We start from the raw sequence: 55,671 nt of genomic DNA, 5'->3' as shown, positions 1-55,671 counted from the left end.
CGGTGCGGATCAGCGCGTACACGCCGACTTTGGTGAGGAGTCCGGCGAAGACGGCGGTGACCGGCGCCGGAGCCGTGGGGTACGAGTCCGGGAGCCAGAACGACAGGGGGAAGACGGCCGCCTTGATGCCGAAACCGAGCAGCAGCACCACGTGGAGCACCAGCTGCACGTCGGCGGGGAGCTCGGCGATGCGGATCGAGAGCTGCGCCATGTTGACCGTGCCGGTGGCGCCGTAGAGCAGGCCGATGGCCGAGAGGAAGAACACGCTCGAGACCAGGCTGACGACCACGTAGGTCGTGCCGGCGCGGATCCGCGGCGCGGTGCCGCCCAGGGTGATCAGCACGTAGCTCGCGGCCAGCAGGATCTCGAAGCCGACGTAGAGGTTGAAGAGGTCGCCCGCGACGAAGGCGTTGAGGATGCCCGCCGAGAGGATCAGGTAGGTCGGGTGGAAGATCGTGACCGGCGTCTCGCGGTTGCCGTCGACGAGGCCCTGGCCGACCGAGAACAGCAGGACGCCCAGCAGGGTGATCGAGGTGATCACGAGCATCAGCGCGGCGAGCGGATCGACGACCAGCACGATGCCCCACGGCGGCTCCCAGCCGCCCACGTAGACGGCGCTGCCGCCTCCGTCGCCGGTGAGGACCAGCACGAGCATCACCGAGGAGATCACCAGCACGCTCGAGAGCGTCACGATGTTCACGGTGATCTGCGCGCGCCGGTGGCGTCCGAGGATCAGCGCAACGGCCGCTCCCAGGAGGGGGAGGGTGACGACGAGCGGGATCAGGGCGTTCATCGGTCCTCCTTCCTGTCGTCGGTCATGGCGCTCTCCCCGTGCTTGGCGGCGGTGCCCTCGTCGCTGGACTCGAGCAGGACGTCGAGCGCCCGGTCGTCGGCGGTGGTCTGGGCCGAGATGCCCGCCGCGTCCTCGCGGACGGAGGCGTCGGTCTCGTCGTCCTCCACCTGGTCGGCGTTGGCGAGGCGCCAGCGCCGGTAGATCATCGCGAGGAGGAAGGCGGACACCCCGAAGGTGATCACGATCGCGGTGAGGATCAGCGCCTGCGGCAGCGGGTCGGCCATCTCGGCGGCGATCTGCTCGTAGGAGCGCCCGTCGTCGGTGACGAACGGCGCGATGCCCGAGCGGCCGGCCATCAGCAGGATGAGGATGTTGGTCGCGTTCCCGACGAGCAGGAACCCGATCAGGATGCGGGTGAGGCTGCGCTCGAGCATCTGGTAGACGCCCGCCGCGTACATCACTGCCATCACGACGACGAGGACGAGGGTGATGCTCATGCGCCGTCCCCCCTGCCCGGTCCGCCGACGACCGTGGAGCCGGTGGGGAGCGAGGTCTCGAGCCCGTCGACCGTGCCCTGGCCGGGGCCGGGGGTGCTGTCCGTCGAGTGCGTGACGCCGTCGCCCGAGGGGGAGCCCTGCTCGGCCTCCTCGCCGTGGCGGTCGACCTCGCCGCCGAGGCTGCGGAGGATGTCGAGGGCGAGGCCGATCACGATCAGGTACACCCCGATGTCGAAGAGGGTGGACGTGCCCAGGTGGAGCTCGCCCAGCACCGGCACCTCGAGGTCGAGCCAGCTCGATTCGAGGACCTCGAGGCCGAAGGCGAGGGAGGAGACGGCCGTGCCGACGGCGAAGAAGAGGCCGAGTCCGAGGACCTTGCCCGCGTCGATCGGCGCGGCCTCGCCGAGCTCGAAGCGGCCGCCGGCGAGGTAGCGCGCGACGAGGGCGAGACCGGCGAGCAGGCCGCCCGCGAAGCCTCCGCCCGGGGTGTTGTGTCCGGTGAAGAGCAGGTAGACCGACACGATCATCGCGGGGTGGAAGAGCAGGCGCACCAGCACCTCGAGCACGATCGAGCGGTTCTCCGGCCGGAGCGTGCGCCCGGCGACGAGCCAGGAGCCGCGGTCGCCGTCGCGCTCGGCGTCGGCGGAGGAGGTGGTCAGGTCCATCGCGCGCTCGCGGCGGTCGTCGGCGCTCTGCGACTCGAGGCGGGGAGCGCCTCCGGCCCGGCTGGAGAGGAAGATCAGGCTCGCGACGCCGGTGGCGACCACGACGAGGACCGAGATCTCGCCCATCGTGTCCCAGGCGCGGATGTCGACGAGCAGGACGTTGACGATGTTGCGGCCCTTGCCCTCCTCGTAGGCGAGGCGGGGCAGCTCGGCCGAGATCGGCGTCGCGGTCCGGGCGCCGAGGGCGATGGTGGCGGCGAGGGCCATGACCGCTCCGACCGCGATGCCGATGACGGCGCGCAGGCGCTTGCGCATCGGCTGGTGCTTCGCGGCGATGCGGGTCGGGAGGCGGCGCAGCACCAGGACGAAGACCACGAGGGTCACCGTCTCGATGAGCGCCTGGGTGAGGGCGAGGTCCGGTGCACCCTGCAGGGCGAAGAGGGCCACCATCCCGTAGCCGGTGGCGCCGGCCAGCAGCACGGCGGCGACGCGGTTGCGGGCGATCGCGCACAGCACCGCCGCGAGGATCATCACGGCCGCGACCGCGAGCTGGCCCGGGCTGTCCCAGAAGACGAGATCGCCCGGCCAGGTGCGGTTGAGGGCGGCCGCACCGCCGACGCCGAGGACGAAGACCGCGAAGATCACCGTCAGGTAGCGGGGGAGCGAGCCGCGCTGGACGGACTCGGTGACCGTGCTGGCGACACGGTCGAGCCAGCGGACGGTGGCCCAGTAGCCCTCGGCGGAGTCGATCCGGTTGGGCAGCATCGACTGGGCGCGCGCGACGGCGACGCGCTTGGCGAAGAGCAGGAGTCCCACGGCGATCACGAGGGCGCTGAGTGCCAGCGCGGGCTCGAAGCCGTGCCAGAGCGCGAGGTGGTAGCCGCCGTGGTCGGAGGCCTCCGCGGCGGCGGCGAGCTCCGGGTCGGCGTCCGGGGCGGCGTAGGGGAGGGTGTCCGCGTAGACGGCGACGAGCGGGTCGAGCACGGAGGCGGCGATCCCGCCGATCATGCTGGCGGCGGCCAGCAGTACCGGGGCGGCGGTGAAGGTCCACGGCTCGGCGTGCAGGTGCGTGTCCTCGAGCCCCTTCTTCCGGGCGAAGGCGCCCCAGAAGAAGCGCGCGGAGTAGGCCACGGTGAGGATCGAGCCGAGGACGAGGCCGACCAGCGCGACCCAGGCCCAGAACGAGCCCTGCTCGATCGCCGAGATCAGGCTCGTGAACACGGCCTCCTTGGCGACGAAGCCCAGCAGCGGCGGGATGCCCGCCATCGACAGCACGCCGACGAGGGCGGCGCCCGCGAGCACCGGCGCCTGCCGTCCCAGGCCGCTGAGCTTGCGGAGGTCGCGCGTGCCGGCGCGGTGGTCGACGATGCCGACGGTGAGGAAGAGCAGCGCCTTGAAGAGGGCGTGGGCGACGAGCAGGGTCAGTCCGGCCAGCGCGGCGTCGCGCGAGCCGAAGCCGACGGCGACGGTCAGGAAGCCGAGCTGGCTGACGGTGCCGTAGGCCAGCACGAGCTTGAGGTCGTACTGCCGGAGCGAGCGCCAGCCGCCGACGAGCATGGTCCAGACTCCGACGCTCACCACCACGGGCAGCCAGACGGAGTCGTCGGCGAAGCCCGGCGCGAGGCGCGCGACGAGGTAGATGCCCGCCTTCACCATCGCGGCGGCGTGCAGGTAGGCGCTGACCGGCGTGGGAGCGGCCATCGCGGCCGGCAGCCAGAAGTGGAACGGCACCAGGGCGGACTTCGAGAACGCGCCGAGCAGTACGAGCACCAGCGCCGTCGACACGATCGGGCCGGAGGGGGCGGCGGCGACGATCCCGGAGAGGCTGGTGGTACCGGCCTGCACGATCAGGACGATGATCCCGACCAGCATCGCCAGCCCGCCGAGAGTCGTGACCAGGAGCGCCTGGAGCCCGGCGCCCCGGCTCTCCTTGCGCCCGCTGTAGTGGCCGATGAGGAGGTAGGAGAGGACGCTCGTCGCCTCCCAGAAGACGAAGAGGATGATCACGTCGTCGGCCGTGACCAGCCCGTACATCACTCCGGCGAACGCGGACAGGAGCGCTGCGAACCGGCCCAGCGAGGGCTCGTCGCGGCTGAAGTACGTCGCGCAGTAGGCGAGGACCAGGGCGCCGACTCCGCTGACCACGAGGGCGAGGACGATCGAGAGCGCGTCCAGGCGGAAGGAGAGGGCGATGTCGAGCGCGGGGATCCACGGCACGGACTCGCGGATCTCGCCGCCGTCGAGGATCGTCGGCAGGGCGGTTGCGGTGGCGACGAAGCTCGCGGCCGGGATCAGCGCCAGCGCGTAGAACGTCTTCGGCCCGAACCGGTCCACCAGCCAGGGGGTCACCACGGCGATCGCGAACGAGATCACGAGGATGAGGAGCATCACATGTTCCTCCCAAGGTGTACCCAGCGCATAAGTCGGTCAAGAATATCGGAGCGCCCTCCCGCGGAACCTGAGTGCGCGGAGGCTTGACGGCCCCGTCGTGATCCGCCAGGGCCCTACCGTGGGGAGCATGGCCCGCTCGCTCCTCCCCGACCAGCTCTGCCGACTCCGCGTCCACGACCTCGCGACGGGGGAGTCGACGACCGTCTTCGAGTCCGACTCCGTCCTCGTGGAGGCGCCGAACTGGACTCCGGACGGCTCCGCCCTGATCGTGAACGGCGACGGCGGCCTCTTCCGACTGCCGCTCGAGGGGACGCCCGTGCTCGAGCCGATCCCGCTCGACGGGGTGCCGGCCGAGCTCAACAACGACCACGTGCTCGCCCCGTCCGGCGGGCTCGCCTACGTCTCGGCGCGCGACGGGCACCTGTACGCGGTCGAGCTCGACGGCTCCGCCCCCGCCCGCCGCCTGACCGCCGAGCGCGAGGGCGCGCGCTTCAAGCACTACCTGCACGGCGTCTCGCCCGACGGCGCGACCCTCGCGCTGATCGGCGGCGGCGACGCCTCCGGGCGGTGGCGGACCGACGTGTACACGATGCCGGCCGGAGGAGGCGCGCTCACCGCCCTGACCGACGACGAGCCGGCGGACGACGGCGTCGACGTCTCGGCCGACGGCCGCACCCTCGTCTTCAACTCCGAGCGGGCCGGAGGAGGTGCGCAGCTGTTCCGGATCGGCCTCGACGGCTCCGCGCTCTCCCGCCTGGTCGAGTCGGACACGGTCGACTGGTTCCCGCACGAGTCGCCCGACGGCGCTCACCTGCTCTACCTCGCCTATCCGGAGGGGACGGCCGGGCACCCCGAGAACGTCGACGTCGAGCTGCGGCTGCTCGACCTCCCCGGGCGCGCGACGCTCGAGCCCGGCCGCGTGCTGGAGCGCCTCCACGGCGGGCAGGGGACGATCAACGTCTCCGGCTGGGCGCCGGACTCGACGCGCTTCGCCTACGCCGACTACCCGCGGCGCTGAGAGCCTGAGTCCTTGCCGCGCATGCGCGGGAGGGGGATCGATCACGGCGGGGAGCGGGTCTTGAATCGGGGGATGAGCATCGACAGCGCAGCATCCTCCTCCGTCACCCGCTCGCCGCTCGGCGACTCCGGCATCGACGTCTTCCCGCTCTCGCTCGGCGGCAACGTCTTCGGCTGGACCGCGGGGCGGCAGACCTCCTTCGACGTCCTCGACGGCTACACGGCTGCGGGCGGCGACTTCATCGACACCGCCGACGCCTACTCCGCCTGGGTCCCGGGCAACACGGGCGGCGAGTCCGAGACGATCATCGGCGAGTGGCTTGCGCAGCGCTCGGGGGACCGGGACGACGTGGTGATCGCGACGAAGGCGGGCCGCCACCCGCAGTTCACCGGCCTCGCGCCCGACACCGTGCGCGCGGCCGCCTGCGCCTCCCTCGAGCGCCTCGCGACCGACCGGATCGACCTCTACTACGCCCACTTCGACGACGAGGCCGTGCCGATGGCCGACATCGCCGCCGTGTTCTCGGAGCTCGTGGACCAGGGCCTGGTCCGCGCGATCGGAGTGTCGAACTTCAGCGCCGAGCGCGTCGCGGAGTGGCTGCGCATCGCGGGCGAGGAGGGCCTGCACGCGCCCGTCGCGCTGCAGCCGCACTACAACCTCGTGGAGCGCGGGATCGAGGCCGACCTGCTGCCCCTCGCCCGCGAGGCGGGGCTGGCCGTCGTCCCCTACTCCGCCCTGGCGTCGGGCTTCCTGACCGGCAAGTACCGCGACGGATCGACGCCCGAGGGTCCGCGCGCCGACGGTGCCTCCCGCTACCTCGACGGTCGCGGCCGCCGGGTGCTGGCGGCGCTCGATGCGGCGGCGGAGGCGCACGGCGCCGAGGTGGCGACGGTGGCGCTCGCCTGGCTCCGCTCGCAGCCCGGAGTGGTCGCGCCGATCGCCAGCGCCCGCGTGATGGAGCAGCTGCCGGCGCTGATCGCCTCGGCCTCCCTCGAGTTGAGCGCCGAGGAGCTCGCCGCGCTCGACGAGGCGAGCCGGGCGTAGCCGCAGACGGGCGGCCGCGGGGGCGCGCCCCCCGCGGTCATCGACGCTCCGCGGAGGTGCTATCGTCTAACGGTGCCAAATCGCGGGCACGCCCCGAGAGGGGCTGTCAGACCCGCAGGTGCGCCCCCTTAGCTCATTGGTAGAGCACTTCCTTGGTAAGGAAGAGGTAGTGGGTCCGATTCCCACAGGGGGCTCCGTTCCCCGCAGGCCAGACCTGCGAAGAACGCGCGGCGGGGTAGCTCAGGTGGTTAGAGCACACGGCTCATAATCGTGGTGTCGCGGGTTCAAGTCCCGCTCCCGCTACAGCGAGAAGGCCCCGGTTCGCGCGTCGAGCCGGGGCCTTCGGCGTTCCTGTCGCGCTCCGCTGCGGTCGGCTCCGGAGCGGAGCGCCGTGATCGTGCCGCCGGGCCGGACTCTCAGAGCCAGCCGTTGCGCTCCGCGATCCGGAGGGCGTCGGCCCGGTTGCGGGCGCCCGTCTTGCCGATCACCGCCGAGAGGTGGTTCCGCACGGTCCCCGGCGAGAGGTGCAGCATCCGGGCGAGATCGGCGATCGAGCCTCCGGTGCGCGCGGCGGCGAGCACGTCGGCCTCCCGCTCGGTCAGGGGCGTGCCTCCCTGCGCCAGCGACTCCGCAGCGAGCGCGGGATCGACCACGCGCAGCCCCTGACCGACCCTCCGCACGGCGTCCGCCAGCTGAGCCGAGGGCGTGTCCTTGACCACGAAGCCCGACGCCCCCGCCTGCATCGCGCGGCTGAGGTAGCCGGGACGGCCGAAGGTCGTCACGATCAGCACGCGGCAGGCCGGCAGCGCCTCGCGGAGGAGCGCGGCGGCGGCGATCCCGTCCAGCCCCGGCATCTCGATGTCCAGCAGCGCGACGTCCGGCGTCGAGGCGAGCGCCGCGGCGACCACCTCGTCCCCGCGGCCGACCTCCGCCACCACGTCGATGTCGGACTCCAGCGAGAGCAGGGCGGCGAGTGCGCCCCGCACCAGCGCCTGGTCGTCGGCGATCAGGAGGCGCAGAGCGCTCACCGTCCGCCTCCGGGGAGGGTAGCCGCCAGGCGGAAGCCCCCGAGCTCGCTCGTCCCGACCGAGAGCCGGCCGCCCGCTGCCTCGACCCGCTCGCGGAGCCCGGCCAGTCCGGTCGAACCCGCTGCTCCCGGCTGCGGACCCACTCCGTCGTCCGCGATCTCGACCTCGCAGGCGGTGAGGCGGATCCGGCAGCGCGAGGCGCTCGAATGGCGGACGACGTTCGTCGCTCCTTCGCGGATCACCCACCCCACCAGCTCGCGATGCTGCGGGAGCACGGTGTCGGTGGAGGAGGGCAGGTCGGCGGAGATCCCCGCCGCGGCGAGAGCGCCGCGCGCGGCGGCCAGCGCTCCGCTCGCGGTCGTGGCCCGGAAGCCGGACACGGTCGCGCGGACGTCGGCGAGAGCGCCCCGCGCGAGCGACTCCACGTCCGCGATCTCGGCCCGCGCCCGCTCCGGGTCGGCGTCGAGGAGGCGCCCGGCCAGCTCCGACTTCACGGTGATCACCGTCAGCGAATGGCCCAGGATGTCGTGGATGTCGCGGGCGACCCGGCTCCGCTCGCGCTCGGCCGTCAGGACCTCCAGCTCGGCGCGGGTGTCGCGGAGCTGGTTGACGGTGGCGATCGTGCGCGCGAAGGTGGCCATCATCAGGGAGATGGAGAGGATGATCACCGGCACCACGAAGGCGGTCTCGGTGACGCCGTCGCTCTCGAGGCGGACGGCGAGCGTCACGGAGGCGAGGGCTCCGATCAGGGTGGCCGTGAGGCGCCAGGTGAACACGCACATGCCGACCAGGACTCCGACGTAGGTCCAGAGCCCCGTCACGTCCCGCCCTAGCCAGGGGAGGAGGGTGAAGGAGAAGGCGAGCAGTCCGAGGCAGATCAGCAGCCGGCCCCGCGTCGCGAGGGTCCAGGCGAGCGGCGGTGCGACGAGGAATCCGGCGCTGAAAGCGGCGATGAGGGCGACGCCGACGACGCGGCGGGGCCACTCCGGATCGTCGAGGACCGACGGCACGGTCGAGTACACCCAGAAGAGCGAGAAGACCGCTCCCGCGTACCAGCGCAGCGCACGCGGGGTCCAGAGAGCCGCGCGCAGGGTCGCTCCCGGGTCGGCGCCCGCCGCGGCCGGGCGGATCGGCCACCCTGTCTCGCCGTGCCCGGAGGCGGTGGTGCTGCTCACGCGCTCACCCTAGGACGGAGCCGACCGCGGTGGCGCATCCGTCACACCCGCTTCGTGTCGCGGCGGAAGAAGAACACCGTCCCGCCGAGGAGCAGACCGAGCCACACGAGTGCGTCGACCAGAGCGCCGAGGTCGAACCCCTCGCCGGTCAGCGGCGCTCGCGCGAGCTCGCTGATCCCGTAGACCGGCGTCAGGGCGGCGATGCTCTGCAGGAATCCGGGCATGCTGCTCACCGGGTAGAAGAGGCCGCCCAGGAACGCGAGGACCACGATGACCAGGCTCGTGATCTGTGCCGCGTTCTCGCCCGGCACCATGTAGCCCACCATGAGGCCGAGCGTCGTGAAGACGGCGCTCGCGAGCAGCCAGCCCGTCAGTCCGGTCGCGACCCACTGCACCGCCGAGAGCTCGATGCCGCTGGCGGCGCCGACCGCATAGGTGGCGACGACGGCGAGCAGGCCCAGCGCCATCCCGGCGATCATCTTGATCAGAACGTTGACCACGGGGTTCAGCGGGGTGAGCCGCAGCTGCCGGCTCCAGCCCTGCGCGCGCTCCACGGCGACGGCCGCCCCGGTCTGCGTGGCCGACATCATCGCTCCGTACATCGCCATCGACACCATGATGAAGGCCGCGATCGAGACGCCGCCCGCCGCGATCGGAGTCGCGGTCACCGGCTCGTCGCGGAGCGGGTACCCGACGATGAAGAACATCAGGACCGGGAAGAGGAGGGTGAAGAAGAGGGTCCGCCGGTTCCGCAGCCGCCGCAGGATCTCGATGCGCAGGTAGGTCGTGGTGAAGCCGCCGAGCGCCGGCGAGCGGCGGTCGAGGCGGACGCGGTCGGCGGCGGGGGTCGTGGCGGTCATGCGGAGGCTCCTTCGGAGGTGAGGGCGAGGAAGACGCTCTCGAGGTTCTGGGCGGTGATCTCGACGTCGCGGGCACCGGTGCGGGTGAGCAGGTGGCGGGCGAGGGCGTCGGAGTCGTCGGTGTGCACCGTGATCCGGTCGCCCTGGGCCTCGACGCTGGAGACCCGGGGGAGCGCGGCGAGGGCGGCGAGGTCGGCGCCGGGCAGGGTCGCGTGGACGATCCGGCCGGAGACGAGGTTCTTGATGCTGCTCGTGGTCCCGTCGGCGACGATCCGGCCTCGGCTCATCAGGACGATGCGGTCGGCGTACTCGTCCGCCTCCTCGAGGTAGTGCGTGGCGAAGAGGACGGTGCGCCCGCGTGCCGCGTCGGTGCGGATGGCCTGCCAGAACGCGCGGCGCCCCTCGACGTCCATGCCGGTGGTCGGCTCGTCGAGCAGGAGCAGGCCGGGGTCCGACAGCAGCGCCATCGCGAACCGGAGCCGCTGCTGCTGACCGCCGGAGCACAGTCCCACGCGGCGGGAGGCGAGGTCGGCGATCCCCGCGCGCTCCATCACCTCGTCGATCGGCCGGGTGTCCGCGAAGAGGCTCGCGGTCAGCTCCAGTGTCTCGTGGACGCTGAGGTCCTTCAGCAGGCCGCCGGTCTGCAGGACGGCCGAGACGAGCCCGTGCGCGATCGCCGTGCGCGGCGAGCGTCCGAACACCGTGACCTCGCCGGTGTCAGGGGCCGAGAGGCCCAGGAGCATGTCGAGGGTCGTGGTCTTGCCCGCGCCGTTGGGACCGAGGAAGGCGACGATCTCGCCGGGCCGGACGGTGAGGTCCACTCCGGCGACGGCGGCGACGGAGCCGAAGCTCTTGGTGAGGGCGGTCGCCTGCACGGCGAGGTCGGTCGAGGTCATGCCCTCAGCCTGTCGAGAGGGTCGCCGCAGTGCCTCGCTCCTCTGTCACCGAGGTGCCGTGACATCCGTCACCCCCGCTCCGGCTCCGGAGCGGGGCGGGCCGCGCCCTCTGCCGGGCGAGGTCTCAGACCGCGCAGCCCGCGAAGAGCACGTCGTCCGAGGAGACCAGGTCCTCCAGGGTCAGCAGGCGGTCGAGGTCGTGGCCGGCGGCCAGGGCGTTGGCGCGCTCGGGTGCGGTCTGGGGGGCGAGGCGCCCCTCCATCACCCCGCCGAGGGCGCGGACGGCGCACGCGGCGACCACTCCCTCCGGGGTGCCGCCGATGCCGAGGACGAGGTCGACGCGGCCCGCGGGATCGGCCGCCTCGATCGCGACCGACACGTCGCCCTCGCCGCGCAGCTCGAGCGCGACCCCGGCCGCGCGCAGAGCCGCGATGAGCCCGGAGTGACGCGGCTTGTCGAGCACGACGACGACCAGCTCCGCGACGGGCTTCCCGAGCGCCGCCGCCAGCCGTGCGGCGTTCTCGGCGGGAGGGAGGTCGAGCGAGACGGCGCCCCGGCCCGCTGCAGAGCAGACCAGCTTGTCCATGTAGAACACGTTGCGCGGGTCGAACAGCGTGCCGCGCGGGGCGAGCGCGATCACGCTCACCGAGCCGGGGAGCCCCTCCGCCGTGAGTCGGGTGCCGTCGAGCGGATCGACCGCCACGTCGCAGGAGGGAGCGGAGGCGCGGCCGAGGCGCTCGCCGTTCGCGAGCATCGGGGCCTCGTCCTTCTCGCCCTCGCCGATCACGACGACGCCGTCGAACGGAGCGTCGGCCAGCACGGCGCGCATCGCCGCGACCGACGCCTCGTCCGCCGCGATCTTGTCGCCGCGCCCGTACCAGCCGCGCGCCGCCTCGGCCGCCGCGCGCACGGCGGCGGCCACCGCCTCCTGCAGCTCGGCCGGGTAGGCGGGCGACGCGATCAGCCGCAGGCCGCTCATGCGCGCGCGGGCTGAGCGGTCGCGGTGCGGACCAGCCGCTCCAGGGTGCGCAGGCCGTCGGAGGAGAGCACCGACTCCAGGTGCCCCTGCACCGACGCGACGTGCTCGCCGCGGAGGGCGTTGACCACTCCCGTCTCCGGGTCGACCGACACCTCGAGCCCCAGCCGGGGCGTGCGCGCGACGCCGGGGGCGACGGAGGAGAAGGTGTTGTAGAAGCCGATCGCGGCGTCCTCGCCGAACACGTCCACCGCCAGGCGCACGCCCTGGCGGGGCGCGGGCAGCGGCTCGACCGGGAGGCCCGCCAGCAGTGAGAGCATCTGGTGGCTGAGGCAGACGGCGAGCATCGGCCGCTCCGCCTCGAGGCGGGTGGTCATCAGCGAGCGCAGGTGCGAGATCCGCGGGTCGGAGTCGTCGCGGGGGTCGCCCGGGCCGGGGCCGAAGACGACGAGGTCGTCGCTCAGCACGTCGGCGACCTCCGACCAGCGCTCGACCCGGGCGTCCATCCCGAGGTGGCGCAGCTGGTGGGCGAGCATCGTCGTGAACTGGTCCTCGTTGTCGACGATCAGCGCGGTGTGCCCGGCGAGGCCGGCGATGTGCTCGGGCGCCTGGGGCCGGAGCCAGAACGAGGCGAGCCGCTCGTTGCGCGCCTCGAGCGCCTCCTGCACGCCCGGCTGCGCGTTCAGGTCGAGGGCCGGCGGCACCTCGCGGTGCGGCAGCAGGCCGAGGGCGGAGAGGACGCCCGACGCCTTCGCCCGCGTCTCGGCGACCTCGCCCTCGGGGGTGGAGTGGCGCACGAGCGTCGCGCCGGCCGGCACGGTGAGGCGGCCGTCCGCGCGGAGGTAGGCGGTGCGGATGAGGATGGGGGCGTCGACCGTGTAGCCGTGCTCCTCCGGCTCGAAGAGGGCGAGCACGCCGGAGTAGTAGCCGCGCGGCTCCTTCTCGTACTCGGCGATCACGGCGCACGCGTTCTCCATCGGCGAGCCGGTGACCGTGGGCGCGAACATCGTCAGCCGCAGGACCTCGCGCACGTCGAGTCCGGTGCGGCCCTCGAGCAGGTACTCGGTGTGGCTGAGTCGCGACATCTGCTTGAGGAACGGCCCGAGGATGCGGCCGCCGTCCGGGCAGACCGCGCTCATCATCTTCATCTCCTCGTCCACGACCATGAAGAGCTCCTCGCTCTCCTTGACGTCGGCGAGGAACGCGAGCACCTCCTCCCCGGTGGGTCCGGCCGCGGGGTGGCGGAAGGTGCCGCTGATCGGGTTCATCATGGCGACGCCGTCGCGCACCGAGACGTGGCGCTCGGGGGTCGCGCCGACGGCGGTGACCGTCTGCGCGCCGTCGACGCCGGGGGTGTGGATCGCGAAGGTCCAGTACGCGCCGGACTCGTCGGTGAGCAGGCGGCGGAACCAGGCCAGGACCGCCTCGACGGGCGGCGCGTCGGTCTGCGCGACGAAGGCGCGGTTGATGACGAAGTTGGCGCCCTCGCCGCGGCCGATCTCGTCCTCGATCACCCGGCGGACGATGTCGGCGTACTCGTCGTCCGGCACGTCGAAGCCGCGCTCCTCGACCGGGATCTCCCGCTCGGGCAGCAGCCGCAGCACCTCGGCCAGGGGGACGCTCTCGCGCTCGCGCACCACGAGGTTGCGCAGCGGGGCTCCGTCGTCCTTCGCCGCGAAGCCGCGCTCGCGCACCTGCCGGTAGGGCACGAGGGTCAGCACGTCGTCGCCGTCGAGCGGGATGTCGGCCAGGCCCTCGACGTCGAGCACGTCGCCCGTGAACACGTCGACGGCGTCGCGGCCCTGGCGGAGGACCACCGCGAACGGCAGCGTCCCGTCGGAGGCGAGGATGCGGGAGAGGAGCGAGGTCATCGTGGTCCTTGTATCGGGTCGTGCCCCACCCGGGCCCTGACATGCAGAACGACCGCCCGGAGGAGGCGGTCGCGTGCGAGGGGTCTGCGCGTCGGTCCGCCTAGGAGGCGGGCCACCAGGGGCTTCGGATCGACGTGCGCACGCGGCGAGTCTAGGGGAGAGCCGGGCGGCGGCCAAGCGGTGTCAGGCGGCCGGCCGCTCGGTCGGCTCGCCCCGCAGGGTCCGGAGCAGGAGGGTCGCGCCGGCCGTCGCGGCGGGGGTGGCGACGACCGCGCCCCCGGGGACGAGGAACGCCAGGTAGACGGCGATGCCGAAGCCGAGCGAGACCGCGCGGTGCTCGCCGAGGAGGCGGCGGCGGTCGCGGAGGGAGAGCCCCCGGGCGTCGCCCGCGAACCCGGTCAGCTCGAGCGCGAGGGCCCTCCCGCCGACCAGGGCGCCCGCGACGAGGCCGACGATCGAGCCGACCAGCGGCACCAGGCCCAGCAGCACCAGGACCACGCCGATCCCGAGGGAGGTGGCGACCAGCACGGCGGAGTCGCGGAGGCCGCGGCCGACCCCCTGCCAGAAGGTGGTCTCGCGCTCGTCGGGCACGCCGCCGAGGTCGTCCTCGACCCGCCGCCAGATCCGCTCGTAGAAGGGGTCGCCGACCAGCAGGGTCACCGCGGCGAAGAGGACCACGCCGAGGGCGAGCACGGCGCCGACCACCGCGATCGAGAGCACCAGGCGGACGGTGGCGGCCGTGCCCTCGTCCCAGCCGCCAGCGAACGGGGTGAGCGCGGTCACCGCGTCCTGCACCCGCGTGAGCACCAGGACCAGCACGCCGACGAAGACCAGGCCGACGATCAGGGGCGGGATCGCGCCGAGGAGCATCGCCCGCGGCGAGCGGACCCAGGTGCGGAAGCCGCGGAGGAAGAGCCGGGCACCGAGGCCGAGATCGCGGAGGACGCTCATCCCCCGATCCTCGCAGGTGGGTCCGGGTCGGGGGTCCGGCAGAACGCCCGACTGCACGGGACGTGGAACCTCAGACCCGCTCGAACGGAGCGAGCAGCCCCGCCATCGCCTTCGTCCGCGGCGCGGCGTACTCGTCGCGCCGCGAGGTGCTGACGCCCATCGCGACGAGCCCCTCCACCAGGCGCACCGCCGAGGCGACGCCGTCGATCACGGGCACGCCCAGCTCCCGTGAGAGGTCGCGGCACAGGTCGGCCATGCCCGCGCAGCCCAGAACGATCGAGTCGGACCCGTCGACGGCCAGCGCTTCGGCGCACTCCGCCAGGATCGCGCGGCGGGCGTCGGAGCGGGGGTCGTCGAGTTCGAGCACGGGGATGTCGCAGGCGCGCACCTGACGGCAGGCGTCGCCGAACCCGGCGCGGCGGGCGATGTCCCAGGCGCGGCCGCTCGTGCGCGAGAGCGTGGTGACCACGCTGAAGCCCCGGCCGACGAGCGCGGCCATGTGCATGGCGGCCTCGGCGATCCCCACGACCGGGCCGCTCGCGATCTCGCGCGCGGCGTCGACGCCCGGGTCGCCGAAGCACGCGATGACCGCGCCGTCGCAGCCGGCCGCCTCCGCCCGGGCGATCTCGTGCAGGACGCCGGGCACGGCGAGCGCCTCGTCGTAGTGGCTCTCGATCGACGCCGGACCCATCGGCGGGGTGACGGCCGTGATCTCGGTGCCGAGCGAGGCGACGGAGCGGGCGGCCCGGCCGATCGCCGCGGTCATCGCAGTGCTGGTGTTCGGGTTGACGACGGTGATGCGCATGGTGGTTCCTCGGTTCGGGTGCCGGGAGGGGGAGGGACCCGCCCGGCCGCCGGTCCGCGGGATGCGGAGCGGCCGGGGCGGATCCCTCCTCCGTGCCGGCCGGATCAGACGGTCGAGCCGTCGCTGACGTGCTCGAGGTCCTCGTCGAGGCGCCCGATCCGCGGCGCGCGCCGCTCGAGCACGGCCATCGCGACGAATCCGAGCCCGCAGCCGAGGAACCAGCTGTAGTCGCCGAGCCAGGTGAACTCCGCGCCTCCCGCCTCCGCGATCCAGCGCGGCACGAGCACCGAGGCGACGGAGGGGACTCCGCCGATCACGGTCGCCCAGACGGCGTTGGGGTTGAAGCCGCGCGAGAACCAGTAGCGGCCCTTCTCGCTCATCGTGTAGAGGTCGTCCACCCAGACGCGCTGGCGGCTGATCAGGTAGTAGCCCGCGATGAGGACGCCGAACAGCGGTCCGATCAGCGCGCCGAGGATGCCGAGCGTGTAGTGGATGGCGGTGTCGTTCGAGTACCAGTTCCACGGGGTGAGCAGCACCGAGCCGACGGCGGCGATCATGCCGCCCATCCGCCAGCTGATCTTCTTCGGGTTGACGTTCGAGAAGTCGAACGCGGGGGAGATGAAGTTGGCGACGATGTTGATGCCGATCGTCGCGATGACGAAGGTGAGCCCGCCGAGGAGCACGGCGAACCAGGTGTCGATCCGCTCGACGGTCTCGATCGGGTCGGTGATCAGCTCGCCGAAGACCGGCACGGTCGCCGAGGCGGTGATCACGGTGAGGAGGGAGAAGAAGAGGAAGTTGATCGGGAGGCCGAGCAGGTTGCCGCGCTTCACGGCGCCGTAGCTGCGGGCGTACCGGGAGAAGTCGCCGAAGTTGAGCATCGGGCCCGAGAAGTAGGAGACGACCAGGGCGACGGCCGAGATCATCACCGGCACAGCGGCGGCGAGGTCGAGCGGCTCGCCGGAGCCGAGGGTGAGCGAGATGTTCTCCCAGCCCGCCTGCGACACCAGGTAGACGGCCAGCACGAGCATCACCACGTAGACCGCCGGTCCCGCCCAGTCGATGAAGCGGCGGATCGACTCCATGCCCCGCCAGAACAGCGCGGCCTGCGCGACCCAGAGGATCGCGTAGGAGAGGTAGCCCAGGGCCGAGAGGCCGAGGAACGACGCCTCGGGCGTGTTCAGGGCGGCCATGCCCGGGAAGAACTTGAGGAAGACGATGTTCAGCGACTGCGCCGCCAGGTAGGTCTGCACGCCGTACCAGGCGATCGCGATCAGTCCGCGGATGATCGCCGGGATGTTCGCGCCGCGGATGCCGAAGATCGCGCGGTTGATGACGGGGTAGGGCACGCCGGTGACCTGGCTGGGCTTGGCGACGAGGTTGCAGAAGACCTGCACGATCACGATGCCCACCACCAGGGCGACGAGCACCTGCCAGCCGGCCAGGCCCAGCGCGAAGAGCGAGCCCGCGGTCACGTACCCGCCGACGCTGTGCACGTCCGACATCCAGAACGCGAAGATGTTGTAGCTCGACCAGCGCTGCTTCCGGAGCGGGGCGAGGTCCTCGTTGGAGAGGCGGTCGTCGTAGCCGGCGCTCGCCGCGGCGGCGGGATCCGGATCGACGGGAGGAGCGTTGACTCGGGGTGCGGTGACTCGGTCGGACATGGGTGGATCCACCTCTCGGGCGGTCGTGCGCAGAGCGGCACGGAGCGGATGTGTCAGGGTGGTCGGGACGTCCGGCCGAGGAGGCGGGGCGTCGCGGAGAGCGTTCCGAGTGAAGTGATCACTTCACGCGGGCCACGCTACGAGTCGGGAGGCCGCCGCTCGTTTCGGCTCCGTTACGGCTGTGTGACGATCCGCGAGAGGGGACGGGCCATGCCCTCCGACGACACCGCGCCCGACGAGGCGGCCGCCCGGGCGATCGCGGACGGGGCCGGACTCGGCGCCCGGCTGCGGGAGCTGCGGCTCTCGGCGGGCCTGTCGCTGAAGGCACTCGCCGGGCGACTCGGCATCTCCGTGAGCGCCGTCTCGCAGATCGAGCGCGGAGCCATGCAGCCCTCGGTCGGCCGGCTGATCGCCCTCGTGGACGCGCTGGGGGTCCCGCTGTCCGCCGTGTTCGACCAGGGCGCGTCGGCGCCGGTCGAGACCGCGGTCGTCCGGGCGCGCGAGTCGGCGCCCGTGGCGCTCGAGGGCGGAGTGCTGTTCCGCCGTCTGGCGCCGCGTCCGCTGGACGCCGTCGACTTCTTCGAGTCGACCTACCCGCCGGGCTCGACCTCGACGGCGCACCGGCAGCTGCTCCGCCACGACGGGTTCGAGATGGGGACGGTGACGCTCGGAGAGCTGACGGTCGAGTTCGAGGACGAGTCGGTCGTCCTCGGGCCGGGCGACGCCATCACGTTCCCGTGCGAGCGGCCGCACCGCATGGTCAACACGGGCTCGACCACGGCGATCGCGACCTGGCTGATCGTCCACCGCTGACACCGCGCCGGTGCTTCGTGCCGGACCCCTGGCGGCACCACCTGCGTATGGGACCCTGGTCCTCGCTCCTCCACAACGGGCGGACGACCGTCTCCTGTCCACACCCCGGTCGGGATCGGGGCGCGGCGGGCCCTCGGTGTCGGTACCGCCTGGTGGGCTGGTCTCCTCGACCGAGGGGTGCGGAACGTGGAGGAGCGGATGGACGGCAGGAACGACGAGGGGTGCCCGCGCTGGTGCGCGGGCGAGCACGACGAGCTGGTCGCGGCGGGGGAGCGGCTGCACCGCTCCGCGGCGAGCTCGCTCCCGGTGGTGCTCTGGGCGCGTGGAGACGGGGCCGCGGGCGCGACGGTGCACGTCTCCCTGTGCCGCCCGGGGGAGTCGGGGGAGGACAGGCTCCGCCTGGAGGCCGACGGGCTCGGCGAGGTCGACCTCGATCTCAGCTCGGGGTCGCGGCTGGCCGGCGCGGTGCTCCGGCTACTCGGCGCCTCGTGAGGTGCGCGGCGGGTCGGGCGGCAGGAGGTCCGTCAGCTCGATCTCGAGCGCCTCGCAGAGCGCGAGGAGGGTGTGCAGCGTGGGGTTCGCGGGCGAGCCGGGCTTCGACTCGCCCTTCTCGAACTTCTGGTAGGTGTAGCCCGCGAGCCCGGCCGCGTGGGCGATCCGCTCCTGGCTGGCGCCCTTGGCGATGCGGGCCCGGTGCATGTTGGTGCCGAGCTCGCGGGCGTAGGTCGCCCAGTCGCGCTCGGGAGTGGGTGTCGACATGCCCGCCAGCTTCGGAGAAGTTCGGCCGCGGGTCAGCCATACACGGATGGGAAATTGCCGGTGGTCATACCCGGGTGACCACCGGCGGCGCCTCCGGAGCCCCGAGGGCCCCGCGACGGCAGCGCCTAGTATGGCCGGGTGCCAGTGAACCCCGAACTCGTCGGGCGCGTCTTCGCGCCCACGGAGCCCTATCAGGTGGGGCGCGAGAAGGTGCGCGAGTTCGCCCGCGCCGTCTCCGCGACCTCCCCCCTGCACCACGACGTCGAAGCCGCCCGCGCCGCCGGGCACCCCGACCTCGTCGCTCCGCCCACCTTCGCCGTCGTCGTGCAGGAGTTCACGCTCCAGCAGCTGCTCGCCGAGCCCGACGGCGGGATCGACTTCAGCCGCGTCGTGCACGGAGACCAGCGCTTCGTGCTGTCCCGTCCGGTCGTCGCCGGCGACGAGCTGACCGCGACCCTCTCGGTCGCCGCCATCAAGAAGCTCGGCGCCCACTCGATGGTCACCACCGAGTCCCGCATGGTCGACGCGAGCGGCGAGCACGTCGTCACCGCGATCTCGACCCTCGTGGTCAGGGGAGACGAATGAGCACCGCACTGCCCGCCCTCGCCGAGCTGAGCGTCGGCCAGGTCGTCGCCGAGAGCCGCTTCCCGATCGACCGCGGCACCCTGGTGCGCTACGCGGGCGCCTCGGGCGACTTCAACCCCATCCACTACCGCGACGACGTCGCCGCCGAGGTCGGCCTGCCCGGCGTGCTCGCGCACGGCATGCTCACGATGGGCACCGCGGTGCAGGTCGTCGTCGACTGGGTCGGCGACCCCGGACGCGTGGTCGACTACCAGGTGCGCTTCACCCGCCCTGTCGTGGTGGACCCGCGCGACGGCGCCGCGATCGACGTGGTCGCCAGGATCGGTGCTGTGAACGCCGAGGAGGGCTGGGTCCGCGTCGACCTCGCCGTCTCGGTCGAGGGCCAGTCCGTCCTCGGCAAGGCCCAGGCCCGGGTCCGACTCGCGTGACCTCCGCGCCGCTGCTCTCCGCCCTGACCACCCTCCGCGTCGGCGGACCCGCCGAGCGCCTCGTCGAGCCCGCCACCGAGGCGGAGCTGGTCGAGACGCTCGTCGGCCTGTGGTCGGACGACGAGCCGTGGCTGCTGCTCGGCGGCGGCTCCAACCTCCTCGTGGGCGACGACGGGATCGAGGGCACGGTCGTGCGCGTGCGCACCACCGGCGTCGAGCGGCTCCCCTCCGACGAGCCGGGGCGCGTGCTCCTGCGGGTGCAGGCGGGCGAGTCGTGGGACGGCCTCGTCGCGACCACCGTGGAGCGCGGCTGGGCGGGCCTCGAGGCCCTCAGCGGCATCCCCGGCACGGTCGGGGCGTCGCCGGTGCAGAACATCGGCGCCTACGGCCAGGAGCTCTCGGACACACTGGTCGCGATCGACTTCCTCGACGAGGGCGCCCGCGAGCCCGTCCGGCTGACGGCGGAGGAGCTGCAGTTCGCCTACCGCACCTCCGTGATCAAGCAGGGCCGCCGGGGCGCGGTGCTGGCCGTCGAGTTCGCGCTCGAGGAGGTCGGCGCCGAGGGCGACGGCACTCCCGTCGCCTACGGTCAGCTGGCGTCGGCGCTCGGAGTCGCGCTCGGCGACCGCGTGCCGCTCGCGCGGGTGCGCGAGACCGTGCTGGCGCTGCGTGCGGGCAAGGGCATGGTCCTCGATCCGGAGGACCCGGACACCGCGAGCGCCGGCTCCTTCTTCACCAACCCCCTCGTCACGAGCGCGTTCGCCGACTCCCTGCCGCCCGAGGCGCCGCGCTGGCCGGTCGAGCCGACGGCGGAGGCGCCCGTCATCACCCCGCTCGCCGCGGTCGAGGCAGGAGCGCCCGTCGGGCTGCCCGTGCCTCCCCGCGCCGACGGCCTGGTGAAGCTCAGCGCCGCGTGGCTGATCGAGCACGCCGACGTCTCGCGCGGTTTCGCCCTGCCCGGCTCGCGGGCCGCCGTGTCGAGCAAGCACACCCTCGCCCTGACCAACCGCGGAGGAGCGACGGCCGAACAGGTCGCCGAGCTCGCCCGGTACGTCCAGGGCCGCGTCCTGGCGGAGTTCGGCGTGCTGCTGCACCCCGAGCCCGTCGTGGTCGGCACCGCGGTCTGAGTCCGCGCGGTCTGCGCGCGCAGGCCCCGCGCTCGCGGGGACGCGCGCCCTCCGGCCGCGGCCTCCTCCGGCTCAGCTGTCGCGGCGGATCCAGCGGAAGCCGAAGCGGCAGGCGACGAGCCCCACGACGAGCCAGATACCGAGCACCAGCGCGACGCCGCCGAGGTCCCACGACCCGTTCACCTCCGCCTCCTCGAACCCGCTCGGCAGGAACACGGCGCGCATGCCCTGCGCGATCCACTTGAGCGGGAAGACGCTCGCCGTGTTCTGCAGCCAGTCCGGCAGCGTCGTGAACGACAGGTACGACCCCGAGATGAACTGCAGCACGAGCAGCGGCGGCACGATCACGGCGGTCGCGCTCTTGCCCGAGCGGGGCAGCGCGGAGACGGCGATGCCGAGGATGGCCGACGTCGCGACTCCTGCCAGGTAGACCCAGGCGAAGGTCGCCCAGCGCCCGCTGTCGGTGGGCAGCTCGACCGAGAACACCGTCGCCGCGACGAGGAGCAGCAGGGCCGTCTGCGCGAGGCTCGTCACGAGCACCTGGCCGAACTTGCCGATGAAGTAGCTGAAGACCGGCAGCGGTGCCCCCGCGAGGCGCTTGAGCGTGCCGTCGCCGCGCTCGACCGCGATGTCGACGCCCAGGTTCTGGACGCCCGAGAGCAGGATCCCGGCCGCGGCGAGGCCCGGCACGTAGTACTCGGCCATCGGGATGCCCGGGTCCTGCGGGTTCGCCTGCATCACCGCGGTGTCGCCGAACGCGACCGAGAAGATCGTCAGGAGCAGCACCGGGAAGAGGAAGGTGAAGAACACCTGGTCCGGAGCGCGGAAGTACGAGCGGATCTCGTAGCGGGCGCGGGCGAGTCCGAGGCGGACGGTGCGTCCCGGGCCGGTGGAGAGGGTGCGGGGGCGGGTGGCGACGGCGGTCACGCGGGCTCTCCGATCAGGTCGACCGCGTCGCGGTCCTCGCGGATGAGGTCGAGGTAGATGTCCTCGAGGCTGGGGCGGACGACCTCGAGCGCCGTCGGCTCCCCGATCCGGGCGTGCAGCTCGGCGACGGTCCGGGCGGGCTCGGTGGTGCGCAGCCGGTGCAGCACGCCGTCCTCGCGCCACTGCACGATCGGGACGCGCGCCTCGTCCCCTCCGATCGCGCTCATCGGGCCGATGGCCAGGAGCCGCCCGCCGGAGATCACGGCGGCGCGGTCGCCGAGGCGGGCGGCCTCGTCGAGGTAGTGGGTGGTGAGCAGGATGGTCGTGCCCTCGCTCTTGAGCAGAGCGATCAGGTCCCAGAAGGAGTGGCGGGCCTCGGGGTCGAATCCCGTGGTGGGCTCGTCGAGGAACACCAGCTCGGGACGGCCGATGATGCCGAGGGCGACGTCGACGCGGCGGCGCTGGCCGCCGGAGAGGCGCCCGATGCGCGAGCGGGCCTTGGACGTCAGCCCGACGGCCTCGATGGTCTCGTCGACGTCGCGCGGTCGCGGATAGAGGCTGGCGAAGTGCGCGATCTGCTCGCGCACCGTCGCGTTGCCGGACTCGCCGCTGGACTGCAGGACGATCCCCAGACGCGCCTTCCACGCCAGGTCGCCGTGGCGCGGGTCGACCCCGAGCACCGACACCTCGCCGCCGGAGCGGTCGCGGTAGCCCTCGAGGATCTCGATGGTCGTCGACTTCCCGGCGCCGTTGGGGCCGAGGAGCGCGAAGGTCTCGCCCCGGTGGATGTCGAAGGAGACTCCCGCGACCGCCGGAGCGCCCCCGTAGTCCTTCCGCAGGTCGCGGACTCGGACGGCGTGGTCTTCGCTCATCGTCACAGCGTGCCCTGTCGCACCCCTCCGGCGACAGTGATCCCCGATTTCCGCCTCCCTCTTGCCCTCCCCGCCCCGAGATGCCAGGCACCCCTCACCTGTCGGACTGGCGCGTCGCAGTACCCGCCGTCACCGTGCGGCACGGTCGAGCGGCGATCGGCGATCCGCGTGTCGGCGGATCGTCATCCGCGCTGCGCATCCCGCTCTCTGCGACGCACCCCCGTCGTCGAGCCGATCGCGGCCGATCGACGACGCAGGAGGAGGGCTAATCGGTGCCGAAGAGCCGCTGCAGGCGGCGCACGCCCTCGAGGAGCGCGTCGTCGCCGAGGGCGTAGGACAGGCGGAGGTAGCCGCTCGGTCCGAAGGCCTCGCCGGGGACGGTGGCGACCTCGGCCTGCTCGAGGATGAGGTCGGCGAGCTCGAGGGAGGTCGTCGGGGTGGTGCCGTTCCACTCGCGGTTCAGGAGCCCGTTCACGTCGGGGTAGACGTAGAACGCGCCGCCGGGGGTGGGGCACTCGATCCCGTCGATCGCGTTCAGCTCGGCGACGATGGTGCGGCGGCGGCGGTCGAAGGCCAGGCGCATCTCCTCGGCCGGCTCCTGCGGGCCGGTGAGGGCGGCGATCGCGGCGCGCTGCGAGATGTTCGAGACGTTGCTCGAGAGGTGCGACTGGAGGTTCGAGGCGCCCTTGATCGCGTCGGCCGGGCCGACCATCCATCCGACGCGCCAGCCGGTCATCGCGTAGGTCTTCGCGACGCCGTTGACGAGGATCGTCCGGTCGCGCAGGGCCGGCACCGCCTCGACGATCGAGGTCGCGTGCTCGAGCGGGCTCGCGTCGTCCTGGTCGCCGGAGGAGTAGACGAGGTTCTGGTAGATCTCGTCGGCGATGATCCAGAGGCCGTGCTCCTCGGCCCACTCGCCGATCTCGCGGGTCTGCTCGGCCGAGTAGACGGCGCCGGTGGGGTTGGAGGGGGAGACGAACAGGAGCACCTTGGTGCGCTCGGTGCGCGCGGCCTCCAGCTGCTCGACCGTGACCAGGTAGCCCTGGTCGGCGCCCGCGAACACGTCCACCTGCACGCCGCCGGCGAGCTTGATCGCCTCGGGGTAGGTGGTCCAGTACGGGGTCGGCACCAGCACCTCGTCGCCGTCGTCGAGGAGGGTCTGGAAGGCCTGGTAGACGGCCTGCTTGCCGCCGTTGGTGACCACGACCTGCGAGGGGTCGACGGCCCATCCGGAGTCGCGCGCCGTCTTCTCAGCTATGGCAGCGCGGAGGTCGGGGAGGCCCGCCGCGGGGGTGTAGCGGTAGTTCCTCGGGTCGAGCACGGCGGCCGAGGCGGCCTCGACGATGTGCTCGGGAGTGAGGAAGTCGGGCTCGCCGGCGGCGTAGGACACGACCGGGCGGCCCTGGGCCTGGAGGGCCTTCGCCTTGGCGTCGACCTTCAGAGTGGCGGACTCGGCGATGGCGGCGATGCGGGCGGAGATGCGCGTGGTGGAGGACACGACGGCCAGCGTATCCTGCGCGCGCACGGGGCTCCGAGGCCCCCCGCCGCTCGGCTGGACACGCCCTGCGGGTCCACGTACACTCGTCCGAGGTAGTCGATCTCTGCCCTCATCCACAGCGCCCGCGAGGGTCGCGGCGGTGGGGCGGCGGGTCGGTCTCCTCCTCGGATGCTCGCAACGGCATCCATAGGGCGGTGGCTCAATTGGTAGAGCAGCGGTCTCCAAAACCGCAGGTTGCAGGTTCGAGCCCTGTCCGCCCTGCACATCGATGCCCGTCGCACGCGGTCCCCGCGACGCTGCGGTCATCGGTCCAGGGCCGCCCATGACGGGCGGTCGGCCACACCGGAGGTTCCGGTGCGGGAAAGGTGCGTGCAGGTGGCCGGGAAAGCAGTCGACGAGCCGAGCGAGGACGTCGTCGCGATCGCCAATCAGCAGCGAGCCGCGCGGCGCAACCCGTTCGCGCGCATCGCCCTCTTCATCCGGCAGGTCATCGCCGAGCTGAAGAAGGTCGTGACGCCCACCCGCAAGGAGCTGGGCAACTACGTCGTGGTCGTGCTGATCTTCGTCGTCATCATGATGGCGCTGGTGTCCTTCCTCGACTGGGTGTTCGCCCTGGCCGTGACGTACGTGTTCGGCACACCCGCCGCCTGACCCGAGAGCATCCGGGCCGCGCGAGCGGAGGGTGCCGGCGACAGCGGGACGCGCCCCGAGGGGCGCGACCGATCGATCGAGAGAGAGTTGTGACGAGTGTCTGACAGAAACCGCGACGACGTCGACTGGGCGACGGCTGCCGAGCAGTCGTCGGAGGTCGAGGAGGAGCAGGAGGGCGACGTCCAGTCGCAGGCTGAGGATGCCGTCGAGCCCGCCGAGCAGGGTGCGCTGAGCATCATCGACGAGAACGAGTCCGAGGACGACCTCGCCTCCGACCTCGAGGCAGCGCTGGACGCCATCGGCTCCGTCGACGACCCCGAGGCCGACTCCGCCGTCGACGAGGCCGCGCACATCGACACCGTCGAGGAGGCCGAAGCGGCCCTCGAGGCCGTCGAGGACGAGGCCGAGGTCGCCGCCGAGGACGCCGAGTCCGCCGGTGAGGACCTCGCCGACATCGACCCGTACGAGGCCTTCCGCACCGAGCTGCGCGGCAAGCCGGGCAAGTGGTACGTCATCCACTCCTACGCCGGCTTCGAGAAGCGCGTGAAGTCGAACATCGAGAACCGCAAGGTCTCGCTCGAGGCCGAGGACTACATCTTCGAGGTCCAGGTCCCGATGGAGGACGTGGTCGAGATCAAGAACGGCCAGCGCAAGATGGTCACCCGGGTGCGCATCCCCGGCTACGTGCTGGTGCGCATGGACCTCAACGAGGACTCGTGGTCGGTCGTCCGCCACACCCCGGGCGTCACCGGCTTCGTGGGCAACGCCCACAACCCGACCCCGCTGCGCTTCGAGGAGGCCTTCACGATGCTGAAGAGCCTCGTCGAGATCAAGGACGTCGCCCCCTCGAAGACCTCCGGTGCCAAGGGCCAGAAGCAGGCCCAGCGCGTGCTGCCCGCCGAGGTCGACTTCGAGATCGGCGAGACCATCACCATCAAGGAGGGCTCGTTCGCGGGTCTTCCCGGCTCGATCAGCGAGATCAAGCCCGAGAGCGGCAAGCTCACCGTGCTCGTCTCGCTCTTCGAGCGCGAGACCCCGGTCGAGCTGTCGTTCGACCAGGTCACCAAGCTCTGACGCGTCGCCTCCGCGGCGCATGAACGCCCCCTCCGCAGGTCGGAGGGGGCGTTCGCCGTTCCGGGCGGCGCTCCCTCCGGCACCGCCCCACGCGCACCCGGGCGTCGGCCCCTCCTCCGCCCTGTCGGGGGTGGCCCCGCTCGTGTAAGCTCGTACGGGTTTTCGTGTCGGCGCCCGCCTCTGTGCGCGTCGGACGACCCTCCTCCACCGCGATCCGGCACCGTCGGATGCGCGGGAGAGCGGCCGGGAGCCCCCGACCGCTCGAACCCTGAGAAAAGGAATCAGAATGGCCCCCAAGAAGAAGGTCACCGGCCTGATCAAGCTCCAGATCAAGGCCGGCGCGGCCAACCCCGCGCCCCCGATCGGTCCGGCGCTCGGTCAGCACGGCGTCAACATCATGGAGTTCTGCAAGGCGTACAACGCGCAGACCGAGTCGCAGCGCGGCAACGTCATCCCCGTCGAGATCACCGTCTACGAGGACCGCTCGTTCACCTTCGTGCTGAAGACCCCGCCCGCGGCGGAGCTCATCAAGAAGGCCGCCGGCGTCGCCAAGGGCTCCTCGACCCCGCACACCGTGAAGGTCGCGAAGCTCACCCAGGCGCAGGTCCGCGAGATCGCCGAGGCGAAGCAGGTCGACCTGAACGCCAACGACATCGACGCCGCCGCGAAGATCATCGCCGGCACCGCCCGCTCGATGGGCATCACGGTCGAGTAGCGCGACGCGCTGCTCGACGGCGGGAGCGACGCGCCCACCGGCGCGGACCCACCGCGGAAGCCTCGAGAACCCGACGGCGGCCCCTCAGCGGGGTCGCGCGCCCGGTCCGGAAACGCCTCCGCAGGACCTCTCCGCCTCCCGCGAGCAGCACGCACGGCCGCGATCGCGGCACCACCAGAACTCCATCACCCCCGTGGGAGAGCCCGCCAGGCTCTAGAACCACATTCTCGTTTCAAGGAGAAACAACATGGCACAGAAGTCGAAGGCCTACCGGGCCGCCGCGGCCAAGCTCGAAGAGGGCAAGTTCTACACGGCCGACGAGGCCGTCGCGCTCGCCCGCGAGACCGGTTCCGCCAAGTTCAACAGCACCGTCGAGGTCGCCCTCAAGCTCGGTGTCGACCCCCGCAAGGCCGACCAGATGGTCCGCGGCACGGTCATCCTGCCCCACGGCACGGGCAAGACCGCCCGCGTCATCGTGTTCGCGACCGGTCCGGCCGCCGAGGCCGCGCTGGCCGCCGGTGCCGACGAGGTCGGCGGCGCCGAGCTCATCGAGAAGGTCGCGGGCGGGTACACCTCGTTCGACTCCGCCGTCTCGACCCCGGAGCTCATGGGCCAGGTCGGCCGTCTCGGAAAGGTGCTCGGCCCCCGCGGCCTCATGCCCAACCCGAAGACCGGCACCGTGACCCCGGACGTGGCGAAGGCCGTGACCGAGATCAAGGGCGGAAAGATCGAGTTCCGCGTCGACAAGCACGCCAACGTGCACCTCGTCGTGGGCAAGGCCGCGTTCTCCGAGGAGCAGCTCCAGGAGAACTTCAAGACCGCGCTCGACGAGATCCTCCGCCTCAAGCCGTCCTCCTCGAAGGGCCGCTACATCCAGAAGGCCGCCGTCTCGACGACCTTCGGCCCCGGCATCCCGCTGGACGTCAACGTCCTGGCCTGAGCCGAGCACGCACTGACGTGAGGAGGGGGTCCGCTTCGGCGGGCCCCCTCCTTCGTCGTCCCGGCATACTGGACCGGTGATCCGCCGCTCCACTCCGCCGCGCCTCCCGTGACCGTCCGCCGCGCGTCGGCCGCCGATGCCGAGGCCCTGGCCGAGCTGGCCGCCGCGACCTTCCCGCTGGCCTGCCCGCCGCACACCACCGCGGAGGCGAAGGCCGAGTTCGTGCGCACCGTGCTCTCGGTCGAGCGCTTCCGCGACCACCTCGCCGATCCGCTCCGCTCGCTCCTGGTCGACGACGACTCCGGCGCGCTGACCGGCTACGCGATGCTCGTGCGCGGGGAGCCCGCCGACGCCGACGTCGTCGCGGCGATCCGGCTGCGTCCGACCGTCGAGCTCAGCAAGTTCTACCTCCTGCCCGGCCGGCACGGCTCCGGAGCGGCGGCCGCGCTGATGGCCGCGACCCTCGAGGAGGCGCGGGCTCACGGTGCCGCGGGCGTCTGGCTCGGCGTCAACGAGGAGAACGCGCGCGCTCACCGCTTCTACTCCAAGCACGGCTTCGCGGTCGTCGGCCGCAAGCGCTTCCTCGTCGGCGACCGCTGGGAGGACGACTTCGTCCTCGAGCGCTCTCTCTCCTGACCCTCCCCGCGAGACGCCGCCCGGGTACGCGACACGCTCCGCGTGGCGTACCGGAGCGGCATCTCGCCGAGGTCAGCCCTCGGAGACGGTGAGGACGATCTTGCCGCGGGTGTGGCCCGTCTCGAGCTGCTCGTGCGCCTCGCAGGCGCGGGCGAGGGGGAAGATGCCGTCGATGAAGACGCGGACGTCGCCCGACTCGAGAAGGCGCGAGACCACGCCGAGGGTCGCCCCGTCGGGAGCGACGCGGTAGGTGGAGGCGCGCACGCCCGCAGCGGCCGCCTCCTCGAAGAACCCGGGCCAGCTCCCGGTGGGCGCGTTCACGATCAGGCCCCCGGGGCGGAGGACCCTCAGCGAGCGCGAGCCCGTGTCGTCGTGGACGTTGCCGACCAGATCGATGACCACGTCGACGCCGGACAGCAGCTCGTCGAAGCGCTCGGCGGTGTGGTCGATCACCTGCGCGGCGCCGAGCTCGTGCAGCCACTGCAGGTTGCGGGTCGAGCCGGTCGCGATCACCGAGGCGCCGAAGTAGGCGGCGAACTGCACCGCGAAGTGGCCGACTCCGCCCGACCCGGCGTGGATGAGGATCCGCTGGCCCTCGTGCGCCTTGGCGAGCTCGACGACCATGCCCCAGGCGGTGAGCGCCGCGAGCGGGACGCCGGCCGCTTCGACGTGCGAGAGCGTCGACGGCTTCCGCGCGATGGAGACGCTCGGCACGCTGACGTACTCCGCGTAGGAGCCCGAGTAGCGCGGCACCATGACGAAGCCGTAGACCTCGTCGCCCGGCCGCAGCGGATGCGCCGGGTAGGGGCTCGAGACGACGACGCCCGAGAAGTCGTGGCCGAGGACCGCAGGGTAGGAGGCGATCTGCGAGGCGACCCCCTGGCCCGCGCGCGTCTTCGCGTCGAGCGGGTTCACGCCGGCCGCGACCACCTTCACGGTGAACTCGGCGTTGATGGCGGAGGGTGTCGGCACGGTCGCCAGGTGCAGGGCGGAGGCGTCGCCCGGCGCGTCGATCACCGCCGCCGTCATCGTGTCGGGGAGGACGACCTCCTCCGGGATCTCGCCGATCGCGAGGCCGTGCCCGAGCGCGCTGGTGTGCATCGTCGCCTTTCCTGTCGCTGAGGCGTGCGGGTGGAGCGTGCCGAGGACGTCGCCCCCGATCCCCGCATCCGACGCCGCGACCAGTCAATCGAGGCAATGAGTCGGCGCTGTTACGGGGGTGTCACCCTCGGGAGAAGATTGGCGCGCGGAGCCGCGGGCGCCCGGTCTGGCACGATGAGGGGATGCGACGCCGACGTACCCTGCTGGTCGGCGGTGCCCTCCTGGTCCTGGCCGGGCTCGTGGTCCTCCTGGCCGCCCGGATCAGCATCGGCACCAGCCGCTGGGTCTACGTCAGCGAGATGGGCGCGCCGGACCTGCCGACGGCGGGCGCCTTCGAGGCCGCTCTTCTGCTCGTGGCGGCCGGCGGCGCGCTGATCGCCGCGGGCGCCTGGCCGGTGCGCGCCCGCCTGCTCCCCGCCCTCCGCCCGGCGGGCGCGATCCTCCTGGCGGCCGCCTGCTTCGCGCTCGCCTCGCAGGTGACCTGCACGGCGGGCTGCCCGCTGCCGGTCGGGCCGGCCTTCCGCTGGCAGGACCTCATCCACACCTCGGCCGCCGTCCTCGGCTTCGGGGCCGCCTGCGCCGCGATGCTCCAGCTGGCGACCGTGCGGGGGCGCCCGGCGGTCGCGCGGCTCTCGCTCGCCGCGGGGATCTCGGTGGCGGTCGTCGCCGGGACGGGCGGGATCCTGTCGCTCCTGCGCGTGTGGCTGCGGCTCGGCGGCACGCTCGAGTTCGTGGCGACGGCGATCGCAGTGCTCTGGCTCGCGTTCGTCGGCTTGGTGCTCGCGCTCGAGGACCTCAGCGCTGAGCGAGCCAGCCGCGGACGTGCCCGCGGATCCGGTCCTGCTGAGCGGCGAAGCCCTCGTCCCGCGACGGCACCCGCTCGCAGTCCGCATCCGGAAGAGCCCTAGCCCACGCCTCCGCGACCTCGACCGGGTGCACGGGGTCGCGCTCGGCCGCGATCACCAGGGTGCGCGCGATGACCTCGCCCAGCTCTCCGGAATCGCGGTAGGCGGCGTTCCGCGGGATCTGGGCGAGACGGACGGCGCGCTCGGCCGCGCGCGGGGAGCGGAACTGCAGTGTCAGCGCCTCCGCCGACGCGGGGGACACCTCGGCGGCGCGCGCGAACAGGCCCGAGGCGCGGAACATCCGCTCGCCGCGCTTCGCGCCGTGGTCGTGCAGCAGCTGCGCGATGACGGGGAACACGGTGAGGTTCTCGGGCAGCGGCTCGGCGGTGAAGGCGGGGCGCACGAAGACGGCGCGGTCGATCGGCAGCACGCGTCGGACCGCGAGGCGCAGGGCGATCGCGGCGCCCATCGAGATGCCGAGCACCGTGAGCGGCTTGTGCGCGGCTCCGGCGCGCACGACCTCCTCCATCACCTCGTCGGCGAGCGCCTCGAGGGAGAAGTCGTCGGGCGCGCCGAGCAGCTCGGAGGCGCCGTGGGCGCGGACGTCCGGAGCGATGACCTCGCTGCCGGCGGGGAGGGCGGAGCGCAGCAGTCCCAGCGGCTGGGAGCGGTCGCCGCCCAGGCCGTGCAGGAGGAGGACCGTCACCGGGCGCGCGTCCGCTCGTGCAGCTCGGCCATCAGCATCCCCGCCAGCCGCACGAGGATGTGGATCTCGTCCTCGTCGCGGTCGACCCAGCGGGAGTTCGGCTCGCCCTCGATCGGCACGAAGTCGCGGTGCTGCTCCCAGACGACGAGCGTGCGCTCGGCGCCGAGGACGTACTGCTGCCAGAAGACCTGCCGCAGGTAGTGGCGCGGGATGCTCCGCCACGGCTTCGTCGTGGTCTTGATCTCGCAGAGCTCGAGTCGGCCGTCCTCGCGGAGGCCGATGCCGTCGGGCGTGGCGAGGTGGCGCCGCTCCTGGCTCGCGTGGAAGAGGGTGCTGCTGGGCTCGATCGCGTGCTCGCTCCGCACCCAGGCGGCGATCTCGGGCTCGCGGGCGCGGCCGTGGTCGGTGAAGGCGTTGCCGCCGAAGCCGGTGCCGTAGAGCTTGTCGAGCGCGGCCCTGCCGATCGCGGCGGGGGAGGAGAGGCGGGCGACGTCGGTCGCCGTGATGCCGCGCGAGCGGGCGCGGAGCCAGGCGACGCGGTCCGAGGAGTCGGCGACGACCCTCCGGAGGTGCGGGGGCTCGGCGTCCGTGAAGACGGGCTGCGTCTCCCAGGGGAAGGAGAGCTGCAGGTCGGGCACCGATTCATTCTCTGCCCCCTGCGGCGCCCGGTCGAATCGGCACGCCGACCCGCGGCGTCTCACCGGGGCGCGACGGCCCGCGCCGGCGGCTCAGGCGTCGAGGAAGGCGTCGACGTGCGCGGGGGAGAGGAGGTGGCGCCGGACCATCAGGGCGGCGCCGCGGACGCCTCCGCCCTGGGCCGCGGCCTGCACGATGTCGAGCGCGCGGGTCGCCAGGGGGAGGGAGCGGCGGTAGACGACCTCGCGGACCCCGGCGAGGACCTCGTGGCTGGCCTGGGCGATGCTGCCGCCGACGACGATGACGGACGGGTTCAGGAGGTTCACGCAGGTGGCGAGCACCTCGCCGATGTCGCGGCCGGCGGCGCGCGTGAGCTCGACGGTGGTGGGGTCCCCGCCGGTCAGCAGGGTGACGACGTCGGAGGTGCTGGCGGCGTCGATCCCGGACTCGGTCAGCCGGCGGGCGATCGCCGAGCCGCTCGCGATCGCCTCGAGGTCGGCCTCGCCGCGGTCGCCGGGGACCTGCACGTGGCCCAGGTCGCCCGCCGCTCCGAGGGCTCCGCGCTGCAGGGCGCCGCCGCTGACGATCCCGGCTCCGATGCCGGTGGAGACCTTCACGTAGAGGAGGTCGTCGACGTCGGCGTAGTGGTCGGCGTGCTCGCCGAGCGCCAGCAGGTTCACGTCGTTGTCGACGAGGACGGGCACGGGGAGGCGGCGGCCGACGAACTCCGGGATGTCGAAGCGGTCCCAGCCGGGCATGATCGGCGGCTTCACCGGGCGGCCCGTCGCGTGCTCGACGGGTCCGGGGACGCCGACGCCGACTCCCGCGAGCGGGCCGGCCGCCGGAGTCCGGCCGAGCAGGGCCGCGGCGACGTCGAGGGCGTGGCCGAGGACGGCGAGGGGGCCGTCGGCGATGGCGATGCTCTCGCGGCGGCGGGCGAGGACCGTGCCGTCGAGGTCGGTCAGGGCGACGACGGCGTGCGCGGCGCCCAGGTCGACGGCGAGGAGGCTGCGCGCCCGGGGGTCGAAGGCCACGCGGGCGGCGGGGCGGCCTCCGGAGGAGGGGGCGTCGTCCTGCCGGGCGACCAGGCCGGAGGCGGTGAGGACGTCGAGCTGGGCGGAGACGGCCGCGCGCGGCAGGCCCGTCTCGGCGACCACGTCGGCCCGCGTCCGGGGCGCCCCGTCGGCCAGCAGGAGCAGCAGCTCGCCGACCGCGCTGACGGTGATGCGGCGGCGCGGGGACATGGCCAGAGTCAACCACAGCGCCCGTGCTTCTGTGCGGCGGGTGCCCGACTTGGCGGGCGCGCAGGGCTAGTTTTGCTTGTCCGTGAGCAAAAGTCCGCGTAGGGTTCGAGGCACACCTTCCGATGCGATCAGGAGCCCCACCGGTGGCCACACCCCCAGACCTCTCTGTCCAGCTGTACTCGGTGCGCGAGCCGCTCGCGGCCGATCTGCCCGCCACCCTCGACCGCCTCGCGGCGATCGGCTTCACCACGGTCGAGCTCTTCGGGTTCGTCGACCTGGCCGACGCCTACCGCGCGGCGCTCCCGGCCAGCGGACTGCGCGCTCCCAGCGCCCACGCGCGCCTCCTCGGCCCGCAGGGCGACGCCACCGTCGACGAGATCCTCGACACGGCCGCCTCGCTCGGCGTCGAGACCGTGATCGACCCCTTCGTCGACCCGACCCGCTGGACCACCGCGGACGACGTCGCCCGCATCGCCGACGAGCTGAACGCGCTGGTCGACTCCGCCGCCGCCCGCGGCCTGGTGCTCGGCTACCACAACCACGCCTTCGAGTTCGAGAACCGCGTCGACGGCCGCAGCGCCTTCGAGCACCTCGCGGGCCTGCTCGACCCGCGCATGGTCCTCGAGCTCGACACCTACTGGGCGGCCGTCGGCGGCGACGACCCGGTCGAGGTGCTCGGACGCCTCGGCGACCAGGTGCGCTTCCTGCACGTGAAGGACGGCCCGATCTCGGCCGACACCCAGGAGCAGCTGCCCGCGGGCGAGGGCGCGATGGACGTCCCGGCGATCCTCGCCGCCGCTCCTCAGGCCCTGCCCGTGCTGGAGTTCGACGCCTACGCCGGCGACATCTTCGAGGGCCTGGAGTCGGCCCACCGCTACGTCTCGGGGCTCGGCGCATGAGCGGCACCGGCCGCGTGGGCGTCGGCGTCATCGGCGCCGGCAACATCAGCACCCAGTACCTGACCAACCTCACCGTCTTCCCCGACCTCGAGGTGCTCTTCGTCGCCGACATCGACCTCGAGCGGGCGAGGACCCAGGCCGAGGCCTTCGGCGTCCCCGCCTCCGGCACCGTCGAGGAGCTCCTCGCGCACGAGGGCATCGAGATCGTCGTGAACCTCACGATCCCGGCCGCGCACGTCGAGGTCGCGCGCCGCGCGGTCGAGGCGGGCAAGCACGTGTGGACCGAGAAGCCCTTCTCGCTCGACCGCGACAGCGGGATCGAGCTGCTCGCGCTGGCGAAGGACAAGGGGCTGCGCGTCGCGACCGCTCCCGACACCTTCCTGGGCGCGGGCCTCCAGACGGCGCAGCGCGTGATCGAGAGCGGAGCCATCGGCACGCCGCTCTCCGCCCTCGCCCTCTTCCAGGGCCCCGGCCCCGAGTCGTGGCACCCGAACCCGGAGTTCTTCTTCGCCGAGGGCGGCGGACCGCTGCTGGACATGGGCCCGTACTACATCACCACGCTCGTGCAGAACCTCGGCCCCGTCGAGAGCGTCACCGCCGTCTCGTCCCAGGCCCGCGCCACCCGCGTGGTGGGCTCCGGCCCGAAGGAGGGCACCGAGTTCCCGGTGACCATCCCGACGCACATCGGCGGGCTGCTCCGCTTCGAGTCCGGGGCTTCGGCCCAGGGCGTGTGGAGCTTCGAGTCGAGCCTGCCGCGCACCGGCTTCGTCGAGATCAACGGCTCCGAGGGCACCCTCGTCCTCCCCGACCCGAACCAGCACGACGGAGAGATCACCCTGCACCGCCGCGGGTCCGCCGAGCCTGAGGTCATCGCGGCGACCGGCTCGACCGCCTCCCGCGGCACCGGCGTGCTCGAGCTCGCCCGCGCGATCCGGGCCGACCGCCCCGAGGCCGCCTCCGGAGACCTCGCCTATCACGTCACCGACGTGATGCTCTCGCTGCTCGAGGCCGCCGAGACCGGCGAGAAGGTCCTCGTCACCAGCTCCGTGACGCCCCGCCCCGCACTGCCCGAGAGCTGGGACCCGACCGAAGCGACCCTCTCCTGATGCCCGCGCCCCTGCGCGTCGGCGTGCTCGGCGGCGGCTTCATGGCGGCCGTGCACAGCCGCGCGGCCCGCAGCGCCGGAGCGGTGCTCGCCGGAGTCGCCTCCTCCACCCCGGAGAAGGGCGAGCGGGCGGCGGCCGAGCTCGGCGTCGAGCGCGCCTACCCGGACGCCCGGGCCCTGATCGAGGACGAGAGCATCGACCTCGTGCACGTCTGCACCCCGAACGCCACGCACGCCGCACTCGCGCTCGCGGCGATCGAGGCGGGCAAGCACGTGGTCTGCGAGAAGCCGCTCGCCGCGACGCTGCGGGAGGCGGAGTCGCTCGCTGCGGCCGCGTCCTCCGCCGGCGTGGTGGCGACCGTCCCGTTCGCCTACCGCTTCCACCCGATGGTGCGCGAGGCCCGTGCCCGCGTGGCCTCCGGCGAGACCGGCCGTCTGGTCACGGTCCGCGGGAGCTACCTCCAGGACTGGCTGCTGGGCGCCTCCGACGACAACTGGCGCGTCGACCCGGCCGCCGGCGGCCGCTCGCGCGCCTTCGGCGACATCGGCTCGCACCTGGTCGACCTGCTGGAGTTCGTCACCGGCGACCGGATCGACTCGCTCGCCGCGATCACGAGCACCGTCCACGCCGAGCGCGGCGGCCGCCCGGTGAGCACCGAGGACGTGGCCGGCCTGATCGTCCGGCTCGAGGGCGGCGCCGTCGGCACGCTCCTCGTCTCGCAGGTCACCGCGGGCCACCGCAACGAGCTGGTGCTCGAGGTGTCCGGGCTGGAGGAGTCGCTGCGCTTCGAGCAGGAGCTCCCCGAGACGCTGTGGGTCGGCCGGCGCGACAGCGCCCTGCTGGTGCCGCGCGACGCCTCGATCCTCGCGCCCGATGCGGCCCGGCTCTCGATCGTGCCGAGCGGTCATCCGATGGGCTACCAGGACGCCTTCACAGCGTTCGCCCGCGACACCTACGCCGCAGTGGCGGGCGCCGACGTGGAGGGTCTGTCGACCTTCGCCGACGGCCTCCGCGCGGCGCGCATCACCGAGGCCGTGCTCGACGCGGCCGAGACAGGCGCCTGGGTGACCGTGCCCACCGCCGACGACCGGACGGAGATCGCCGCATGAGCGACGAGAAGACCTACCCCGCCACCCACCCCGTGACGCTGTTCACCGGTCAGTGGGCCGATCTGCCCTTCGAGGAGGTCGCCCGACTCGCCGCCGAGTGGGGCTACGACGGACTCGAGATCGCGGCCTCGGGCGACCACCTCGACCTCAAGCGCGCGGACGAGGACGACGCCTACGCCGCCTCGCGTCTGGAGATCCTCGACCGCTACGGCCTCGAGGTCTTCGCCATCTCGAACCACCTCACCGGCCAGGCCGTCTGCGACGACCCGATCGACTTCCGCCACAAGGCACTCGTGCGCGACTACACCTGGGGCGACGGCGACGCGGAGGGGGTGCGGCAGCGCGCCGCCGAGGACATGAAGCGCTCGGCGCGGGTCGCCCGCAAGCTCGGCGTGGACGTGGTCGTCGGCTTCACCGGCTCGAAGATCTGGCCCTACGTGGCGCAGTTCCCGCCGGTGCCGGCCTCCGTGATCGACGAGGGGTACGAGGACTTCGCGACGCGCTGGAACCCGATCCTCGACGAGTTCGACGCGAACGGCGTGGTCTACGCGCACGAGGTGCACCCGTCCGAGATCGCCTACGACTACTGGTCGAGCGTGCGCACCCTCGAGGCGATCGGTCACCGCCCGGCCTTCGGCTTCAACTGGGACCCGTCGCACATGATGTGGCAGGACATCGACCCGGTCGGCTTCATCGTCGACTTCAAGGACCGGATCCACCACGTCGACTGCAAGGACACCCGCCTGCGCCCGAAGAACGGCCGCGCGGGCGTGCTCGGCTCGCACCTGCCGTGGGGCGACCCGCGCCGCGGCTGGGACTTCGTCTCGACGGGGCACGGCGACGTCCCGTGGGAGGACGCGTTCCGCGCGCTGGAGTCGATCGGCTACTCCGGCCCGATCTCCATCGAGTGGGAGGACGCCGGGATGGACCGCCTCCACGGCGCGAAGGAGGCCGTCGGCTTCATCCGCTCGCTGCTCTGGAGGACCCCGACCGCGTCGTTCGACGCCGCGTTCTCGAACCAGTAGCCGCGCGGCTCCCCTCGGCGGGATCCCGCTCCGGCCCGCAGCGCACGTCGCGCGCGCCGGATCGGGGTCCTGCAGGCGGGGGTGGGGTCAGTCGGCGGCCTTGGCGGCGCGCTCGGACTTGATGCGGGCCTGCTCGCGGCGGACCTCCGCGTAGCGGTTCTGCTCGACGCGCAGCCACTCGGGGACCTCGTCGAGCAGGGCCTGGATCTCGGGAGTGGTCAGCGCCTCGGTGACGCCGCCGCGGGCGAGCCCCGAGATGGAGACGTTCAGCCGGGAGGCGATGACGGAGCGGGGGTGCGGCCCCTCCTCGCGCAGCTGCACGAGCCAGGCGGGCGGGTTCGCGGCGAGCTCGTCGTACTGCTCGCGCGTGATCGCCGACTCCTGGAACTCCTCCGGGGTCGCGGGCAGGTAGACCTGCAGCTTCTTCGCCGCGGTCGCAGCCTTCATCGTCTGTGTCGCCTTGGCCATGCGGCAACCCTACCGGCGCGGCGCGGACCACCTACCCTGAGGGGATGAGCGAGCAGCCCGAGACCGTCGACCCGCAGGCCGCTCCCGAGGCGGAGGGGCGTCCGGAGGGCGGGGCGGACGCGACGGCGGACGACGCGTCGGCCGGATCGGGTGCGGTCGGCGCCGGAGCCGGAACCGAGTCGGACGACACGGACGGCGCCTCCGAGGACGGCGACTCCGACGACCTCGACTCCGACCACCTCGACTCCGACGATCTCGACGCCGAGGACAGCGACTCCGACGACAGCGATGTCGACGACGCCGACGACTCCGACGACGCCGACTCCGACGCCGAGGACGCCGTCCCCGCCGGCCCCGTGCTCGCCGTCGCCCTCGTGCCCGGCGTCACCCCCACCAAGTGGACCCGCGTCTGGGGCCAGCGCCGCTCCGATCTCCCGCTGCGCATCACCGTCGTCGCCGAGCGCGATCAGGAGCAGGCGCTGCTCGACGGCCGCGCGCAGCTGTCGTTCGTCCGCGGCGACGTCTCCTCCTCCGCCCTCAGCTCCATCCATCTCTACGACGAGCAGCCCGTCGCCGTCGTCGGCCGCGAGCACGCCCTGGCCGCCGCGGACGAGCTCGACGTCGCCGAGCTGGCCGGCGAGCACCTCCTCCAGGATCCGGAGGACGTGCCGGAGTGGGCCGCGGTCGCCGAGGAGCTCGCGGACGGCTCGCGGCGCCCGCTGCCGCGCATGGCCGGCCTCGACGACGCGGTCGAGCAGGTCGCGGCCGGCGTGGGCGTGCTGATCGTGCCGCAGTCGGTGGCGCGCGTGCACAGCCGCAAGGACGTCACCGCGGTGCCGGTGACCGGCGTCGCTCCCTCCTCCGTCCGCCTCGCCTGGGTGACGGACGACAAGGGCGACGACGTCGAGGACTTCATCGGAGTCGTCCGCGGCCGCAGCGCGAACACCACGCGCGGAACCGCCGCGACGCCGAAGGTCGAGTCGCGGGCGAAGGCCGCCAAGGCGAAGGCGCGGGAGGCGCGCGAGAAGGCGGAGAGGGCCGGCGGCGGCAAGAAGAAGCCGGCCCGCGCCAAGGCGTCCGCGCCGGCGGTGCGGCGCACCCGCAAGCCCCGCGGCCGCTGACCGTGGCCGACGACGCCGACTGGTCGCTCCGCCCCGCGACCGCGGAGGACGCCGCGGCGATCGCCGAGCTGCGCGCGGTCGTCATGCGCCCGTCGCTCGAGACGCTCGACCGCTACGACGAGCACCGCGTGCGGCACCGCTTCCTCGACGGCTACCGGCCCGAGCTCACCCGGGTGATCGAGCTCGACGGCGCCTTCGCCGGGAGCATCGCCGCGCGGGTCGAGCCGGACGCGGTCTGGATCGAGCACTTCTACCTGGCGCCGCACGCGCAGGGCCGCGGTGTCGGCGGCGCCGTCCTGCGCCGGGTGATGGCGGAGGAGGCGAGGCCGGGCCTGCCCTTCCGCCTCGACGTGCTGAAGCGCAGCGACGCCCGCCGCCTCTACGAGCGGCACGGCTTCCGGTTCGAGCGCGCTCTGGAGTGGGACGACATCCTGGTCACGCCGCCCGTCTCCTGACCCCTGATCGGGGAGGACGACGGGACGCGGGCCGCCGTTAGCATGAGCGCGATCCCCTCCGCCGGGTCGACCGCAGGGCGACCTCCTCCTGGAAGCAGGCACTCCGCCGTGTCCCCGCTCGTTCTGAGGTCCGCCGCCTCCGCGGTCCTCGTCGCCGCCCTGGCGATCAGCTCCAGCCCGCTCGCCTCCGCCGCATCGGCGGCCGCGCCGTCGGCCGCCCCCGTCGCCGCCTCCGACGCGCCCCGCTCGATCGTGCTCCCCGAGGGGCAGCCGCTCTGGCAGCCCAGCGCCGAGTCCCCCCTGCCCGCCGTGCCGGACGAGGCGCCGAGCGCCGCCCGTGCGAGCGCTGCGGCGTCGATCAGCGGCCGTGTCGTGGTCGAGGAGGCCGACGGCTCGATCGCGACCACCACCCCCCGCGGCGCCCTCCTGAACGTCGAGGTCTGGTCGAGCGAGGCGGGGCTCCTCGGGAACCACTCCGTCGCCGGCGACCTCACCTTCAGCATCGACGGGCTCACCGCCGGGCAGACCTACTACCTGCTGATCAAGGACAACGCCGACCTGTACGCCGACCTCTGGTCCGGCGGCAGCGCCGTCGCCCGCAGCGCCGAGCCGCTCCAGGCCCCGGCGGCCGGCGTGCAGCTGCGCACCGCACGGCTGGGGTCGCTCGAGGGACGCCTGAGCGGCGTCGCGGGCGACCAGCGCGTCGACATCTGGTACCGCGACCCGGGAACCGACGGCTACTTCCGCACCGGCGAGCTCGACCTGATCACGGGCGGCGACAACCCGTACTCGTTCCAGCAGGTCGTCCCCGGCGACTACCTCGTCCGGGCGTCGAGCCGCGACGACGTGATCGACGACAGCTACTGGGACCACGTCCTCCGCTCGGGCGACGCGGGCGACGTGCGCGTCCCGGTGGGCGGATCGGCCGCCGGGATCGACCTCTCGCTGAGCAGCGACTACCAGCAGTACACCGGCCGCCTCGCCGGATCGGACCGCTACGCGACCTCGGTGGAGGCGACGGGCTACTTCTCCCCGGGCATCCCGGTGCTCTACGTGGCCAGCGGGGCGAACTGGCCGGATGCGCTGAGCGCCGGCCCGGCCGCCGCCGCCCTCGGAGGCGCGCTCCTGCTCACCGATCCCGACCGCCTGCCTCGGGTCGTCTCCGACGAGATCCGCCGCCTCCGCCCGGAGCGGGTCGTGGTCGTCGGCAGCGAGCTGAGCGTGAGCCCCGGGGTCCTCTCCGCGATCCGCTCGATCGTCGGCGGCACCGAGCGGATCGGCGGGACGGACCGCTACGACACCTCCCGCCGGATCGTCGCGGACGCCTTCGTCGCCGGCCCCTACTCGAACATGTTCGTCGCGACCGGCACGAACTTCCCCGACGCCCTGTCGGCCGCGCCGATCGCCGGCTGGCGTGCGCAGCCCGTGCTGCTGGTCGACGGTGCGACCTCGGGCGCCGACTCCGCGACCGCGACCGCGGTGCGCGACCTGGCGCCGGAGCACGTGGAGTTCCTCGGCGGCGACCCCTCGATCCGGGACGCGTACGTGGCGGACTTCGCGCGTCGCGGCCTCGCCCCCTCGGTCTCGAGGATCGCGGGCCGCGACCGCTACGAGACCAGCGTCGAGCTGAACAGCGCCTACCCCCAGTCGCTGCTGCAGGACAGCGTCTTCCTCGCCGCGGGGTCCTCCTTCGCCGACGCCCTCTCGGGAGCGACGACGGCGGCGGCCCTGGGCTCGTCCGTGCTGCTGACCGAGCGCGACTGCGTGCACGACTCGACGCTGCGCTTCCTGGCCTCCAACTCGAAGAACTACGCGTTCCTGCTCGGCGGGGAGCCGACGCTCACCGAGGACGTGGCGAACCTCCGCAACTGCGAGTACGACTTCTGACGACGCGTGCTCCCGGGGTCCGGGGCTAGGGTGCGAGCATGCCCACGAGCGATGAGACCTGGACCCTGGCCGAGCACGACGTACCGGTGTACCGCAGCGGTGAGGGCGGCCGCGCGCTGATCCTGATCCACGAGGTCTGGGGGGTCGACGGGCACATCCGCTCGGTCGCCGACCGCTACGCGGCCGAGGGCTACAGCGTCGTCGCCCCCGAGCTCCTGGCCGACAGCGGCCTGCTCGAGCAGCTCGACGAGGAGCAGCGCGCCGACTACGACCACCCGGTGCGGCGCCTGCCGCGCCAGGTCGAGCTGCGCACCTTCTTCGCCCCCGTCTTCACTCCGGAGCACGCGACGCGCACCGTCGCGATCCTCCGCGCCCTCGTCGAGCGGCTCCTGCGCCAGGAGGGCGCGACCAGCGTCTCCGTCACCGGGTTCTGCTACGGCGGCACCTTCTCGTGGGCGCTCGCGCTGGCCGAGCCGCGGCTGGCGGCGGCCGTGCCGTTCTACGGGCACGTCACCGCGTCCGCCGACGAGCTCGGCGCGCTGCAGGTGCCGGTGCTCGCGTTCCTGGGCGATCAGGACGCTCCCCTTGTCGAGCAGGTGCCGCGCATCCGCGAGGCGACCGAGGGCAAGGACGTCGAGGTCGTCGTCTACCCGGGAGCGGGCCACGCCTTCTTCAACGACGCGAACGAGCAGACCTACCAGGCCGAGGCGGCGACCGACGCCTGGCCGCGGGCGCTCGCGTTCCTCGGAGCGCACGCGGCCTGAGGAACGCGAGCGGGCTGCGCGGGATCAGCGGGTGAGGATCCACGCCGATAGGTAGCTGCGCGAGTCGGCGCTGTCGATCGAGGAGTCCGGCAGGCGCTCCGCCCGCGCGAGAGCCGCGGCCGGGTCGCTCGTCGCCTGCAGCATCAGCACGTAGTCGGCGAGCGGCGCGCCTGGGGCTCCGGCCACGAGCTCGTCGACCCGCGAGGGGTCGGGGAGGAACGCGGTCGACGGCGGCATCGGGATCAGCTCGATCCCCAGCAGCGCCGAGGGTGTCGCGTCGAAGAAGGTGGCGTAGTCGCGCTTGCCGCCCCAGTTGATCGCGACGAACGGCGCTTCGAAGCCGACCGGCGTCTCCGGGCTCAGCCAGAGGTCTGCAGCCGCCTGCGTCTCGAGGGAGAGCAGCCAGCGCGCCTCCTCGAGCAGCGGCGCGTTCCCGGAGGCGGCGGCCCAGAGGGCGAGGCCGTTCCAGGCGTTGACCGCCTCAGACACCGACTCCTGGTCGTTGCCGTCCCGGGCCGGCGCGAGCCCCGAGGCCCAGGAGTGGCCGCGGTACGCGTCGAACACGCGCAGCCGCGGGAACTCGGCGGTGTCGACGGGAGAGGCGAGATCCAGGGCGAGCAGGTCCGCGACGGTCCGGTACCGCTCGAGGAGGGACGGATCCTCGGAGGCCAGCATCCCGACGGCGGAGAGCAGGTAGCCGTAGTGGAAGTGGTGGTCGTTGAACGCGTCGGACCCGAACGACGGCGCGGAGCCGACGACGCCTCCGAGCACGGGGTCGTAGACGACGCACTTCACGGCGCCCGGTGCGCAGCCGCGCGGGTCGAGCCACTGGTCGAGCTCGGCGGCGATCCGGTCGTGCAGGTCGGCCGCCACCTCCTCCAGGCCGAGGTCGACGGCGAGACGGTGCAGAGCAGCGGCGCGGTAGAGCTCCTTGCCGGCTCCGTAGGTGTCGGGCGCGGCGAAGCGGGTGGCCGCGGCGTCGAGCGGCACCTGCGTCCGGAGCGTCGTCTTCTCCTCGGCCGTGAGGGAGCTGAGATCGAGCGCCCCCGACTCGACGATCGAGGGGGCGGCGCGGGAGAACGACGTTCCCGCACGGAGCCCCACCCGGCCGTAGAGCGTGTCGTAGCCGATCGCCCCCTCGGCCCCGAGGCCGAAGAACGTCTCGGCGCCGCCCTCGGTCCGCAGCGCGTAGGTCGTGGTGGTGGTGCTCGCCGTGACGTCGTGGGAGACGCTCGCGCCCTCGAGGGGCACTGCGCGACGCCGAAGCTCGTCGATCCGCGCCCTGCTCGCTCCCGGAGGCACCGCGAAGAGGAGCAGCGTGCCGTCCAGCGTCATCCGGGGGAACGTATCGAGGGCGGCGGCGGGCGCCACCAGCCCGTACCGCTGTCCGCCCGCGGTGACCAGGAGCAGGCCGTCGGCCACGCGCTCGGGTGAAGTGGCGCCTCCGATCAGCACCGTCTGGACGCTCTCGGTCCGGTAGGAGGCGTAGGGCCAGCCTTCGGCCGCGACGAGCTCACCGGCACCCGCGAGGCTCCAGTGCGCGACGAGGTCGTCGAACGCCGAGAGCGCCACAGCGCTCGAGGGGACCGTCACGGTGAGATCGTCCCGGGCGAGGGCGTAGACGGTCCGCGGAGCCGCCTCCACGATCGGGAGGCCGACGGTGAAGCCGTCGGCGCGCGGCGTGACGGTGAGGATCCCCGTGTAGAGCGGGAGATCCTCCCCGAACACCGGTCCGGACACCCACGAGTTCGTCGGCGGCCGCACCCCTTCGGCGAGCCGCGGCGTCCCCGCGTAGGGGCCGGGGACCTGCGGCAGCTCCCGCGCGTGCACGGACGCTGCCTCGGCCCAGTCGGACACGGAGCGGTCGGACGTGCATCCGGTGAGGCCCGCGAGCGCGAGCGCGAGGGCGAGAGCGAGGGCCGCCCCCGCCCCGCGCCTCACCGCGCGAACCCGCCGGGCGTGAAGAGCCTGCCGAGCTGGGCGACCAGCCAGCCGCCGAAGCCGTCGCCGTCGTCGCGGAGCCGCACCTCCGCCGCGACGGGAGCTCCAACCACGGTGTAGTCCTGCGTCGTGATCTCGTCGGTGCGCGCGCGGATGACGGTCGTCGCCCGCCCCTCGTGGAACCGCTCCACCTCGACGTCGTAGATCTCGGCGTCGACGGTCGTCCCGTCCGGCATCGCCACGGCGACGGTGCCGCCGATGGGGACCCGCGAGTAGTCCCGGGCGCCGAGCACGAACTCGCTCTCGAGGTGGATCGAGTCCGAGATCGCGACGACCGCGATCATCTGGTCCTCCTCGACGAAGGAGCCGATCTCGGCGTCGACCGACGTGACCACGCCGTCCAGCGCCGCCGTGAAGACCATCAGGCCGCCCTCCTCGATCCGGTAGCCGACATCGGCGCTGGTGAACGTCTTCGTCTGCATGTCGGACTCGAGGACGGTGCTCTGCAGGCTGAAGAGCACGTCGCCCTTCTCCACCGCGTCGCCGCGGGAGATCGTGAGGTCCTGGATCGTGCCCGCGTAGGGCGTCCCCAGCGAGTACTCGTCGGTGACGAGCTGAGCGCTCGCCGCCCGCACGGTGAGCGAGGAGTTGTTCGCGTGGACCAGGCCGGCGGCGGCGACGCCGAGCGCGAGGGCGCACGAGGCGAGGAAGCCGAGCCAGCGCAGCGCGGTCATGCCGCACCCACGGCGAGTCCGTGGCGTCCCGCGGCGGCGGGGCCGCTCGGAGCGACCACCTCGGCCTGGGCGGCGCGCTTCAGGAGGACGTGCTCGCGCGCCGCGATCACCGCGAACGCTCCGAGCGTGAGGGTGTTCAGGACGTTCCAGGCGAGCGCCACCGAGTACTCCGCGGTCCACTCCGCCTTGAGGAAGCCGACGACGGAGGTCGCGGCCAGGAACACCAGGAAGACCATCTGCACCTTGATGAAGTTGAAGGGCGAGGCGGCCTGCCCGGTCGCGCCCGTCGAGGTCCAGGCCGGCTTCCGGCCCGCGAGAGCGAGGAAGAACGCCTTCGTGTACATCGGGAAGGTGACGGTCGACAGCAGCAGCGTCTCCCACCGGAACGAGCCGATGATGAACAGCGCGAGCCCGATCTGCAGCACGTAGAACCCGCAGTAGAAGAGGATCCACTCGACGAGCGGCACCTCGAGGCTGACCGGCGTGATGTTCAGGTAGATCTGCAGCGGGGGCAGCACGATCAGGCCCAGCGGCACGATCCCGGTGAAGTAGAACGTGACGGTCATGAAGTACTGCACGCGCTGGTCGGTCGTGAGCCGGCGCTTCGGCGAGAACGGGTTGTGCTTGAGCAGGATCTCGAACCCGCCGACGGCCCAGCGGACCTGCTGGCGGACGAAGGCCTCGATCGTCTCGGGCGTGCGCCCGACCGCGAGGGTCATCGGCACGAAGATCGAGCGCCAGCCGCGCTCGTGCACGAAGATCGACGTCCAGATGTCCTCGGACTGCGAGCCCTCGTACATCCCGCCGATGTCGTCGAGGGCCTTGCGGCGGAAGACGGCGTTGGTGCCCACGCAGAAGGCGGAGTTGTACTTGTTCTTGCCCGGCTGGGTGAGGGCGTAGAAGACGATCTGCATGTAGGCGGAGCCGCGCGAGATGAAGTTGTGCGCGTTCCCGTAGACCTGCGGGGCCTGCACGAAGGCGACGTCGTCGTGGGCGAAGAAGGGGAGAGTCTCCTCCAGGAACTCCGGCACGGTCACGAAGTCGGCGTCGATCATCACGGCGAAGTCCGAGTCGGTCAGACGGAGCGCGTGGTTCACGTTGCCGGCCTTGGCACCCGCGCGGTCCTCGCGCACCACGTAGCGGACGCCCATGCGCTCGGCGATCGCGGCGACCTGCGGGTCGTCCCCGTCGTCGAGGAGCCACGTCACGTGGGTGCCGCGCATGTCGCGGGCCGCACGGGCAGTCTCCTCGATGATCGCGGGGTCCTCCCTGTAGGTCGTGATGAAGACGTCGACGGTGATGCGGCGGCGGCCGAGGTAGAGGTCCTCGCCGATCGGGATGCCGTCGACCGGGCTCCCGTAGAGCGTCGCTCGAGCGGAGTGGAAGGCGGAGTCGCGCGGGTCGTAGGTGCTCGACAGGGCGGTCCACATCGTGAGCGCGGCCTGGCCGATCAGGTAGAGCTCGCAGATGATGACGATGGCGAACGGGAGGGGGTCGCCGATGTTGCGCGGGTTGAGCAGGAAGGCGCCGTAGAGCAGCGCGCCGGCGCCCGAGAGCAGCACGATCATGATGAGCGAGGGCGACTGCTGCTTGGCGCGGCTGGTGACGGCACGGGGGCTGGCGACGCGCTGCTGGCGCGTCAGGAGCGGGCGGATCTCGGGTGGAGCGGGAGGACCAGGGTGGGGGGTGCTGGGGTTCACGGGTGAGCTCTTCGGGTAGGTGGAAGCGGGGGCCCGGAGCGTCGTCGGTCGGGGGTGCCGGACGGCGCGCCGGAGGAGCGCCTGTGCGCGCGTTCGGCTCAGGTCGCTGATGCGCCGCGGTCCGTCGTGTACGGCGCGGGCGTCGGGGCCGCGGTCCCGTCGGGTACGGAGTCGCGGTGCGGAGGCCGCCCGTCATCGGGGATGTCGGCGGCGGTCCCCATGTTCGACCTGGGAGAGTGCCGGGACAAGAGCCGGAAGAGGACGTGTCCGCTAGCGGACACCCCGTTCCGACACCGCGGCTCCGCGGTGCTGAGCTCGCCGACGGCCTGAGTCAGCGCGGCCGGACCGGCAGCCAGCCCCGCCGAGACGCGAGCACGCCCGCCTGGAAGCGGCTCTCGGCGCCGAGCAGCTCGAAGAGACCGGCGATGTGCCGACGGCAGGTGCGCACGCTGAGGTCCAGCCGTGCCGCGAGCGCCTCGTCGGTGAGCCCGGCGGCGAGGCCCTGCAGGATCGACCGCTGCACCGCGGAGAGGGAAGGCTCCTCCTCGGCACCTGCCGCGTGCAGGGGCGCTGCGAACTCCCACGCCGCGTCGAACACGCGCGCCAGGGTCGCCGCGAGCTCGGGGGAGCGGACGACCAGGGCGGCGCGGTCGTCCTCGTCGCGGGAGCGGGCGACGATCGCGAGGGAGCGGTCGAAGACCACCAGCCGGAAGGGCAGCACCGGGAGGGTCCGGAACCGCGCGCCCAGCGGCTCCAGCTCCGCGACCGAGCGCCGGAGGGCCGCGTTGTCGCGGCGGCGGTCGTGGTACAGCGTCCGCCTCGCGATGCCGCGCCCGAGCAGCTCGCGGTCGACGGCGTCGCTCGCCTCGTGCCGCTCCACGCTGCTGGTGCCGGGAGCGGCGATCAGCACCTCCTCCGAGGCTCCGCGCTGCAGGTCGAGGAGCAGCCGGAGGACGGTCGCCGGGTCCTCGATCACCTCCACCTGCTCCGCGGCGGCGAGGGCGCTGCGGGCGCTCCGGTAGGCGGGGACGAGGGCCATCAGCTCGCTGCGGCGGCGGGTGATCCCGGTCTGCAGCTCGAGGAGGCGCCGCTCGTCGTCGGCGATCAGCTCGGCCAGGGCGATGTCCGGTGCGGCCGTGGCGAGCGACTCCGCCCCCGCGTGCAGCGGAGCGAGCAGCCGGAGCCCGATCAGCTCGTCACGCGCCTCGCGGAGGCCGTCGACGGTGACGCCGAGCTCGTCCGACGCGCTCTCGAGAGACCAGTCTCCGCGCACGGACGCGTGCAGGTACAGCGCGATCGCGTTCTCGCTCAGCACCGGCGGCCCCCCGTTCTCCCGACCCTCCCGAGTGTAGGAGGCGCGCACTCAGCGCCGCCGCGCGAGAACCGCGACGACGGCGAGCTCACCGGCGAGGACCAGCGCCGCCGCTCCGAACACGGCCGGGCCGACCAGCGCGGCGAGCGGAGTGAGACCGGCGTTCGCGAGGAGGGGGGCGAGGAGACCGATCACGACTCCGGTACGGCGGGCGGGGGGCTGCCGGCGGGCGACGGCCACGACGCTCAGCGAGGTCGCGGCGGCGGCGGCGAGCACGAGCAGGAGGACCGCCGCGGGGTGCGGCTCCCCGAGCAGGAGCAGCGCGGCCAGCGCGGCCCAGGCGAGGGCGCCTCCGGCGGCGACGGGGCCGAGGTGCGGGGTGGCGGCGGGTGCAGTGGCGGTCATGGTGCGTCCTCTCGTCGTGGTCCTCCGAGCCTCGCGGAGGCCCGTCGGCGGAACCAGATCAGCATCCGGGCACGGCAGCATCCGGACATGCGGCGGACCCCCGGCTCCGCGCGGGGCGGAGGGTCGGGGGCCCACCGGACGTCCGGGCAGGCTCCGGCCGTGGCAGCATCCGGTCAGCCGGCCTCGCGCAGCCTCCCGACGGCGGGGTGGAGGCTGCGCTGCGCACGGCGCGACGGCGGAGTCGTGGGTGTCGTCGGCTCCTCCTCCGGGGGCGCCCGCTCTTCCCGGGGCGGTGCCCGCGGTCGTAGGCTCGCGCTCATCCGCAACGGGAGGGGCCGACGATGACCGCCACGAGAGAGACGTCCGCCCCGCCCGAGCTCAAGCGGGTGCTCGGCCCCAAGCTGCTGCTGCTGTTCGTGGTCGGCGACATCCTCGGGACCGGGATCTACGCGCTCACCGGGCAGGTCGCGGCCGAGGTGGGCGGGGCCGCGTGGCTCCCCTTCGTGATCGCGTTCGTCGTCGCCACGCTCACCGCCTGCTCCTACCTGGAGCTGGTGACGAAGTACCCGCAGGCGGCGGGCGCCGCGCTCTACGCGCACAAGGCGTTCGGGATCCACTTCGTCACGTTCCTCGTCTGCTTCACCGTGATGGCGAGCGGGATCACCTCGGCCTCCGCCGCCTCGGGCGCCTTCGCGAGCAACTTCGCGATCGGCTTCGGGCTCGGGGACGGCGCGGGGACGCGGCTGAGCATCGCGCTGGTGTTCATGGTCTGCATCGCCCTGGTGAACCTGCGGGGCGTCGCCGAGAGCGTCGGGCTGAACGTGGTGCTCACCCTGATCGAGCTCTCGGGCCTGCTGCTCGTGATCTTCGTGTGCTTCTTCGCCGTGTTCGGCGGGCAGGCCGACTTCTCGCGGGTGGTCGCGTTCGAGGCGCCGGAGGACAAGTCGCTGCTGCTCGCGGTGAGCACCGCGACCTCCTTGGCGTTCTTCGCGATGGTCGGATTCGAGGACTCCGTGAACATGGCGGAGGAGACGAAGGAGCCCAGCCGCATCTTCCCGCGCGTGATGCTCACGGGTCTCGGCATCACCGCCGTGGTCTACGTGCTCGTGTCCACGCTCGCCGTCGCGATCGTCCCCGTGGGGGAGCTGGCCGGCAACGACACTCCGCTCGTCACGGTCGTCGAGGCCGCGGCGCCCGACTTCCCGATCTCGACGCTCCTGCCCTTCATCTCGCTCTTCGCCGTGGCCAACAGCGCGCTGATCAACATGATGATGGCCAGCCGCCTGCTCTACGGGATGAGCCGCCAGGGCGTGCTGCCGCCGTTCCTGCAGAACGTGCTGCGCGGACGGCGCACGCCGTGGGCCGCGATCCTCTTCACGACGGTGATCGCCCTGCTCCTCACCGCCTACGTGTCGCGCGACCCCTCCGACCCCATCGCGGTGCTGCTGGGCGGGACCACGTCGCTCCTCCTGCTGACGGTCTTCGCCGTCGTCAACGTCTCCGTGCTGGTGCTGCGGCGGCAGCCGGTCGAGCACCGTCACTTCCGGACCCCCACCGTGCTGCCGGTGCTGGGCACGATCGCCTGCGTCTACCTGGTGCTGCCGATCACCTCGGGACGCGACACGGCCCAGTACGGGATCGCGGGGGTGCTGCTCGTGATCGGCGTCCTGCTCTGGGCGGCGACCTTCATCGACCGGCGGGTCCGCGGCTACGCGCGCACCGCGGCGATCGCTCCGGAGGAGCTCGACGCCGATCCCGCGGAGGACGCATCGGGAGCGCACAGTGACGGCATCGGCCGGTCATAGCCGATCCATAGGGAACTCCCGATACTGGAGTCATGAGCACCCCGGCCCCCTCGAAGCACCTCGCCCCCGCGCAGCGCACCCGCCTGAAGCGGGCCGACGGGACGCCGATCCGCGTCCTCGTCGTCGACGACGAGAGCACCCTCACCGACCTGCTCCAGATGGCTCTGCGCTACGAGGGCTGGGAGGTGCGCACCGCCGCTGAGGGCCGCGCCGCGATCACGATCACCCGCGAGTTCCGGCCCGACGTGATCGTGCTCGACGTGATGCTCCCCGACATCGACGGCCTCCAGGTCCTGCAGCGGGTCCGCGCGGACGGCAGCGAGACCCCGGTCCTCTTCCTCACCGCGAAGGACGCGCTCGACGACCGGATCGCCGGGCTCACCGCCGGCGGCGACGACTACGTCACCAAGCCCTTCTCCCTCGAGGAGCTGGTCGCCCGGATGCGCGGCCTCATCCGCCGCAGCACCCTGCTCGCCAACGACGCGGACGACCCCGAGGTCGTCGTGGGGGACCTGGTGCTGAACGAGGACAGCCACGAGGTCCGCCGGGGCGGCGACGAGATCGAGTTGACCGCCACCGAGTTCGAGCTGCTGCGCTTCCTGATGCGCAATCCGCGCCGCGTGCTCAGCAAGGCCCAGATCCTCGACCGGGTCTGGTCGTACGACTTCGGCGGCAAGTCGAGCGTGGTCGAGATCTACATCTCGTACCTGCGCAAGAAGATCGACGCCGGCCGCTCGCCGATGATCCACACCGTGCGCGGCGCCGGCTACCTCCTGAAGCCCGCCGACCAGTGAGCCGCACCGGCCGCCCGTCGCTCGGCGACTTCGCGACCCGCTCCGCCCTCCGCAGCTCCCGCAGCGGCCGGCGCGCGCCGTGGACTCTGCGGCGGCGGATGGTCGTCGCCGTGGTCGCGCTCGTCGCGGTGACGGCGGGCGTCGTGGGAGCGGTGAGCGTGCTCTCGGCGCGGTCGATCCTCTACGGCAGCACGGACGCGTCGCTCAGCCAGTCGGTCACGCGCCTCCAGGACTTCGACGGGCCGAGCCGCTTCGGCGGGTCGAGCGCGATCGAGCAGGCCACGACCTGCCCCAGCGGATCCTTCGGCGGCGGCCCGAGCCAGAACCTCAGCACCATCACCGCCGTCCAGGGCTCGGACGGCTCCTTCATCGGCGCCTACGTCGACGCCGACGGGGTCTGCCGGCAGTTCTCGGACCCGGCCGACTCGGTGCTCGCGGCGGCCGTCGCCGCAGGGGGCGAGGAGGCGACCATCGAGCTGCCCGGGAGCCTCGGGACCTACCGCGTGCGCGCGGCGGCGGTCGAGGGCTCCGTCGTCGTCGTCGGCGTCCCCCTGGGCGAGGTCGCCGAGACGCTCGCCTCCCTCACCTGGGTGGTCGTCGTGGTGGTGCTGCTGGCGATGCTGCTGGTCGCCCTCGTCGCCACCGCGATCATCCGCGTGGCACTGCGGCCCCTGGAGCGGGTGGAGGCGACGGCGACCCGCGTGGCCGAGCTGCCGCTGGACCGCGGCGCCGTCGAGCTGGTCGAGCGGGTCCCGGAGGAGGACGCCGACACCCGCACCGAGGTCGGCCGCGTCGGCGCCGCCTTCAACCGCATGCTCGACCACGTCACCGGTGCTCTGGAGTCGCGGCAGGCGAGCGAGGACAAGGTGCGGCAGTTCGTCGCCGACGCCTCGCACGAGCTGCGGACCCCCCTCGCGGCGATCCGCGGCTACGCGGAGCTGCCCCGGCGCGGCGGGACCGAGCTGCCGGAGTCGGCGGCCTACTCCCTCGATCGGATCGAGTCCGCCGCCACCCGGATGACCTCGCTGGTCGAGGACCTCCTCCTGCTCGCCCGCCTCGACGAGGGCCGCGACCTCGAGAAGGAGCCCGTCGACCTGACGCTGCTCGTGATCGAGGCGCTCTCGGACGCGCACGCCGCGGGCCCCGACCACGAGTGGGACCTCGAGCTCCCCGAGGAGCCGATCGAGATCCGCGGCGACGGCTTCCGGCTGCACCAGGTGGTCGCCAATCTGCTGCGGAACGCGACCGTGCACACGCCCCCCGGCACGCGGGTCGTGGCGGCGCTCGCCGAGGAGGTGTCGGAGGGGCGGCCGATCGCGGTCGTCACGGTCACCGATTCCGGCCCGGGCATCGCGCCGGAGCTGGTGCCGGTGCTGTTCGAGCGCTTCGCCCGCGGCGACTCCTCCCGAGCGCGCACGACCGGATCGACGGGGCTGGGCCTGGCGATCGTGGCGGCGGTCGTCGACGCCCACGGCGGGCGCGTCCTCGTCGCGTCCGAGCCGGGGCGCACGAGCTTCCGCGTCGAGCTGCCGGCGGGCTGAGGGCCGGGACGGCGGTCTCCCGCCGCCCGCCCTACACCGAGACGCCCAGCCGGCGGCGCGCGTCGTCGAGGGTCCGCACCACGGCGACCACCTCGTCGAGCGGGTGCAGCGGCGACTCGGTGCGCCCCTCCGTCACGTACTGCGCGACGTGCAGCGCCTCCCAGGCGAGGCCCTCGCCGCCCTGGAGCGGCGTCTCGTCGATCCACGACCCGCTCTCGGAGCCGCGGGTGAGCGTCACGCCGCCCGGCGTCCAGAACGACGGGTGCACGTCGATCCGCCCCGCCCGCCCCGCGACGCTCGCCGCGTGGCGGGTGTCGGCCAGCACGGTCGAGGTGGCCACCGACTGCACCCCGTGCGCGTGGCTGCCGACGATCGTCGCGGTCGCGTCGACGCCGGTCGAGGTCATGCTGCCGGCGACGACGGTGCTCTGCGGGGCGCCCGCCACCATCGAGACGAAGGAGGAGGCGTAGACGCCGACATCCAGCAGGCCGCCGCCCGCGAGCGCCGGGTCGAAGATCCGGCTGGAGGGGTCGAAGTCGAAGGCGGCGCCGAAGTCGGCCGAGACGACGGCGGGCGCGCCGACCGCCCCGTCGGCGAGCAGCTGCCGCACGACGTCCATGTGCGGCAGGTAGCGCATCCACATCGCCTCCATCGCGAAGACTCCGGCGTCGCGCGCGGCGTGCACCATCATCTCGGCCTCGCCCGGGGTCGGCGCGAACGGCTTCTCGACCAGGATGTGCTTGCCCGCGGCGATGGCGAGCAGCGCCTGGCGGGCGTGCTCCGAGTGCGGCGACGCGATGTAGACCACGTCGACCTCCGGATCCTCGACCACGGCCTCGTAGCCGGCCGAGGCCCGCTCGATCCCGAACCGGCTCGCGAACCGCTCCGCGCGCTCCAGCGAGCGGGAGCCCACCGAGACCACGCGCTGCCGGGTGTGCTTCTGCAGCGCCTCGACGAACGAGCCGGCGATCGAGCCGGGCGCGATCACCCCCCAGCGCAGGACGGGGGAGTCGAGGAGGGAGGGGAGTCGGGGCTCGGGGAGCGTCAGTGCCATGCGTCCACGCTAGGGCCCCGTGCCCGGCGGGAGCGAGGGGGTGCGCGGCGGTCCCCTAGGGTGTGACGGCACGCGCAGTCGCGGGCGGAGGAGGACGTCATGCCCGAGTGGTACACCCTGGGCGTCGTCGCCCTCGTGATCGTCGTGGTCGTCGTCGCGATCGTGCGCTTCCGGTTCAACCCGGTGCTGGCGCTGGCCGTCGGAGCCGCCGCGATCGGCCTGCTCACCGGGCTCGGCCCCGTCGACACCGTCTCCACGATGACCACCGGCTTCGGCGAGGTGATGATGGAAGCTGGCCTCCTGATCGGCTGGGGCGTGCTCATCGGCGCGATGCTCAACGAGATGGGCGCCGTCGTCCGGCTCGTCGAGGGCCTGCTGCGCGTCTTCGGCCGCCGCGGGATCCCCTACGCGCTGGGCCTCTCCTTCGCCACCTACCTGCAGACGATCTTCGTCGACGCGCTGATCGTGATCGCGGCCCCGCTCGCCCGCCGGATCGCGCCGCGGCTGGGGCGCGCGGGCACCGGCATCGTCGCCGTGACCTTCGCCGTCGGGCTCGAGACGGGCATCGTGATGATGGTGCCCGGCTTCGCCGCGGTCGCGCTCGCGGGGCTGCTCGGAGTGCCGCTGGGCGTGATGATGCTCGGCGGATTCGCGGTGGTGGCGCCGACGGTCGTGGTCACGATCCTGCTGATGTCGCTCGCGTTCCGCCTCGGCTTCTGGGACCCGGCGCGCGACGAGCAGCTGGTCGTGCGCGACGACACGACCGGGCTCGCGACGGTGGGGGCGTCGCCCGCCGCGGACGGCGGACGGCTGCCGTCGTTCGGCGCGCGGGGGAGCGGCGGGGCGTCCTCGGGCGGAGCCGGAGCGGCATCGGGCGGCTCGTCCGGCTCGTCCGTCGAGGACGCGGCGGGTCCCGCCGGAGCGCAGGACGCCCACTCCGCCCGCGAGCGCCCGCTCCTGCTCCTCTTCGCGCCCATGCTCCTCGCCCTCCTGCTCATCGCCGCGCAGGCGGTGCTCACCGTCTCCGGGATCGAGCTGCCGGTGCTGCAGTTCCTCGGGAACCCCGTCATCGCGCTCCTCCTCGCCGTGATCGGCACCGGAGTGGTCGGCCGGTCCACCGTGGGAACCGCGCGGATGGAGAAGGCGGTCGCCAAGGGCTTCCAGGACGGCGGGCAGATCTTCCTGCTCACCGGCGTCGGCGGGGCGCTCGCCGCGGTGATCGCGCAGGGCGACCTCGGCGAGATCCTGAAGGGCTACTTCTCGACCTCGGCGACCGCGCCGCTGCTGCTCGTCTGGGTGATGGCGGCCGTGCTGCACATCGCGGTCGGCTCGGTCACCCTCTCGGCGATCACGGCGGCCGGAGTCGTCGCGCCGGTCGCCGCGACACTCGGCCTCGACCCGCTGCTGATCGCACTCGCCGCGGGTTCCGGCGCGCTGTTCTGCATCCACGTCACCTCGAACACCTTCTGGCTGCTGCAGAGCTTCCTCGGCCAGTCGGTCCGCGGCGCTCTCAAGTCCGTGACCGTCGGCGTCTCCCTCGCCTCCGTCCTCGCGCTCGGCGCCACGCTCGTCCTCTCCCTCTTCCTCTGACCGGGCCCTCCTTCCTCCTCTCGTCGGATGCCGCTCCGGCACTCGACTCGCCGCGCCAGGCCTCCGATGAGGCATCTCGCGGAGGTGATCCGGCCGACACGTGACGGAAACATGGAGCCTCTATCTTCCTGAGAGGGTTCACATCCGATTCGGAGATCCGGACGCCGACGGGGGCCCGATCCGTTCCGTCACGCCTCGACAAGGGAAGAACTCCGCTTGAGATCTCGAACCGCCCTCGCCTCCGGATGCGCCGCGCTCGCGCTCGCCGCCGGCGGCCTCCTGGTCGCCCCGCCGGCGACCGCCACGACGACAGCACCCGCCGACTACACCCGCGTGGACATCGTGCGTCCGCCGTCCGCTCCGATCGCGGTGCCGACCAGCTACCCGCAGCAGACCCCGCTGACCGAGGTGCCCGTCGACCCGACCGACGCCTCGCTCCTGCGCGGAGTCACCCCCTACGACGCCATCGCGCCGCAGCTGAACGCGCTCGCCGCCCGCTCCGACCGGGTCTCGACCCAGGTGGTCGGGAAGTCCGGCCTCGGCCGCGACATCTACCTGGTCACCGTCACCGCCCCCGAGACCGAGGCCGAGACGGCTCAGCAGGCCGAGTGGCGCGACCGGCTCAAGTACGAGCCCGCCGCCGCGGCCGCCGACGCCGAGCTGATGGACGGCTACAAGGTGCCGGTCTGGTTCAACGGCAACATCCACGGCAACGAGTGGGAGGGCAGCGACGCGATCCTCGAGTACATCGAGGGCGTCGCCACCGCCGAGGACGCGGAGACCGAGGCGCTGCTCGAGGGCAACCGCCTCTACTTCACCGTCACCAACAACCCCGACGGCCGCGCCCTCGGCCAGCGCGCGGTCGCCGCGGGCTACGACCCGAACCGCGACATGATCACCGGAGCCACCAGCGAGGCGGCCGTGATCCGCGACCTCTCGAGCGTCCTCCAGCCCACGTACTTCATCGACATCCACGGCTACACCGGGATCCTCCAGGTCGAGCCCTGCGGCCCGCCGCACGGCGAGAACTACGAGTACGACCTCTTCCTTCCGCACGCCTACGCGACCGCGCTCGAGATCGAGCGCCGGGTCGTCGAGGCCGACGTGCCCGGCAACACCTACCTCGCCGAGGACGGCAGCGCCACCACGGACAACACCGGGAAGATCCTCATCCCCTACCGCGACATCCGCGCGGGCTGGGACGACTGGCCCCCCATCTTCGCCCCGCAGTACGTCGCCTTCCAGGGCGCGATCACCAACACGGTGGAGCTTCCGCTCGGCCGCACGGCCAACAGCACTCCGGAGGAGATCGCCCAGGGCCAGGCCAACGCGGACATCGACGTCGAGGTCGCCGGGATCGTCATGGACGCCTCCGTCGACTACATCGAGGCCAACCGCGACGCGCTCCTGAGCAACCAGGTCGCCATCTTCGAGCGCGGCGTCACCGGCGCCCCCGCCGTCGAGATCCCCGCCGACGTCTCCGCGGCCGACCTGCCCGCGGGCGTGCCGACCGAGTGGACCGAGATCTGGGACGAGACCGACGTCTACACGACCGAGTACCCGCGCGCCTACGTCATCCCCGTCGACGGCACGCAGCGCTCCGTCTCGGACGCCGAGACACTCGTCGCGCAGCTGCTCGCCCACGGAGTCGAGGTGTCGCGGACCACGGCCGCCACGAGCGTCGGAGGAGTCTCCTACCCCGCGGGCACCTACCTGGTCGACATGCACCAGTCGGTCCGCGGCCTCGCCAACGTCCTCCTCGCCGACGGC

The 55,671-nt window shown here is 72.9% G+C and carries 53 protein-coding genes and 3 tRNA genes (1 of these 56 only partly in view); 29 read left to right on the top strand and 27 right to left on the bottom strand.

What is annotated here, in order from left to right:
- The 3 genes in view from C5C63_RS12675 to C5C63_RS12665 are tightly spaced (each overlapping or abutting the next) and all read right to left on the bottom strand, a layout consistent with a single transcriptional unit that may run on beyond the window.
- On the bottom strand, positions 1–793 hold the start of the coding sequence (locus tag C5C63_RS12675; protein ID WP_104326174.1) for a Na+/H+ antiporter subunit D. Its footprint begins 803 nt before the window's first position; the window shows 793 of its 1,596 coding nt (coding positions 1–793); its start codon is at positions 791–793; its stop codon lies off the left edge, out of view.
- The gene (locus C5C63_RS12670; RefSeq protein WP_104223614.1) at positions 790–1,290 is read right to left on the bottom strand and encodes a Na(+)/H(+) antiporter subunit C; all 501 of its coding nucleotides are present in this window, start codon (positions 1,288–1,290) and stop codon (positions 790–792) included. Before C5C63_RS12670 ends, C5C63_RS12675 begins: the two co-directional genes overlap by 4 nt.
- The gene (locus C5C63_RS12665; RefSeq protein WP_104260451.1) at positions 1,287–4,343 is read right to left on the bottom strand and encodes a Na+/H+ antiporter subunit A; all 3,057 of its coding nucleotides are present in this window, start codon (positions 4,341–4,343) and stop codon (positions 1,287–1,289) included. Before C5C63_RS12665 ends, C5C63_RS12670 begins: the two co-directional genes overlap by 4 nt.
- A gap of 130 nt (positions 4,344–4,473) precedes the next feature.
- Between C5C63_RS12665 and C5C63_RS12660 the strand changes: the two genes are divergently transcribed.
- From C5C63_RS12660 to C5C63_RS12645, 4 genes are all read left to right on the top strand, one after another.
- Positions 4,474–5,364, top strand: a complete 891-nt coding sequence (locus C5C63_RS12660; RefSeq protein ID WP_104326173.1) for a PD40 domain-containing protein — start codon at positions 4,474–4,476, stop codon at positions 5,362–5,364.
- A gap of 72 nt (positions 5,365–5,436) precedes the next feature.
- Positions 5,437–6,408 carry an aldo/keto reductase gene (locus tag C5C63_RS12655; RefSeq protein WP_104326172.1) on the top strand — a complete coding sequence of 324 codons (972 nt, stop codon included), beginning with the start codon at positions 5,437–5,439 and terminating at the stop codon, positions 6,406–6,408.
- A 122-nt stretch (positions 6,409–6,530) separates the two neighbouring features.
- Positions 6,531–6,602, top strand: a tRNA-Thr gene (locus tag C5C63_RS12650).
- 35 nt (positions 6,603–6,637) lie between these two features.
- Positions 6,638–6,711 (top strand) — tRNA-Met (locus C5C63_RS12645).
- 113 nt (positions 6,712–6,824) lie between these two features.
- Here the strand turns inward: C5C63_RS12645 and C5C63_RS12640 are convergent.
- The 9 genes from C5C63_RS12640 to C5C63_RS12600 all read right to left on the bottom strand — a co-directional run bounded on the left by C5C63_RS12640 (position 6,825) and on the right by C5C63_RS12600 (position 16,634).
- Positions 6,825–7,436 carry a response regulator gene (locus C5C63_RS12640; protein WP_181074522.1) on the bottom strand — a complete coding sequence of 204 codons (612 nt, stop codon included), beginning with the start codon at positions 7,434–7,436 and terminating at the stop codon, positions 6,825–6,827.
- Entirely contained in the window at positions 7,433–8,611 is a 1,179-nt protein-coding gene (locus tag C5C63_RS12635; RefSeq protein ID WP_104326171.1) for a sensor histidine kinase, read from the bottom strand. Before C5C63_RS12635 ends, C5C63_RS12640 begins: the two co-directional genes overlap by 4 nt.
- A gap of 41 nt (positions 8,612–8,652) precedes the next feature.
- Positions 8,653–9,471 carry an ABC transporter permease gene (locus C5C63_RS12630; protein ID WP_104326170.1) on the bottom strand — a complete coding sequence of 273 codons (819 nt, stop codon included), beginning with the start codon at positions 9,469–9,471 and terminating at the stop codon, positions 8,653–8,655.
- Complete coding sequence (locus tag C5C63_RS12625) at positions 9,468–10,367, bottom strand: ABC transporter ATP-binding protein (protein WP_104326169.1); 900 nt, start codon at positions 10,365–10,367, stop codon at positions 9,468–9,470. The genes C5C63_RS12630 and C5C63_RS12625 overlap by 4 nt, the downstream gene beginning before the upstream one ends.
- A 124-nt stretch (positions 10,368–10,491) precedes the next feature.
- The gene (locus tag C5C63_RS12620) at positions 10,492–11,346 is read right to left on the bottom strand and encodes a fructose-bisphosphatase class II family protein (RefSeq protein ID WP_104257174.1); all 855 of its coding nucleotides are present in this window, start codon (positions 11,344–11,346) and stop codon (positions 10,492–10,494) included.
- Positions 11,343–13,214, bottom strand: coding sequence for an anthranilate synthase family protein (locus C5C63_RS12615; protein ID WP_104326168.1), 1,872 nt, complete (start codon positions 13,212–13,214; stop codon positions 11,343–11,345). The genes C5C63_RS12620 and C5C63_RS12615 overlap by 4 nt, the downstream gene beginning before the upstream one ends.
- Before the next feature lie 183 nt (positions 13,215–13,397).
- The gene (locus C5C63_RS12610) at positions 13,398–14,165 is read right to left on the bottom strand and encodes an EI24 domain-containing protein (protein WP_104326167.1); all 768 of its coding nucleotides are present in this window, start codon (positions 14,163–14,165) and stop codon (positions 13,398–13,400) included.
- Positions 14,166–14,235: 70 nt separating this feature from the next.
- Positions 14,236–14,970, bottom strand: a complete 735-nt coding sequence (locus tag C5C63_RS12605; protein ID WP_104234239.1) for an aspartate/glutamate racemase family protein — start codon at positions 14,968–14,970, stop codon at positions 14,236–14,238.
- A gap of 104 nt (positions 14,971–15,074) precedes the next feature.
- The gene (locus C5C63_RS12600) at positions 15,075–16,634 is read right to left on the bottom strand and encodes an NCS1 family nucleobase:cation symporter-1 (protein ID WP_104326166.1); all 1,560 of its coding nucleotides are present in this window, start codon (positions 16,632–16,634) and stop codon (positions 15,075–15,077) included.
- Between the two features lie 210 nt (positions 16,635–16,844).
- Between C5C63_RS12600 and C5C63_RS12595 the strand changes: the two genes are divergently transcribed.
- Positions 16,845–17,447, top strand: coding sequence for a helix-turn-helix domain-containing protein (locus tag C5C63_RS12595; protein ID WP_104227043.1), 603 nt, complete (start codon positions 16,845–16,847; stop codon positions 17,445–17,447).
- Positions 17,448–17,645: 198 nt separating this feature from the next.
- On the top strand, positions 17,646–17,939 hold the full coding sequence (locus C5C63_RS12590) for a DUF6907 domain-containing protein (protein ID WP_104326165.1): 294 nt from the start codon (positions 17,646–17,648) through the stop codon (positions 17,937–17,939).
- On the opposite strand, the gene C5C63_RS12585 is transcribed toward C5C63_RS12590, so the two are convergent.
- A complete protein-coding gene (locus C5C63_RS12585; protein ID WP_104223625.1) occupies positions 17,922–18,206 on the bottom strand; it encodes a helix-turn-helix domain-containing protein in 285 nt (94 codons plus the stop codon). The genes C5C63_RS12590 and C5C63_RS12585 overlap by 18 nt on opposite strands.
- A 138-nt stretch (positions 18,207–18,344) precedes the next feature.
- Between C5C63_RS12585 and C5C63_RS12580 the strand changes: the two genes are divergently transcribed.
- The 3 genes from C5C63_RS12580 to C5C63_RS12570 are packed head-to-tail and all read left to right on the top strand — an operon-like array spanning position 18,345 to position 20,346.
- Positions 18,345–18,791, top strand: coding sequence for a MaoC family dehydratase N-terminal domain-containing protein (locus C5C63_RS12580; protein WP_104227045.1), 447 nt, complete (start codon positions 18,345–18,347; stop codon positions 18,789–18,791).
- Entirely contained in the window at positions 18,788–19,219 is a 432-nt protein-coding gene (locus tag C5C63_RS12575; protein ID WP_104238284.1) for a MaoC/PaaZ C-terminal domain-containing protein, read from the top strand. The genes C5C63_RS12580 and C5C63_RS12575 overlap by 4 nt, the downstream gene beginning before the upstream one ends.
- Positions 19,216–20,346, top strand: coding sequence for a UDP-N-acetylmuramate dehydrogenase (locus C5C63_RS12570; protein ID WP_104326164.1), 1,131 nt, complete (start codon positions 19,216–19,218; stop codon positions 20,344–20,346). The genes C5C63_RS12575 and C5C63_RS12570 overlap by 4 nt, the downstream gene beginning before the upstream one ends.
- 72 nt (positions 20,347–20,418) lie before the next feature.
- On the opposite strand, the gene C5C63_RS12565 is transcribed toward C5C63_RS12570, so the two are convergent.
- The 3 genes from C5C63_RS12565 to C5C63_RS12555 all read right to left on the bottom strand — a co-directional run bounded on the left by C5C63_RS12565 (position 20,419) and on the right by C5C63_RS12555 (position 23,652).
- Complete coding sequence (locus C5C63_RS12565; protein ID WP_104223629.1) at positions 20,419–21,273, bottom strand: ABC transporter permease; 855 nt, start codon at positions 21,271–21,273, stop codon at positions 20,419–20,421.
- A complete protein-coding gene (locus tag C5C63_RS12560; protein ID WP_104223630.1) occupies positions 21,270–22,145 on the bottom strand; it encodes an ABC transporter ATP-binding protein in 876 nt (291 codons plus the stop codon). Before C5C63_RS12560 ends, C5C63_RS12565 begins: the two co-directional genes overlap by 4 nt.
- A gap of 265 nt (positions 22,146–22,410) precedes the next feature.
- Positions 22,411–23,652: a pyridoxal phosphate-dependent aminotransferase gene (locus tag C5C63_RS12555; protein ID WP_374954099.1), complete on the bottom strand. Its 1,242-nt coding sequence runs from the start codon at positions 23,650–23,652 to the stop codon at positions 22,411–22,413.
- A 179-nt stretch (positions 23,653–23,831) separates the two neighbouring features.
- Between C5C63_RS12555 and C5C63_RS12550 the strand changes: the two genes are divergently transcribed.
- From C5C63_RS12550 to C5C63_RS12525, 6 genes are all read left to right on the top strand, one after another.
- Positions 23,832–23,904: transfer RNA gene (locus C5C63_RS12550), tRNA-Trp, on the top strand.
- A 114-nt stretch (positions 23,905–24,018) separates the two neighbouring features.
- Positions 24,019–24,294: a preprotein translocase subunit SecE gene (gene secE / locus C5C63_RS12545; RefSeq protein ID WP_068208793.1), complete on the top strand. Its 276-nt coding sequence runs from the start codon at positions 24,019–24,021 to the stop codon at positions 24,292–24,294.
- Between the two features lie 96 nt (positions 24,295–24,390).
- Complete coding sequence (gene nusG / locus C5C63_RS12540; protein WP_104223631.1) at positions 24,391–25,368, top strand: transcription termination/antitermination protein NusG; 978 nt, start codon at positions 24,391–24,393, stop codon at positions 25,366–25,368.
- A 286-nt stretch (positions 25,369–25,654) separates the two neighbouring features.
- Entirely contained in the window at positions 25,655–26,083 is a 429-nt protein-coding gene (rplK, locus tag C5C63_RS12535) for a 50S ribosomal protein L11 (protein WP_104223632.1), read from the top strand.
- Positions 26,084–26,330: 247 nt separating this feature from the next.
- Entirely contained in the window at positions 26,331–27,023 is a 693-nt protein-coding gene (rplA, locus tag C5C63_RS12530) for a 50S ribosomal protein L1 (RefSeq protein WP_104257179.1), read from the top strand.
- A 108-nt stretch (positions 27,024–27,131) separates the two neighbouring features.
- On the top strand, positions 27,132–27,659 hold the full coding sequence (locus C5C63_RS12525; protein WP_104326163.1) for a GNAT family N-acetyltransferase: 528 nt from the start codon (positions 27,132–27,134) through the stop codon (positions 27,657–27,659).
- Positions 27,660–27,731: 72 nt separating this feature from the next.
- Here C5C63_RS12525 and C5C63_RS12520 read toward each other — a convergent pair whose 3' ends face one another.
- Positions 27,732–28,760 carry an NADP-dependent oxidoreductase gene (locus tag C5C63_RS12520; RefSeq protein WP_374952914.1) on the bottom strand — a complete coding sequence of 343 codons (1,029 nt, stop codon included), beginning with the start codon at positions 28,758–28,760 and terminating at the stop codon, positions 27,732–27,734.
- Positions 28,761–28,942: 182 nt separating this feature from the next.
- On the opposite strand from C5C63_RS12520, the gene C5C63_RS12515 reads away from it, so the two are divergent.
- Positions 28,943–29,668 carry a DUF998 domain-containing protein gene (locus C5C63_RS12515; protein ID WP_104223635.1) on the top strand — a complete coding sequence of 242 codons (726 nt, stop codon included), beginning with the start codon at positions 28,943–28,945 and terminating at the stop codon, positions 29,666–29,668.
- Here the strand turns inward: C5C63_RS12515 and C5C63_RS12510 are convergent.
- The 3 genes from C5C63_RS12510 to C5C63_RS12500 form a co-directional block, all read right to left on the bottom strand.
- Positions 29,556–30,311 carry an alpha/beta fold hydrolase gene (locus tag C5C63_RS12510; protein ID WP_181110618.1) on the bottom strand — a complete coding sequence of 252 codons (756 nt, stop codon included), beginning with the start codon at positions 30,309–30,311 and terminating at the stop codon, positions 29,556–29,558. The two genes, C5C63_RS12515 and C5C63_RS12510, sit on opposite strands and share 113 nt — an antisense overlap.
- Positions 30,308–30,940, bottom strand: a complete 633-nt coding sequence (locus C5C63_RS12505) for a YqaJ viral recombinase family protein (protein ID WP_104238303.1) — start codon at positions 30,938–30,940, stop codon at positions 30,308–30,310. Before C5C63_RS12505 ends, C5C63_RS12510 begins: the two co-directional genes overlap by 4 nt.
- Positions 30,941–31,039: 99 nt before the next feature.
- Positions 31,040–32,191 carry an ROK family transcriptional regulator gene (locus C5C63_RS12500; RefSeq protein ID WP_104223637.1) on the bottom strand — a complete coding sequence of 384 codons (1,152 nt, stop codon included), beginning with the start codon at positions 32,189–32,191 and terminating at the stop codon, positions 31,040–31,042.
- A 143-nt stretch (positions 32,192–32,334) separates the two neighbouring features.
- Here C5C63_RS12500 and C5C63_RS12495 point away from each other — a divergent pair, with 143 nt between their 5' ends.
- From C5C63_RS12495 to C5C63_RS12480, 4 genes are read left to right on the top strand one after another with little or no spacing between them, the layout of a single operon-like run.
- The gene (locus C5C63_RS12495; RefSeq protein ID WP_258059739.1) at positions 32,335–33,090 is read left to right on the top strand and encodes a sugar phosphate isomerase/epimerase; all 756 of its coding nucleotides are present in this window, start codon (positions 32,335–32,337) and stop codon (positions 33,088–33,090) included.
- On the top strand, positions 33,087–34,196 hold the full coding sequence (locus C5C63_RS12490; protein WP_104326162.1) for a Gfo/Idh/MocA family protein: 1,110 nt from the start codon (positions 33,087–33,089) through the stop codon (positions 34,194–34,196). The genes C5C63_RS12495 and C5C63_RS12490 overlap by 4 nt, the downstream gene beginning before the upstream one ends.
- On the top strand, positions 34,196–35,305 hold the full coding sequence (locus tag C5C63_RS12485) for a Gfo/Idh/MocA family protein (protein WP_104292418.1): 1,110 nt from the start codon (positions 34,196–34,198) through the stop codon (positions 35,303–35,305). Before C5C63_RS12490 ends, C5C63_RS12485 begins: the two co-directional genes overlap by 1 nt.
- A complete protein-coding gene (locus C5C63_RS12480; protein WP_181067905.1) occupies positions 35,302–36,330 on the top strand; it encodes a sugar phosphate isomerase/epimerase in 1,029 nt (342 codons plus the stop codon). Before C5C63_RS12485 ends, C5C63_RS12480 begins: the two co-directional genes overlap by 4 nt.
- Positions 36,331–36,417: 87 nt before the next feature.
- Here the strand turns inward: C5C63_RS12480 and C5C63_RS12475 are convergent, their stop codons facing one another.
- On the bottom strand, positions 36,418–36,798 hold the full coding sequence (locus C5C63_RS12475; protein WP_104223641.1) for a DUF5997 family protein: 381 nt from the start codon (positions 36,796–36,798) through the stop codon (positions 36,418–36,420).
- Positions 36,799–36,842: 44 nt separating this feature from the next.
- On the opposite strand from C5C63_RS12475, the gene C5C63_RS12470 reads away from it, so the two are divergent.
- The 4 genes from C5C63_RS12470 to C5C63_RS12455 all read left to right on the top strand — a co-directional run bounded on the left by C5C63_RS12470 (position 36,843) and on the right by C5C63_RS12455 (position 41,025).
- On the top strand, positions 36,843–37,919 hold the full coding sequence (locus C5C63_RS12470; RefSeq protein WP_104326161.1) for a LysR substrate-binding domain-containing protein: 1,077 nt from the start codon (positions 36,843–36,845) through the stop codon (positions 37,917–37,919).
- Positions 37,920–37,921: 2 nt separating this feature from the next.
- Positions 37,922–38,374 (top strand): GNAT family N-acetyltransferase, encoded by a 453-nt coding sequence (locus C5C63_RS12465; RefSeq protein WP_258065459.1) that lies wholly within the window; start codon positions 37,922–37,924, stop codon positions 38,372–38,374.
- A 108-nt stretch (positions 38,375–38,482) separates the two neighbouring features.
- Complete coding sequence (locus C5C63_RS12460; RefSeq protein WP_104326160.1) at positions 38,483–40,261, top strand: cell wall-binding repeat-containing protein; 1,779 nt, start codon at positions 38,483–38,485, stop codon at positions 40,259–40,261.
- 38 nt (positions 40,262–40,299) lie between these two features.
- Positions 40,300–41,025: a dienelactone hydrolase family protein gene (locus tag C5C63_RS12455; RefSeq protein ID WP_104326159.1), complete on the top strand. Its 726-nt coding sequence runs from the start codon at positions 40,300–40,302 to the stop codon at positions 41,023–41,025.
- A gap of 24 nt (positions 41,026–41,049) precedes the next feature.
- Here the strand turns inward: C5C63_RS12455 and C5C63_RS12450 are convergent, their stop codons facing one another.
- The 5 genes from C5C63_RS12450 to C5C63_RS12425 form a co-directional block, all read right to left on the bottom strand.
- Positions 41,050–42,966, bottom strand: a complete 1,917-nt coding sequence (locus C5C63_RS12450; RefSeq protein WP_104326158.1) for a glycosyl hydrolase — start codon at positions 42,964–42,966, stop codon at positions 41,050–41,052.
- Positions 42,963–43,700 (bottom strand): biotin/lipoyl-binding protein, encoded by a 738-nt coding sequence (locus C5C63_RS17100; protein WP_181110617.1) that lies wholly within the window; start codon positions 43,698–43,700, stop codon positions 42,963–42,965. The genes C5C63_RS12450 and C5C63_RS17100 overlap by 4 nt, the downstream gene beginning before the upstream one ends.
- Positions 43,697–45,400, bottom strand: a complete 1,704-nt coding sequence (locus C5C63_RS12440; RefSeq protein ID WP_104326157.1) for a glycosyltransferase family 2 protein — start codon at positions 45,398–45,400, stop codon at positions 43,697–43,699. The genes C5C63_RS17100 and C5C63_RS12440 overlap by 4 nt, the downstream gene beginning before the upstream one ends.
- A gap of 331 nt (positions 45,401–45,731) precedes the next feature.
- Positions 45,732–46,715: a LuxR C-terminal-related transcriptional regulator gene (locus tag C5C63_RS17450; RefSeq protein ID WP_104227062.1), complete on the bottom strand. Its 984-nt coding sequence runs from the start codon at positions 46,713–46,715 to the stop codon at positions 45,732–45,734.
- Between the two features lie 48 nt (positions 46,716–46,763).
- Positions 46,764–47,117 (bottom strand): hypothetical protein, encoded by a 354-nt coding sequence (locus tag C5C63_RS12425; protein ID WP_104227061.1) that lies wholly within the window; start codon positions 47,115–47,117, stop codon positions 46,764–46,766.
- 341 nt (positions 47,118–47,458) lie between these two features.
- Here C5C63_RS12425 and C5C63_RS12420 point away from each other — a divergent pair, with 341 nt between their 5' ends.
- Genes C5C63_RS12420 through C5C63_RS12410 form a run of 3 tightly spaced genes read left to right on the top strand, consistent with a single transcriptional unit; the run spans position 47,459 to position 51,257 of the window.
- Positions 47,459–48,922: an APC family permease gene (locus tag C5C63_RS12420; protein ID WP_104234223.1), complete on the top strand. Its 1,464-nt coding sequence runs from the start codon at positions 47,459–47,461 to the stop codon at positions 48,920–48,922.
- Positions 48,923–48,954: 32 nt separating this feature from the next.
- Positions 48,955–49,716 carry a response regulator transcription factor gene (locus tag C5C63_RS12415; protein WP_104223650.1) on the top strand — a complete coding sequence of 254 codons (762 nt, stop codon included), beginning with the start codon at positions 48,955–48,957 and terminating at the stop codon, positions 49,714–49,716.
- Entirely contained in the window at positions 49,713–51,257 is a 1,545-nt protein-coding gene (locus tag C5C63_RS12410) for a cell wall metabolism sensor histidine kinase WalK (protein WP_258065458.1), read from the top strand. The genes C5C63_RS12415 and C5C63_RS12410 overlap by 4 nt, the downstream gene beginning before the upstream one ends.
- 31 nt (positions 51,258–51,288) lie before the next feature.
- Here C5C63_RS12410 and C5C63_RS12405 read toward each other — a convergent pair whose 3' ends face one another.
- Positions 51,289–52,311 carry a Gfo/Idh/MocA family protein gene (locus tag C5C63_RS12405; protein ID WP_104326155.1) on the bottom strand — a complete coding sequence of 341 codons (1,023 nt, stop codon included), beginning with the start codon at positions 52,309–52,311 and terminating at the stop codon, positions 51,289–51,291.
- Between the two features lie 99 nt (positions 52,312–52,410).
- Here C5C63_RS12405 and C5C63_RS12400 point away from each other — a divergent pair, with 99 nt between their 5' ends.
- Both C5C63_RS12400 and C5C63_RS12395 read left to right on the top strand, forming a co-directional pair.
- Positions 52,411–53,901, top strand: a complete 1,491-nt coding sequence (locus tag C5C63_RS12400; RefSeq protein WP_104326154.1) for a GntP family permease — start codon at positions 52,411–52,413, stop codon at positions 53,899–53,901.
- 216 nt (positions 53,902–54,117) lie between these two features.
- On the top strand, positions 54,118–55,671 hold a 1,554-nt coding region (locus C5C63_RS12395), incomplete at its 3' end, for a M14 family zinc carboxypeptidase (RefSeq protein WP_258065457.1).

The organism is Rathayibacter sp. AY1B8 (assembly GCF_002932775.1).
GTDB lineage: Bacteria > Actinomycetota > Actinomycetes > Actinomycetales > Microbacteriaceae > Rathayibacter.
This window is presented reverse-complemented; position numbering and strand designations above follow the sequence as displayed.

Excerpts from the sequence above, each read along its gene's own strand:
- C5C63_RS12670 (WP_104223614.1), bottom strand. The coding sequence starts at position 1,290 with ATGAGCATCACCCTCGTCCTCGTCGTCGTGATGGCAGTGATGTACGCG.
- C5C63_RS12665 (WP_104260451.1), bottom strand. The coding sequence starts at position 4,343 with ATGCTCCTCATCCTCGTGATCTCGTTCGCGATCGCCGTGGTGACCCCC.
- C5C63_RS12660 (WP_104326173.1), top strand. The coding sequence starts at position 4,474 with ATGGCCCGCTCGCTCCTCCCCGACCAGCTCTGCCGACTCCGCGTCCAC.
- C5C63_RS12655 (WP_104326172.1), top strand. The coding sequence starts at position 5,437 with ATGAGCATCGACAGCGCAGCATCCTCCTCCGTCACCCGCTCGCCGCTC.
- C5C63_RS12630 (WP_104326170.1), bottom strand. The coding sequence starts at position 9,471 with ATGACCGCCACGACCCCCGCCGCCGACCGCGTCCGCCTCGACCGCCGC.
- C5C63_RS12625 (WP_104326169.1), bottom strand. The coding sequence starts at position 10,367 with ATGACCTCGACCGACCTCGCCGTGCAGGCGACCGCCCTCACCAAGAGC.
- C5C63_RS12620 (WP_104257174.1), bottom strand. The coding sequence starts at position 11,346 with ATGAGCGGCCTGCGGCTGATCGCGTCGCCCGCCTACCCGGCCGAGCTG.
- C5C63_RS12615 (WP_104326168.1), bottom strand. The coding sequence starts at position 13,214 with ATGACCTCGCTCCTCTCCCGCATCCTCGCCTCCGACGGGACGCTGCCG.
- C5C63_RS12610 (WP_104326167.1), bottom strand. The coding sequence starts at position 14,165 with ATGAGCGTCCTCCGCGATCTCGGCCTCGGTGCCCGGCTCTTCCTCCGC.
- C5C63_RS12605 (WP_104234239.1), bottom strand. The coding sequence starts at position 14,970 with ATGCGCATCACCGTCGTCAACCCGAACACCAGCACTGCGATGACCGCG.
- C5C63_RS12600 (WP_104326166.1), bottom strand. The coding sequence starts at position 16,634 with ATGTCCGACCGAGTCACCGCACCCCGAGTCAACGCTCCTCCCGTCGAT.
- C5C63_RS12595 (WP_104227043.1), top strand. The coding sequence starts at position 16,845 with ATGCCCTCCGACGACACCGCGCCCGACGAGGCGGCCGCCCGGGCGATC.
- C5C63_RS12590 (WP_104326165.1), top strand. The coding sequence starts at position 17,646 with ATGGACGGCAGGAACGACGAGGGGTGCCCGCGCTGGTGCGCGGGCGAG.
- C5C63_RS12585 (WP_104223625.1), bottom strand. The coding sequence starts at position 18,206 with ATGTCGACACCCACTCCCGAGCGCGACTGGGCGACCTACGCCCGCGAG.
- C5C63_RS12575 (WP_104238284.1), top strand. The coding sequence starts at position 18,788 with ATGAGCACCGCACTGCCCGCCCTCGCCGAGCTGAGCGTCGGCCAGGTC.
- C5C63_RS12560 (WP_104223630.1), bottom strand. The coding sequence starts at position 22,145 with ATGAGCGAAGACCACGCCGTCCGAGTCCGCGACCTGCGGAAGGACTAC.
- rplK (WP_104223632.1), top strand. The coding sequence starts at position 25,655 with ATGGCCCCCAAGAAGAAGGTCACCGGCCTGATCAAGCTCCAGATCAAG.
- rplA (WP_104257179.1), top strand. The coding sequence starts at position 26,331 with ATGGCACAGAAGTCGAAGGCCTACCGGGCCGCCGCGGCCAAGCTCGAA.
- C5C63_RS12520 (WP_374952914.1), bottom strand. The coding sequence starts at position 28,760 with ATGCACACCAGCGCGCTCGGGCACGGCCTCGCGATCGGCGAGATCCCG.
- C5C63_RS12515 (WP_104223635.1), top strand. The coding sequence starts at position 28,943 with ATGCGACGCCGACGTACCCTGCTGGTCGGCGGTGCCCTCCTGGTCCTG.
- C5C63_RS12500 (WP_104223637.1), bottom strand. The coding sequence starts at position 32,191 with ATGTCCCCGCGCCGCCGCATCACCGTCAGCGCGGTCGGCGAGCTGCTG.
- C5C63_RS12490 (WP_104326162.1), top strand. The coding sequence starts at position 33,087 with ATGAGCGGCACCGGCCGCGTGGGCGTCGGCGTCATCGGCGCCGGCAAC.
- C5C63_RS12485 (WP_104292418.1), top strand. The coding sequence starts at position 34,196 with ATGCCCGCGCCCCTGCGCGTCGGCGTGCTCGGCGGCGGCTTCATGGCG.
- C5C63_RS12480 (WP_181067905.1), top strand. The coding sequence starts at position 35,302 with ATGAGCGACGAGAAGACCTACCCCGCCACCCACCCCGTGACGCTGTTC.
- C5C63_RS12475 (WP_104223641.1), bottom strand. The coding sequence starts at position 36,798 with ATGGCCAAGGCGACACAGACGATGAAGGCTGCGACCGCGGCGAAGAAG.
- C5C63_RS12470 (WP_104326161.1), top strand. The coding sequence starts at position 36,843 with ATGAGCGAGCAGCCCGAGACCGTCGACCCGCAGGCCGCTCCCGAGGCG.
- C5C63_RS12455 (WP_104326159.1), top strand. The coding sequence starts at position 40,300 with ATGCCCACGAGCGATGAGACCTGGACCCTGGCCGAGCACGACGTACCG.
- C5C63_RS17100 (WP_181110617.1), bottom strand. The coding sequence starts at position 43,700 with ATGACCGCGCTGCGCTGGCTCGGCTTCCTCGCCTCGTGCGCCCTCGCG.
- C5C63_RS12425 (WP_104227061.1), bottom strand. The coding sequence starts at position 47,117 with ATGACCGCCACTGCACCCGCCGCCACCCCGCACCTCGGCCCCGTCGCC.
- C5C63_RS12420 (WP_104234223.1), top strand. The coding sequence starts at position 47,459 with ATGACCGCCACGAGAGAGACGTCCGCCCCGCCCGAGCTCAAGCGGGTG.
- C5C63_RS12415 (WP_104223650.1), top strand. The coding sequence starts at position 48,955 with ATGAGCACCCCGGCCCCCTCGAAGCACCTCGCCCCCGCGCAGCGCACC.
- C5C63_RS12405 (WP_104326155.1), bottom strand. The coding sequence starts at position 52,311 with ATGGCACTGACGCTCCCCGAGCCCCGACTCCCCTCCCTCCTCGACTCC.
- C5C63_RS12400 (WP_104326154.1), top strand. The coding sequence starts at position 52,411 with ATGCCCGAGTGGTACACCCTGGGCGTCGTCGCCCTCGTGATCGTCGTG.